Below are 55,817 nucleotides of genomic sequence, written 5' to 3' on the forward strand. Positions count from 1 at the left end.
AAATTTAAATAAGCGTATTATTCCTCTCGTTTTACAACGATCTCGTTATGGCGAGGCTCCTGTACAAATACACGTTATCGCTCTGGTAGGTTCGAGAGAACCGACACAGGGTAAAACAGGCACTGTCGAATCAAGGCTTTGTCAGTATAACTTCCCTCGCGGGATACGGTGTACAGTGCTGAACCCAGGACGTGGGGATCTCCTCTTCGACATGCCCTGTCTTGCTCGCCCCTGAGAGATGTTATTATTCAAAGGGAATTCACTATGTCTTACGCTATTCACAACCAGAATCTGGCATTCAATGACAGCGCCATTGCGCAATATATGAATACCGATTTTATTGTCCTCGATATTTCATTATGCGTGGCGCTGGCGCGCGAGCAATTCTTCGAAAAATTAAAAGACGACGATATTCCGTCTCATATTTTTATTGAAGACAATGGCCGCCTGGCGGGCATGATTGCCGTGCGCAAGTTGCTGCAAACCGCCGATACGGTACAGCCGGTGAAATCGCTGATGATTTCGCAGTTTTTGCAGGTCAAACCGGAGGATGAACGTGCCGACGTTGCCGGACTGCTGGCACACGGCGGCGCGGATGTGGTGCCCGTGGTCACCCACGGCAAGCTCGTCGGCTGCCTGACCGAGCGCGAAATCGCCCATCTGCTGGAAGATGACGTCACCGAAGACGCCCAGCTTCAGGGGGCAACGCTGCCGCTGGAGAAGCCCTATCTGGACACCAGCCCGTATAGCCTGTGGAAGAAACGTTCCGTCTGGCTGCTGCTGCTGTTTGTCGCGGAGGCCTACACCAGCTCGGTGATCCAGCATTTTGAAGAGGCGCTGGAGTCCGCCATCGCGCTGGCGTTCTTTATTCCGCTGCTGATCGGCACGGGCGGCAACAGCGGGACGCAGATCACCTCCACCCTGGTGCGCGCCATGGCGCTGGGGGAAGTCCGCCTGCGCGACGTTGGCCGCGTGCTGCGTAAAGAGATGACCACCTCGCTGATGATTGCCGCCACGCTCGGTGTCGCCGGGTGCATTCGCGCCTGGATGATGGGGATTGGGCTGGAAATTACGCTTATCGTCAGCCTGACGCTGGTGTGCATTACGCTCTGGAGTGCGATTGTGTCGTCCGTGATCCCGATGGTGCTCAAGCGCTGCGGCATTGACCCGGCGGTCGTCTCCGCGCCGTTTATCGCGACGCTTATCGACGGCACCGGGCTGATTATCTACTTCAAGATCGCGCAATATACGCTGGGGCTGGAGTAACGCGGTCCGCCAGCTGGATCACCGCTCGCGAAAACACCTCAATAGCCAGGGCGACATCTTCAGCCATCACCGATTCCGCCGGATGGTGGCTGACGCCCCCTTTGCAGCGCACAAACAGCATGCCGACCGGCCAGCGTTCCGCGATGGCAATCGCATCGTGGCCCGCACCGCTGGGCAGCGATAGCGAGCGCCCCTGTACCGATGTGACGGCCTCCCCCAGCACCTTTTGCAGGTGGATATCGCACGGCGTGGCGGCAATGCGGTAAAACTCCTCGGCGCTGAAGTCCAGACCGCGGCGCGAGGCGATCGCCTGGGCATGTTCCAGCAGGTCGTTAAGCAACCGATCAAGCGGCGCATCCTGCGGACCGCGAATATCCAGCGAGAGCTGAACCTCGCCGGGGATTACGTTCACCGCCCCCGGCAGACAGCGCAGCTCGCCAACCGTCGCTACCAGGTTGCCGCCCTGCTGTCGGGTAGCGTTTTCAATGATAACCATCCACTCGGCGGCGGCGGCCAGCGCGTCCCTGCGGTGGTGCATCGGCACGGTTCCCGCGTGCCCGGCCTCGCCGGTGAAGCGGCAGTTCAGACGGCGCGCGCCGTTAATGGCTTCCACCACGCCAAGGGCGAGCGCCTCCTGCTCAAGGCATGGCCCCTGCTCAATATGCAGCTCCAGATAGGCGCTGAAATCCTCCTGACGGCGCGCGGCATGCAGCACGCGGGCAGGATCGAGCCCCACCAGGGTCATCGCCTGCGCCACGCTGATCCCGCTGGCGTCGGCTTTTTCCAGCCAGCCCTGCGGCCAGGTGCCCGTCAGCCCCCGGCTGCCTAACAGCGTAATGCCGAAGCGGGTCCCCTCTTCGTCGCAAAAGCCGACAATCTCGATGGCCTGCGCCAGATGCACACCCTGCTGGTGCAGGCTGTCCACCACCTCAATGGCGGCAAGCACGCCGAGCATGCCGTCGTAGCGCCCGGCATTGCGCACGGTATCGAGATGCGAGCCGAGCAGCACCGCCTGCGCCCCTTCCTGCGCGCCCTCATAGCGTCCACAGATATTGCCCACGCTGTCCTGCCAGACGGTCATTCCCGCCTGGCTCATCCACTGCCCCACCAGCTGGTTGGCCTGCAGATGCTGGGTGGAGAGATAGACCCTCGTCAGCGCATCCGGGGTTTCGCTGATGGCGGCCAGCGCGTCGGCGCGGGCCATCACCCGTTCTGCCGCCGGGCTCATTGCGGCGTCTCGCGGCGATAGTGGTCCCATGCGGCCTGCATGGCGGCACCCTGCGTGGTGGAGAATTTCAGATAGTTCAGGACCGACTCCAGCGCGCTCAGGGTGGTCATCACGCAGTCCTTGCGCGCGTTGTAGCCCATGGTGCCGATGCGCCACACCTTGCCGTGCAGCGGGCCAAACGAGGTGCCGATTTCAATCCCGAAATCCTCCAGCATCAGCTTACGCACCTGGTCGCCGTTGACGCCCTGCGGGATAACCACGCCCAGCACGTTGTTCATCTTGTGCTTCAGGTCGCCAAAGGTCTCCAGCCCCATCGCCTGAATGCCCTTCAGCAGCGCATCGCCGTGCAGCTTATGGCGCGCGATGCCGTTATCCAGCCCTTCCTGCAGGATCAGCCGCGCGCACTCGCGGGCGCCAAACAGCGCGGTCGTGGCTTCGGTATGGTGGTTAAGACGTTCCGGCCCCCAGTAGTCCATCACCATGCCGAGATCGAAGTAGTTGGAGTAGATCATCTCCTCGTCGCCGTCGCGGTGGGCGTCGGTGCGTATGCCTTCCTCAACGCATTTGCGGCGGCGGATCGCCTCCTCCATGCGCGCGCTCAGGGTGATCGGCGAGGTGCCAGACGGGCCGCCGAGGCATTTCTGCATCCCGGCCGAGACGGCATCCAGCCCCCAGGCGTCGGTCTCCAGCGCGTTACCGCCGAGCGACGCGGTGGCGTCGGTATAAAACAGCACGTCGTAGCGGCGGCAGATAGCCCCAAGCTCCGCGAGCGGCTGCAGCATGGTGGTGGAGGTGTCGCCCTGCACCGTCAGCAGCAGGCGCGGACGAATACGTTTAATCGCATCCTCGACCTGGTCCGGGGTAAACACCTCGCCCCACGGCACCTCGATGGTATGCACCTCCGCGCGGCAGCGGCGGGCAATTTCGCACAGCAGATGACCAAAGCGGCCAAAGACCGGCACCAGCACCTTATCTCCCGGGCGGATGGCGGAGACCAGAATGGCTTCAATCCCCGCGCGGGAAGTGCCGTCCACCAGCATTGTCCAGCGGTTATCTGTGCGGAACACCCCGCGATAGAGCGCCATCACCTCGTTCATGTAGTGGGTCATGGCCGGATCGTACTGGCCGATCAGCTGGCTCGACATGGCGCGCAGCACGCGCGGGTCGGCGTTGATCGGGCCCGGCCCCATCAGCAGGCGCTGGGGCGGGTTGATTTGCGGAAAGCGTGCGATATCCATTTGTCAGTCCTTATCAGTTGAGGCCGCGCACGGAGGAGATGAACTGCTTCAGTTCCGTGGTCTGCGGGTTGGCGAACAGCGTTTTGCTGTCGCCCTGCTCCCAGACTTTCCCCTGGTGCATAAACACCACGCGGTCGCCCACTTCGCGGGCAAAATTCATTTCATGGGTAACCAGTATGAGCGTCATCCCCTCGGCCGCCAGCTGCTCCAGCACCTTGAGCACTTCGCCCACCAGCTCCGGGTCGAGCGCGGAGGTGATCTCGTCGCAGAGTAAAACTTTAGGCGACATCGCCAGCGCGCGGGCAATCGCCACGCGCTGCTGCTGGCCGCCGGAGAGGCTCGACGGGTAGTAATCCAGACGATCGCCTAAGCCCACTTTCTCCAGCATCTGCTTCGCCAGCTCGCGGCATTCGGCGGCGCTTTTCTTCAGCACCCGACGCGGGGCGAGCATCACGTTTTCCAGCGCCGTCATGTGTGGGAACAGGTTGAAGCTCTGAAACACCATTCCGACCGAGCGGCTGATTTCGCGCGCCTGAGAATCCCGGTCGGTAATGGTCATGCCGCCCAGCTTGATGCTGCCGTCCTGATAGCCTTCCAGTCCGTTGATGCAGCGCAGCAGCGTGCTTTTGCCCGATCCGCTGCGCCCGATAATAGAGATCACCTGGCCCATGTCGATATCCAGATCGACGCCCTTGAGCACGTGGTTATCGCCGTAGTACTTCTGCACCTGATTAATGGTGATGAGAGGCATTGAATTTCGTCTCCAGATAGCGGCTGTAGCGCGACAGCGGATAACACAGAATAAAGTAGCCCAGCGCCACCAGCGCAAAGACCTTAAACGGCTGATACGTCACGTTGGTCAGCATGGTCCCGGCCTTGGTCAGCTCGATAAAGCCGATAATCGACGCCAGCGCGGTGCCTTTAATCACCTGCACGGCAAAGCCGACCGTCGGGGCGATACCGATGCGCAGCGCCTGCGGGGCGACGACGCGAAACAGGGTCTGGCCGAAGGTCAGCCCCAGACAGCGCGACGCTTCCCACTGCCCTTTCGGCAGGGCGCGAATGCTGCCGTTCCAGATATCGAGCAGAAACGCGCTGGTGTAGAAGGTGAGCGCCAGCGAGGCGGCGGTCCACGGCGAAACGTCGATGCCGAACAGCGCCACGCCGAAGAAGGCCAGGAACAGCTGCATCAGCAGCGGCGTGCCCTGAAACAGCTCAATATAGCCGCGGATGATGCGCCTGACCGTGCGCCCGCCCGTGAGGCGCAGCAGCAGGAGCGGCAGCGTCACCGCCGCGCCGCCGACGAAGGCCACCAGCGACAGCAGTACCGTCCAGCGCCCGGCCAGCAGCAGGTTGCGAATAATGTCCCAGTCGGTAAAGGTGGTCATCATGCCTGCACCCCCAGCCATTTGCGTCCCGCCGCCATCATCAGCTGGCGCAGGGTAATCGACAGCGCTAAGTAAATCCCGGTTGTCACCAGATAAACCTCAAAGCTCAGAAACGTTCTGGACTGGATCAGGTTGGCGGCGAAGGTCAGCTCTTCATACGAGACCTGCGACACCACCGACGAGCCGAGCATCACGATGATGCACTGGCTCACCAGCGCCGGGTAAATGCGCTGCAGCGCGGGCGGCAGTACCACGCGGATAAAGGTCTGCAGGCGGGTCAGCCCCAGCACGCGTCCGGCTTCCCACTGCCCTTTCGGCGTGACCTGAATGCCCGCGCGGATAATCTCGGTGCTGTAGGCGCCCAGGTTTACCACCATGGCCAGCAGCGCCGCTTCCCCCGCCGTCATCTTCAGCCCAAGATTCGGCAGGCCGAAGACGATGAAAAACAGCTGCACCACAAACGGCGTGTTGCGGATAATTTCCACGTACGCGCCCCAGATCCGGCTGAACCAGGTGGTGCGTCCGCTGCGGATCGCCGCCCCGAAGATCCCTATCGCCAGCCCGCCGACGGTGGCCATCACCGTCAGCTGAACGGTGATCCACAGCCCCGCCAGCAGCTCCGGCCAGTACGGCCAGAGCGCGGAGAAATCAAGTTGCTCAGTCATCGGCTCAGGCGCCAAGGTTGGCCGGCAGCGGGGCCTTCAGCCACTGTTCAGACAGGCCGTTCAGCGTGCCGTCCTTGATGCCCTGCTCAATCAGCGCGTCCACTTTTGCCTTCAGGGCCGGTTCGTTTTTCTTCAGGCCAATAAAGCACGGCGAATCTTTCAGCATAAAGCTCGGCACCGGGGCTTTATCCGCGTTCTGGCGCGAAATGGCCGCCACCACGAGGTTGCCGGTTGCCACGTACTGCACCTGTCCGGAGAGATAGGCGGAGAGCGTGGTGTTGTTATCTTCGTAGCGCTTCACGTCCGCGTCTTTCGGCGCCAGGCTGGTCAGCACCATGTCCTCCACCGCCCCGCGCGTCACGCCGATGGTTTTTCCGCTCAGCGCCGCGGCGTCCTTCAGCTCGGCCCCTTTCGGACCAAACACGCCGAGGAAGAACGGCGCGTAGGCGCGGCTGAAGTCGATTACCTTCTCGCGCTCCGGGTTTTTACCGAGGCTGGAAATGACCAGATCCACCTTATCGGTTTGCAGGTACGGCACGCGGTTGGCGCTGGTCACCGGCACCAGCTGCAGCTTGAGCTTCATCTGTTTGGCCAGATAGCGCGCCATGTCGATGTCATAGCCCTGCGGCTGCAGGTCGGTCCCCACCGAGCCAAACGGCGGGAAGTCCTGCGGAACGGCAATGCGAATGGTGCCGCGCTTCTCGATATCCTTAAGCTGGTCAGCCTTTGCCGGCAGCTGTGTGAAAAGACATGCGGCCCCGGCCAGTGCAATCAACAATTTTTTCATGGTGCTTCCCCGTAACGTTAACATGAAACAAAAGATTCTTTGAATGTGATTTTGCAACTAATGTGCCAGATAGGGCGAAGCGGGGAATATTCTTGTAAAGCCTGATAAAACGCGGACTGGTCGAAAAAACCTGCGTTTTCCCGACCCGCCACATGCACCATTTCAATGCAAAGCACCAGCCTGATGCCCCATTATCGTTGTTCGAGTTCGTCCAGCTGCTGGTAGAGGGAGGCAATTTCGTGAATACGCGGACGGCCTTTATCGAGAATTTCATGCAGGAAAGCGTTTGCCAGCAGGTTGATCAGGCTGTTGACCGAGGAGTAGCTGTCATAGGCCGAGACGCTGTCCAGCGGGGCGCAGAGCTGCCAGCTCGCCAGCGGAAACAGGCTGTGCGCCTGCGGCTCGCACATCAGCAGCACCGGAATGCCGCTGCTCTGAAGCTGCTGCATCAGCGGGCGGATGATGCGCGGGCGGCGGCGAAAGGCCATCATGACCACCAGATCGTCCGGCGTTAAATCCACCAGCTCCTCGCTCAGGCTCTGCCCCGGCTGCGGCAGGACCAGCACCTGACCGCGCGCCTGCAGCAGCTGCTGACGCAGGTGCAGCGCCGCCGGATAGGCGTTACGCATGCCGATAATGACGATGCGCCGCGCCTTCACCATGCAGGCCATGGCGTCGGCAAACTGCTGCGCGTCGAGGGCATTGACCCACTGGGTCAGGTTCGCCATCTCCTGCTTATAGTGGCGCGCCAGCAGCGTATTGCCCTGCACCGCGTCGCGGTTATCGGTGAGCGGCATCCCGCTCTGGCGCAGGGTGCGCAGCTCGTCGCGCATGTCCTTGTATTTCTCATAGCCCAGACGCTTAAACAGACGGCTGACCGTGGCTTTCGACACCCCGCTCAGCTGCGCCAGCTCGGCGCTGTTGTAGCTAATCAGGTCATCAAAATGGTCGAAAATAAAGTCCGCCACCCGCTGCTCCTGCGGCGACAGCGACGGGTACTGTGCTTTCAGACGTTCATCCAGTTGTTCCATAGCGCCTCTGTAACTTTTGTTTCATCACATTGTACCTTTTATTATGCGTATTCATTATACGTGCCAGTTTACTGAAACTTTTTTTTCAGAACTGGAACAGCTTTTGCAGCACCTTATGACTTTCAGGGTTACGAGGACGCTTTATGCAAAGTAATGTCTCCACGCACGGCATGGCCGTTGCGCCCCACCATCTTGCCAGCCAGAGCGCGCTGGCGGTACTGCGCGAAGGCGGCAGCGCGATAGAGGCGATGGTCGCCGCGGCGGCCACCGTTGCCGTGGTTTACCCGCACATGAACGGGCTGGGCGGCGATGGCTTCTGGCTTATCGTGCCGCCGGAAGGCGAACCTGTCGCCATTGATGCCAGCGGCGCGGCGGGATCGCGCGCAACGCTCGCCACCTACGACGGGTTGGCGCATATTCCCCACCGCGGCCCCCGCGCGGCGCTGACCATCGCAGGCACGGTGAGCGGCTGGGACGAGGCGCTGAAGGTCTCGCGCGAGATGACCGGCAAGGCGCTGCCGCTGGCCCGCCTGCTGGCCGACGCCATTGACTATGCGCAGAACGGCACGCCGGTCACGGCCTCGCAGGCCCATGCCACGGCCAGCAAATTCGACGAGCTGAAGGAGATCCCCGGCTTCGCGGAAACCTGGCTGGTGGACGGCAAGCCGCCAGAGGTCGGGAGCCGCTTTTACCAGCCCGCCATGGCCACGACGTTGACGCGCCTGGCGGAGGACGGTCTGGACAGCTTTTACCGCGGCCCGCTGGCGGACGTGCTGGCGCACGGCATGGAGACGCTGGGCCTGCCCGTGACGCTGGCCGATTTGCGCACGCACGTCGCCCGGCGCACCGCGCCGCTGAGGCTGCAGCATCAGCAGGGGGAGATCTTTAACCACGCCCCGCCGACGCAGGGGCTGGTCTCGCTGGCGATACTCGGCATCACCGACCGCCTGAATATGGCGGAGGCCGACGACGCCGACACCATTCACCGCATCGTTGAAGCCACCAAGCTGGCCTTTGGCCTGCGCGATGCCCACATCACCGACCCGCGCGAGCTGAAAACCGATATTCAGGGTCTGCTGGATCCCGCCGCCCTGCAGGCGCTTGCCGACAGGGTTGACGACGGACGCGCCGCGCCGTGGGGCAGCGGAAAAGGCCCCGGCGATACGGTGTGGATGGGAGTGATGGACAGCAGCGGGCTTGCCGTGTCGTTTATCCAGAGTATCTATCACGAGTTCGGCAGCGGCGTGGTGCTGCCCGACACCGGCATCGTCTGGCAGAACCGCGGCGCATCGTTCAGCCTCGATCCCGATAGTCTTCTGGCCCTCGCGCCGGGCAAGCAGCCCTTCCATACCCTGAACCCGGCGGCGGCGCGTCTTAAGGACGGGCGCGTGATGGTCTACGGATCGATGGGCGGCGACGGCCAGCCGCAAACCCAGGCCGCGCTCTTTACCCGCTACGCGATTCAGGGCGTGCCACTGCAGGAGAGCATTTCCCGCCCGCGCTGGCTGCTGGGGCGCACCTGGGGACAAACCTCGGACACGTTAAAGCTGGAAGGACGCTTTACCGCTGAGACGGTCTCACGGCTTCAGGCGCTCGGACACGAGGTGGAAATCTTCCCTGACTTCAGCGAAGCGATGGGCCACGCGGGCGCGATTGTCCGCCACCCCAACGGGCTGTTCGAAGGGGCATTTGACCCGCGCAGCAACGGCGCGGCCGCCGGATTCTGAGGAGAAAACAATGACGACACAACAACCCGACTGGCAGGCGTATCTGGCGCAAATGGAGTCCGTGCTCGGCGTGACGCTGGACGATGCCCGCCGCGCCGAGCTGCAGGTGCAGTTCAGCCGCATTGCAAACATGGCCGCCCCGCTGATGTCGCTGCCGCTCGACGACCGTCTGGAGATCGCAGGAGTGTACAAAGCATGAGGCTACACGAGATGAGTATCAGCGCGATCCAGCATGCGCTGGGCGCGGGCGAGCTGAGCGCTCGCGAGATTGCCCGCCAGACGCTGGAGGCGATTGCGCGCGTGAATCCGCAGATCGGCGCCTGGACCGCCGTGACGGAAGCGCGCATGCTCGCCGAGGCGGAGAGCATCGATACCCTCCGCCGCGAAAAGCGCCCCCTGCCGCCGCTGGCGGGCGTACCCTACGCGGTAAAAAACCTGTTCGACGTTGCCGGCCACACCACCCTTGCAGGGGCAGAGCTGTTCAGCCAGCGCCCCGCCGCGGCCGCTGACAGCTTCGCGGTGCGCCAGCTGCGCAGCGCGGGCGGGCTGCTGACCGGGATGGTGAACATGGACGCCTACGCCTACGGCTTCACGACCGAAAACAGCCACTACGGCACGACGCGTAACCCGCACGATCTGGCGCGCATTGCGGGCGGCTCGTCCGGCGGCTCGGCCGCCGCCGTGGCCGCCGGGCTGGTGCATTTTTCGCTCGGCACCGACACCAACGGCTCGATTCGCGTTCCGGCCTCCCTGTGTGGCATCTATGGCCTGAAGCCCACCTTTGGCCGCCTGTCACGATCCGGCAGCCATCCGTTTGTCGCGAGCCTCGATCATATCGGCCCCTTTGCCCGCCGCGTGTGCGATCTGGCGTCCGTATACGACGCGCTGCAGGGCCGGGACAGCAGCGACGCTTTTCAGGCAGAGAGCTCGCGCGAGCAGACGCGCCCCCTGCTCGATCGCGGGCTTGATGGCCTGCGCTGCGCGGTGCTCGGCGGCTATTTCACCACCTGGTGCGACGCAGACGCCAGAGCCGCCGTGGCGCGGGTAGCGAAAGCGCTCGACGTGCAGGATGAGCTGCAGTTCCCTGACGCCGAGCTGGCGCGCTCCGCGGCGTTTATCATCAGCGCCTCCGAAGGGGGAAATCAGTACCTGCCCGCGCTTCGCCGCGAGCCCGAGCGTTTTGAGCCGCACTCTCGCGAACGCCTGCTGGCCGGGGCGATGATCCCCTCCGCCTGGTACATTCAGGCCCAGCGGTTTCGCGCACACGCCCGGCAGGCGTTTAAAACCCTGTTCGCGCAGGCCGACGTGCTGATCGCCCCGGCGACGCCGCGCAGCGCGACGCTCGCGGGTGAGCAGACCATGGAGATTAACGGCCAGCCGCTCCCCATTCGCGCCAGCATGGGGATGCTGACCCAGCCGATTTCGTTTTTGGGCCTGCCCGTGACCACCGTTCCGCTGCGCACCGCCCAGGTTGCGCCGATTGGCCTGCAGCTGATTGCCGCGCCGTTTAACGAGCAGGCCTGCCTGCGCGTAGCGCGCGTGCTGGAAGAGAGTGGGATCGCCGACGCGCGTCCGGCGGAGGTGGCCGCATGATGAATCACGATGACATTAACCTGCCGTGGGTGGTTGCCGAGGTGACCGCCGCGTTTTACCGCTATGAAGACGCGCTGGTGAGCAACAACGTTGCGGTGCTGGACGAGCTGTTCTGGCACGACAAAAACACGGTGCGTCTGGGGGCGGGTGAAAACCTGTACGGGATTGATGAAATCCGCGCCTTTCGCGCGGCGCGCCCCGCCGCCGGGCTGCAGCGGACGCTGCGTCACACCGTGATTACCACCTTCGGGGAGGATTATGCCGTGTGCAGCACCGAGTTTACCCGCGAGGGCACGGATCGCATTGGCCGCCAGCAGCAGACGTGGGTGCGGTTTGCCTACGGGTGGCGGATCGTGGCGGCGCAGGTGAGTTTGATGTCGTAAGATAGCTGGCCGGGTAAGGCGCAACCGCCACCCGGCTAAACACGACACATTACTTCTGAAACGGATGCACTTCCCGCCAGTGGTCGGCAATCTGCTGGCGGGTACAGACCCAAACCCGCTCGTGCTGCTGCACATAATCCAGGAACCGCTGCAGCGCGCGAAAACGCCCCGGACGCCCCAGCAGGCGGCAGTGCATGCCGATGGACATCATCTTCGGCGCGCTTTCCCCCTCTTCGTACAGCACGTCAAAGCTGTCCTTCAGATACGTATAAAACTGCTCGGCCGTGTTAAACCCCTGCGCGGTGGCGAAGCGCATGTCGTTAGCATCCAGCGTGTATGGCACAATCAGGTGTGGTTTACGGGTGCCGTCGCCGCAGGCCACTTCCGTCCAGAAGGGCAGATCGTCGCCGTAGTAGTCGCTGTCATAGTCGAAACCGCCGTGCTCCACCACCAGCTGGCGGGTGTTGGGGCTGTCGCGCCCGGTGTACCAGCCCGTCGGTGGCTTGCCAAACAGATCGGTCAGTACATGCACCGCTTTCTGCAGATGCTCGCGCTCCTGGCTGATATCCATATTCTGATAATGGATCCAGCGCCAGCCGTGGCTAACCACGTCGTAATCCGCCGCTTTGATCGCCTCAACAATATCCGGGTGACGCGCCAGCGCCATCGCCACGCCAAAGACCGTCAGCGGCAGGCCGCGCTTTTGAAATTCACTGTGGATCCGCCAGAATCCGGCGCGGCTGCCGTATTCGTAGAGGGAGTCCATCGACATGTGTTTATCAGGGTAGCTGGCCGCGCCGATAATGTCCGACAGGAACTGCTCGGATCCGGCATCGCCGTGCAGAACGTGGTTCTCCGCCCCTTCCTCATAATTGAGCACAAACTGCACGGCGACGCGCGCCTGATTCGGCCACCGCGCGTGCGGCGGGTTGCCCGCGTAGCCGCGCAGATCCCGCGGGTAATCCTGTTCAAAAAGCCCCATTGCCACCCCCAAAAATTAAAATGGATTCAGTGCCTGAAACTGTCCGCTTAACGCTTTTTTCTCCGGGAACGCCAGATCCCCGTGCTTGCTGGTCGACAGCCCCAGCGCCACCAGCGATTCCACCATCTTCACCGCCGCGCTGACGCCGTCGATGACCGGCACGCGCAGCTCGCGCGTCAGCTCCTGCGCCAGCGTCGCCATGCCGCCGCAGCCCAGCACGATGGCGCCGCAGCCGTCCTCCTTCAGCGCCTGTATACAGCGCGCACGCACCTTCTCCTGCGCCAGACCGGTGCCGTCTTCCAGCGCCAGCACCGGGAGATCGATAGCGTGCAGCGCCGCGCAGCGATCGTGAAATCCATACTGGTGCAGCAGATGGCGGGCAATAATCAGCGTGCGCGGCAGCGTGGTGACCACCGAAAAGCGCGTCGCCACCAGCGTCGCCATGTGCATCGCGGCTTCGGCGATGCCGACCACCGGCCCCTGCGCCAGCTCGCGCGCCGCCAGCAGGCCCGGATCGCCAAAGCAGGCGATGACGTGACCGTCCACGCCCTGCTCTCTGCCGAACTTGACCTGTTCGAGAACCCCCACGGCGGCGATGGCTTCATCAAAGTGGCCTTCTATAGACGGCACGCCCGCGCTCGGGCAGACCGCGAGGATCTCCGTTCCCGGCGCCGCCACCGCGCGGGCCGCCGCGCCGATGGTTTCCGTCATCGCGAGGCTGGTGTTGGGGTTGATCACTTGTATACAGACAGAGGACATTACGACTCCTTGTGGCCGGCAAACAGCCGGGCAAAATCAGGCAGACACTCGCCCGCCCGCTCGAAGCAGAGGCTGGCGACGATATGTTCAAAATGGTGCATTAAGGCATCGCTGAGCGGCTGGAGCGCCTTCTGGCGCAGCAGATCCACAAGCTGTTCGTGATCGTTGCAGCGACACCCCTGACGCCACGGCGCGCCCCAGGTGGCAATCACCAGCGACGAGCGCTGGCTCAGGCCGGTCACCATTTCCGTCAGCACCTGGTTGCCGGAGATGGCCTGCAGCTGAATGTGGAAATTGGCGGAGTGGCGAATTGCCGCCGGGCCGTCGTACGCCTCGTGCGCCTGCTGCTCCTGGCGAATAATGGCCTCCAGCGCGGCAAGGTGCGGCGGCTGGCAGCGGGCCAGCACGTCTGGCAGGTTTGCGACCTCCAGCAGGGCGCGGGTGCGGAAGATGTGCTGCGCCTCTTCCACCGTCGGGCTGGCGACGTGTGCACCACGCTTGGGCGTTAAGGTGACCATTTGCACAGCCGCGAGTCGTTGAAGCACCTTGCGGATGCCCGTGCGGCTTACGCCAAAGACCTCGGCTAGCGCCTCCTCCGGCAGTTTGCTCCCCGGCAGAAGCTGATGTTCGACTATCGCGGTCATCAGCGCCTGAAAGATCGATTCATCTTTGTCATGCAGGTCTGGCGCGGTCTGCAGGGCATTTATGTTGTTCATTTACCACTCCGTCTTTTACTCTTCGCTATCGAATCGTATACATAAAAATAAAATATTGCATACAAGATTTATTATTTTGGCCTGGATCCTGCAACACCGTCTGCACTCCCGCTTAACGGGTTTTCATTCACAGGAGCAGGTTTCATGCCAAACAGTCAAAACGCGCAGCAGGGTACGGCCGCTGATTCCGGTGCGGTTTACAGCCCACGTCTTTGCAATGAGGATCTGGCACCGACGCGTGACCAGAACTGGAGCTGGTACAACATTTTTTCGTTCTGGATGTCGGACGTTCACAGCATGGGGGGTTATGTTGTCGCCGCGAGCTTCTTTACGCTCGGGCTGGCAAGCTGGCAGGTGCTGCTTTGCCTGCTGGTGGGAATTTGCATCGTGCAGCTGTGCGCCAACCTGGTGGCCAAACCGAGCCAGATGGCGGGCGTGCCCTATGCGGTGATCAGCCGTCAGGCGTTTGGCGTCTTCGGGGCCAATATTCCGGCGGTGATCCGCGGGCTGATTGCCTTCGCGTGGTACGGTATTCAGACCTATCTGGCCGCCAACGCCCTGATGCTGGTGGCGCTGAAGTTCTGGCCGTCGCTCTCTTCGCTTACCACAGGCGCGTTCCTGGGCCTGTCGCATCTCGGCTGGATCTGCTTTGCCATTATGTGGGTACTGCAGGCGATGGTTTTCTGGCACGGCATGAGCGCCATCAAGCGCTTTATTGATATCGCCGGTCCGGCGGTCTACGTGGTCATGCTGGCCCTCGCAGGCTGGATTGTATACAAGACCGGTTTTGACGGCATTTCCTTCACTCTCGCCAGCAAATCCCTGAGCGCGGGCGAGCAGACCTGGCAGATGATCACCGCGACCGCGCTGGTGGTGTCTTACTTCTCCGGCCCGCTGCTCAACTTTGGCGACTTCTCCCGCTACGGCAAAAGCATGGGCGAGATCCGCCGCGGCAACCGCTGGGGCCTGCCGTTTAACTTCCTGCTGTTCTCCATCGTCACCGTGGTGATTGTCTCCGGCACCCAGTCGCTGTTTGGCCGCATGATCACCGACCCGATCGAAACCGTCAGCCGCGTGGGCAACGATCTGGCCGTGGCGATTGGCCTGCTGACGATGATCACCGCCACCATCGGGATCAACATCGTCGCGAACTTTGTCTCCCCGGCGTTTGATTTCTCTAATTGCTCGCCGCAGAAAATCAGCTTCCGCACCGGGGGCATGATTGCCGCCGTCGGCTCGATCCTGCTCACCCCGTGGAACCTGTTCAACTCGCCGGAGCTTATCCACTACACCCTGGACGTGCTCGGGGCGTTTATCGGCCCGCTGTTCGGCATTCTGATTGCCGACTTCTACCTGATTAAGCGCGGCAAGGTGTCGGTTGACGATCTGTTCGACGACACGCCAAAGGGCAAATACTGGTACCGCAACGGCTTTAACCCGAAAGCCATCGGCGCGCTGATCCCGTCCGTTGCCGTGGGCCTGGTGATTAGCTTCATCCCGGCCCTGCATGAGGTGGCGAACTTCAGCTGGTTTATCGGCGTCTTCCTCGGCGGCGTGACCTACCGCTGGCTGGCGCGGGAAGATCGCGAGACGGCGGGCGCGACGTCGTTCAGCTCCCGCGTGGCAACGCAAAAAGAGTAAACCCCCTCCTTCCGGCCGCAGCTTAGCTGCGGCCCGTTCATTCTGGCACCGTTCTTGCTGCGCCTTCTCACCCCGCTACGCAAACACTAAGGCAGGAACCATGATGGATTACCAGACAGCGATCCGCGGCGCATTTTTTGATATTGCCCAGGCCTGCGACAGCGCAGACGCGATTGCCCAACACGCGCGCTATCTTGAGGACGGGGTGCTGTTTATACAGAACGGGAAAATTCTGGCGCACATGCCGTGGCAGGAGGGCGAGCAGTATCTTGACCCCCAAAAGGGCTACACCGACCTGCGCGGCAGGCTGCTGCTGCCCGGTTTTGTCGATACCCACGTCCATTATCCGCAAACGGAGATGATCGGCGCCTTTGGCGAGCAGCTGCTGGAGTGGCTGACCACCTATACGTTCCCGGTGGAGAGCCAGTTTTCCGATGAAGCCTACGCGAAAGAGATCGCCGAATTTTTCATTCAGCAGCTGGTGAGCAACGGCACCACCACCGCGCTTGTGTTTTGCACGCTGCATCCGGAATCGGTAGAGGCGCTGTTTACCGAAGCCCTGCGCCTGAACATGCGCCTTATCGCCGGAAAGGTGATGATGGACAGACACGCGCCGGACTACCTGAGCGAAGACGCGAAGCAGAGCTACCGGCAGACGCGGGCGCTGATCCAGCGCTGGCACCACCGGGGACGGCTGGGCTACGCCATTACCCCGCGCTTTGCGCCGACCTCATCCCCCGAGCTGCTCGCCGCGGTCAGCCTGCTCAGAGAAGAGTTCCCTGATACCTGGATGCAGACCCACCTGAGCGAAAATCCCAACGAAGTGGCCTGGGTGAGCGACCTCTGGCCGGAGCACGAGCGCTATCTGGACGTGTATCACCACTACGGCCTGACCGGCGAGCGCAGCGTGTTTGCCCACGCGATTCATCTTCACCACAGCGAGTGGCAGTGCCTGCACGACACCGGTTCGGCGGTGGCGTTTTGCCCCACCTCTAACCTGTTTCTCGGCAGCGGGCTGTTTCGCCTGCCCGCCTGCTGGCAGCACAGGGTACGCATGGGCATCGGCACCGACGTCGGCGCGGGCACCACCTTCAGCATGCTGCGTACCCTGGGGGAAGCCTACAAGGTCGGCCAGCTTCAGAGCTACCGCCTGCGCGCCAGCGAAGCATTTTATCACGCCACGCTGGGCGGCGCGCACGCCCTCAGGCTCGACGATAAGATTGGCAACTTCGCACCCGGCAAAGAGGCGGATTTCGTGGTTATCGACCCTGACGTGACGCCGCTGCAGCGCCTGCGCAATCGCCGCTGTCAGGATATCTACGAGCAGCTTTTTGTGCTGATGACTCTCGGCGACGAGCGCAACATCAGCGAGACCTGGGTCAACGGCGAGCGGGTGTGGTCAACTGCCCCGGTAGGTTGACCACCCGCCGGGCGCAATCACAAACGGCAGGTGGAAATGTTCGTCTGCCGTTTCTCCCGTCACAAAATCAATTTGCGCGCAGGGCCAGATCGTGCCGCGACCGGTTTCGCTAAACCACGCGCCGATCTCCGCCACCAGCCGATAGCGGCCCGCGGGCAGGAAAGGGACAAATTCGGTGATGCGACCATTAGCGTTGGTCACGCCCGTCGCCATGATTTCGCCCTCCCGTTCGAGATGGACCGTCACGCCCTCTGCGGGTTTGCCCGTCGAGATATCCAGAATATGGGTGCTAAGTGTGCTCATTCGCTAATGACTCCTTCCAGCCGTAGCAGCGTAATTTCCCGCAGCTGTTCCAGCGCGGCACGGACTTCCTGCGCGTCGCTGTTCTCCAGCCGCGCGTGCAGCGCCTGTAAAATCTCCTCGCCGCTGCGGCCCTTCGCGCGGATCAGAAAGACGCGTCCGAAGCGGGCCTCGTAGCGGGCATTTCCCTCACGCAGCGCCCGGGCAAGGTCAGCATCGCGATCGTTCACCTCGCCCTGCTCCTGGCGCGACAGCGCTGCCTCCGCCTGTAAGCCCGCGGGTTTTTCCCCGATGCGCGGATGGGCGTTCAGGGCCTGCGCCAGCGCCGCGTCGTCCCAGTTTTGCGTCAGCGCGTTTGCCGTACTGAACAATTCGTCCCGGCTGGCGTAGGGCCGCCCGCGAACCAGCGCATCGGCCCAGCCGGGGAGCGCCACGCAGGGATGAATCAGCGCTAACGCCTTTTCGTGAGGAAGATGATTGAAGTCGTGCAGTGCGATCATAGCGTCTCCTTTATTGTCTTCCTTCGGGTATTGCACAAACCACGCCACTCTGAGCGCGGGCGTGAAACAGTCGATTCCGTATAGCTCAACTGGAAATTTTTGATTCAAAAAAAGGCACGCTCACCGCGCTTACGCACCTTAGCAGTGCAAACGTCCCCCTCACAACGCCGTTTTCGCCACTCTGCAGCCTGGTACGCAAATTGCTGAATGTCTTTACACCCTGCAAAAGGAGAGAAGCATGAGAGCAATCGTCATTGGTGCGGGTATTGGCGGCCTGAGCGCCGCCGTCGCGCTGAAGAAAGCGGGCATCGACTGTACCGTGTTTGAAGCCGTCAAAGAGATCAGGCCCGTCGGGGCGGCCATCTCCATCTGGCCTAACGGCGTGAAATGCATGCAGCACCTCGGCATGGGCGACATCATCGAGACGTACGGCGGGCCGATGCGTTTTATGGCCTACAAGGATTACCGGCGCGGCGACACCCTGACCCGCTTCAGCCTTGCCCCGCTGGTTGAGCGTACCGGCGGGCGTCCCTGCCCCGTCTCGCGCGCCGAGCTTCAGCGCGAAATGCTGGACTTCTGGGGGCGCGATAAAGTGCAGTTCGGCAAGCGCGTCGAACGCGTCCACGAAGACGACGCGGGCGTGAACGTGACCTTCACCGACGGCACCACGGCAGCCGGCGATTTTCTGATTGCCGCCGACGGCAGCCACTCCGCCGTGCGCCCGTACGTGCTGGGGTATACCCCGGAGCGCCGCTACGCCGGGTACGTGAACTGGAACGGGCTGGTGAAGATTGACGAAGAAATCGCCCCGGCGCACCAGTGGACCACCTTCGTTGGCGAAGGCAAACGCGTGTCGCTGATGCCCGTTTCCGGCGGACGCTTCTACTTCTTTTTTGACGTGCCGCTGCCCGCGGGCCTGGCGGAGGATCGCACCACCCTGCGCGCCGATCTCACGGGCTACTTCCGCGGCTGGGCGCCGCCGGTGCAGAAGCTTATCGCGGCGCTGGATCCTGAAACGACCAACCGCATTGAAATCCACGACATTGAGCCGTTCGACAGCCTGGTGCGCGGCAACGTCGCGCTGCTCGGCGATGCCGGACACAGCACCACGCCGGATATCGGCCAGGGAGGCTGTGCGGCGATGGAAGATGCCGTGGTGCTGGGTGAGTGCCTGCGTGAAAACCACAGCATCACGCTGGCGCTGCGGCAGTACGAGGCGCTGCGCTGCGACCGGGTGCGCGACCTGGTCCTGAAGGCCCGTAAGCGCTGCGACGTCACCCACGGGAAAGACATGGCGTTGACGCAGGCCTGGTATCAGGAGCTCAAAGAGGAGACCGGCGAGCGCATCATCAACGGTCTGTGCGAGACCATTCAGGGCGGCCCGTTAGGCTGAACGTAAGAGGGATAACGATGAAAAGAGAACCGACTCCACCCGCCCACTGCACGTTTGAGCCAGAGGACTGGCTGCGCCTGGCGAAATGCTGGCATCCGGTCGCGCGCGCCTGCGACGTTGGCCCGGCACCGGTTAAGGCGACCCTGCTGGACGAACAGCTGGTGATTTACCGGATCCACGACCAGGTCGTGGTCGCCCGTGACGTCTGCCCGCACCGCGGCGTGCCGCTGACGCTCGGCTTTCACGATGAGCACGGGATTATCTGCCCCTACCACGGCCTCCGCTTTGGGGAGGACGGCCGCTGCAACCGTATTCCGTCCAGCCCCGACCAACCCGTTCCGGCGAAGCTGAACCTGATAAACTACGCCGTGGAAGAGCGCTTCGGCCTGATCTGGACCTGCCTGGCGTTTGACCCGGACAATCCTGTACCGCTGCCCACCATGCCGCACTGGGATGACGACGGATTTCAGCAGATCAACTGCCCGGCGTTTGAGGTGAACGGCTTCGCCGGGCGTCAGGTAGAGGGGTTTCTGGACGTGGCGCACTTTGCCTGGATCCACACCGATACCTTTGCCGATCCCAGTAATCAGCTGGTTCCCGCCTATCAGCCGCAGGAGACACCGTTTGGCTTCGTCGCGGATTACTGGAGCTCCGTGAGCAACTATCCCGCCAGTTCACCCGTGCAGGCGCCAGAAGGGTTTCAGTGGCTGCGCCATTTTGAAATGCATCTTCCGTTTACCGCCACTCTGACGATTCATTTTCCGGGAGAATCGCGACTGGTTATCATGAACGCCGCGTCGCCGGTGTCATCGCGCGTCACCCGCATGTTCGCCCCTATCGCGCGTAACTTTGACCTGCATATTCCGGTGGAAGATGTACATGCCTTTAACCTGCGCATTTTTGAAGAAGATCGCCTGATGGTCGAAACCCAGCGCCCGGAAAGTCTGCCGCTGGACCTGACGCTGGAAGCCCATATTCCCGCCGATAAAAGCTCAATTGCCTACCGTCGGGGACTGAAGAAGATGGGCTTTGGCGAATTTTTCCTCGTATGACGGAGGCCGATATGCTGAGCGTAATTGTTGACGGGCTTTGGCGCGAGGGCGATAGAAGCCTCGCCGTCAGGCTGGTAGCTGAAGACGGTAACGCGCTGCCGGCGTGGCAGCCCGGCGCGCACATTGATGTGCACTTGCCCTGCGGCGCGGTGCGCCAGTATTCCCTGACCGGGGCATGTGGAGACGAGAGCTATCTTATCTGCGTGGGGCGGGAAACTGCCTCGCGAGGCGGATCGCGCTACGTTCACGAGACGCTGCGACCCGGGCAGAAATTAGCGATTTCTGCTCCGCGCAATCTGTTTCCGCTGCATCAGGCTGAGCGGGTGTTGCTGCTGGCGGCAGGCATTGGCATTACGCCGCTGTATGCAATGGCCCTGCAGCTGAAGGCGGCCGGAACGCCGTTTACGCTGCACTATTACGTCAAACGCCGCGAAAGCGCGGCGTTTACGCGCGAACTTTCCCGGTTCGGTGAGTGCCAGATTCATACCACCAGCCCGCGCACGGCGCTGGCAGAACATCTTCCGGTGGCTGAGTCGGGGCTTCACGCCTGGATCTGCGGTCCGGCAGGGTTTATGGAAAAAGTGCGAGACGTGGCGACGGCCAGGGGATGGGATGATGACCATCTTCACAGCGAGGCGTTTCAGCCTGTGGCCCCTGCCGCACTCGGTGACGCGGGCGAGATCTTTACGGTCAAACTCGCCTCGACCGGGGAGCGCTGGCCGGTGCCCGCGGATAAGACCATCGCTCAGGTATTACAGGAAAATGGCGTGGCGGTGCCGCTTTCCTGTGAGATGGGGATCTGCGGAGCCTGCCTGACGCCGGTGATTGACGGCGTGGCGGATCACCGGGATAGCGTGCAGTCGGAGGCGGAAAAAAGCGCAACGGACCAGCAGGTGGCGCTGTGCTGCTCGCGGAGCCATTCCGGGGAGCTGGTGATTGGGCTGTAAAACGAAAAAACCCTGCGATATCGCTATCGCAGGGTTTCGAATTTGGCGGAAGCGTAGAGATTCGAACTCTAGAACCCTTTCGGGTCGCCGGTTTTCAAGACCGGTGCCTTCAACCGCTCGGCCACGCTTCCAAAGTGAGGCGCACTATAAACATCTATTAGCGCCTTGTAAAGCAGGAATTTTTCTATTTTTACCCACCGGCGTTTGACTGCGCAAAAATCACCCATACGCTGCTCTCACGTCACTCACCTCGACCTTGTACATACCGTAACATAGCAACGCTCATCCTTTTAAATCGCTCTGGTATAGAATGCCTCAAAAATAGAAGGTCATTTGTTGTGTAATTGTTATAAATCTGAATTCCCGCAGATTTTAGACATTACTGCCATGCAGTGTTACGGGTTGATGATGAAAATCAAAAATACGCTTTGCTTACATATCCTGATGGCGACCCTGGCCATTTTGTTCCTCTGTGTTCACCCGCTGGTGACGAGCTTCAATCCGCGCCTCACCTTCCAGCCGCTGATTAAATCAATGGCGGGCACGCCTAAAGAACAAGCGGAAAAAATTGCGACTATTTCCCATGCCTTAGAAGGGAATGCTATTTTCTTCATTGGCGCATCTGAGGTTGCCACCTCAGAAGATGAACATTACGCTGTATATAATTACTTTAATAAGCAATTGCACAAACCCGTCGTGGCGTATGGCGATGCGTTCGTCGATGATGAAACGCAATTTTTACTGTTATCACGTTTTAAAAATAGCCTTAACGCAAACAGTAAAGTTGTTCTGCTTCTGGCACCTGACAGCTTTTACTCAAAAGGGCTGCCACCGGCTATCTATGCCGATAATTTTCCCGGCTCTATTTTTAATCCACTGATGAAGGATCCGCAGGCGCGCCCGCTGCTGGTTAATTATTTAAAGCATATTGATAGTAAAGAAATAAGCCATTTAACCTTTGGCCAAATGCGCGTCTTTGGCTGGCACCCCGATCTGATGTGGGACGAGCTGAGCTTCCAGTTTGCCAACGTCTGCACCCTGATAAAAAACGACTGGCTGGCGCTGCTCAACATCACGCCCCAGACGGTACAGCCCTGGCCGCAGCAGCCAACCGCCCACATTACCCCCGACTGGGATAAAGAGCTGGCGAATGCGCGCGAGTTAAATAAAAAACGCCAGCAGAGCGCGGCCACCCTGTGGATGGACAAAACGATTTACGAGGAGGACAGTACGCGGCAGCAGTGGGACGACACGCCGGTTGTGCCTGCGCAAATCGCCGCCTTCAGTAAAACCGTCCAGCTGCTTAAAGAACATCACGTGCAGGTGATTGCTATCGTCGACCCGGTTAACCCCTGGGCGCTTTACAATACCGATACCTTCCGCCCGGTGGATAAGCAAATTAAAACCATTCTGGAAAAGAACCAGATCCCTTATTTAGATATGTACGCCATGCCTTATCAAAATGGATGGAACTGGGATCGTTTGCACCCTTCCGAACTGGCCTGGGTTCCTATGATTCGCTTTATTGCACAGAGTTTTAAATAATGAAAATCGCGATCCGTCTTTTTTTCCTTTATCTCCTGCTGGCGATCACTATCGTCGCGTGGACCTCTGTCGATGACAGCATGAGTATGCAGCTGCATTTTGAATATCAAAAGTTCTGAGGCCGAATGATGTACAGCTCAGGAATGTTTTTTGTTTATTTGTTTTCATCCGCGCTGGCGTTTGCGCTGGTTAATCGCGTATTACGCCATCGTCTGACCTGGTTATCTGCGCTCTCTGTTCTGACGGCGCTGGGATGGGGATATATATTTCAGGGTGATTATATTGTCCCTGTCGCCGTTTTTTTCAGCTTTTATGTTTTTGCCACGCTAAAAGAGAAGGGATGGTTAAAAACGTGGCAGGCGATCGTTCTGACATTATTGCCGCTGCTGCTGGTGAAATTACATTTAAATAACCACTGGGGCATGATCGGCCTCTCTTTTATGACGTTCCGCGCGCTGGACGTGCTGCTCTATCGCAGTAAAAAAGAAGGTCAGAATTTCCTGCACTATTTCTGCTATCTGTTTATGCCCTTTATTATCCTGGCCGGCCCAATGTACCGCTGGCGGACATGGATGAGTGACGTCAGCAAGCCCGTATTTGCCCTTAACCGTGAACAGTTTTTAGTCGCGTTAGAGCAAATCATTACCGGCATTGTCCAGAAGTTCCTGTTTGCCATGCTGATTGATTCGCTTGTCGTGCAGCCCTGGAGCCATAAGCCGTTTACGCTGACCGTGGGCGTGGTGATGTCGATTGCCTACAGCACCTACCTGTACTTTGATTTTGCGGGCTACAGCAATATGGCCATCGGCGCAGGCCGCCTGTTTGGACTCAATATTCCGGCAAACTTCAACATGCCGCTTCTGGCAAAGAACCCGCAGGATTTCTGGCGCCGCTTCCACATCAGCCTGTCTGAATGGCTACGCGATGTGGTCTTTATGCCCGTTTATATGAACCTGATGAAATTCAACTTTTTCCGTCAGAACAAAACGCTGGCGCAAAATATCGGTATTTTTTGCACCTTATTCTGCATGGGGGCATGGAATGGCCTGGAACGCCATTACGTCATCAGCGGCGCGCTGTTTGGCGCGATTTCCGTCGCTCACAACATGCTGCTGTGGTCAGCCAAACGCAGCCCGGCATTGCACCGCGGCCTGCAGTATCCGGCCGTTGCGTTTTTAGGGCGAATTCTGACGCTGGGAAGCGCCGCGGGATCCCTTTACATCTTTAGTGGAATGTCACCTCTATGAAAAATCACTCCGATCTTCAGGAACTGCAGGATTTCTTACGTGCGGCATTATGCGATCCCGCCTCCCCGCAGCAGTTGGCCATCAGCGGCAGCGACGAAGCCTTAAGCTGGCTACAGCTTTCCGCTGCCGTGACGGACTGGGCGCAGCGCTATCAGCGCTGCCAGCCTGTTGCCAGTACGCCGGTCGTATTGTACGGACACCAGCAGGCCGAGTTCGCCGTGGCGATTTATAGCTGCCTGCTGCACAACATTCCGTACATCCCGGTAGACTGCATCTATCCGCAGGAGCGCCTGCGGGAGATCTGCCATCTGGCCAGCGCCCCTTACTATTACGACGTCGCGACCCGGCAGTTCATCGCCACCGGGGAACCGGGCAAGGTACTGGAGGAGCAGGATCTGGCCTATATCATGTTTACCTCAGGCAGCACCGGCAAGCCTAAAGGTGTGCAGATTGGGCGTGAAAGCGTATGGCACTTCATGAAATGGGTCAGCCAGGACTTTTCACTGCCGGAAAAACCGGTCCTGATGAACCACGCGGTATTCAGCTTTGACCTCTCCCTGATCCCTTTGCTGGCGAATCTGGCGATGGGCGGACACATCGTGCTGAACGCCAAAGAGGACATTCAGAAAGAGAACTGGCTGGAGCGACTGAAAAGCAACGCGGTCTCCGCCTGGGTTTCGACCCCCTCTTTTGCTTACCAGCAGCTGCTTTCCCCGCAGTTCAACAGCGAGTATTTGCCTGCGCTGAGCGTCTTTATCTTCATTGGTGAAGTGTTGAATAAAGCGCTGGTCAAACAGCTGCGCCGCCGTTTCCCGCAGGCCAAAATTATTAACTCCTATGGCCCAACGGAAGCGACCATCGCAACAACCGTCGTCGAGATCACGGATACGATCCTGAACAGCGACAGCGCCGTGCTGCCGGTGGGGGTCATGATGCCTGAGAGCAAAATGGAAATTTCCGCCGACGGCGAGCTGATTATCTGGGGTAAAAACGTCATGCGCGGCTATCTCGGCCTGCCGCAGGAGAACGCGGCGAAATTACTCCGTCGGGAAGATGAAGCGTTTCGCGGCTACCGTACCGGCGATCTGGGCTATGAAGCGGGGCTGATCTACTGCCAGGGCCGCAACGACAGCCAGGTCAAACTGAACGGTTACCGTATTGAAATCAACGAGATTGAAAACCGCCTGCTGGCCATGTCCGGCATCAACGAAGCGGTGGTTCTGCCGCTGATGAAATCCTGCGGCAGCGTGCTGCGCATTGCCGCGTTCTGCGTGACGGATATGGCGCCGGACACCATCAAAACGTCGCTGTCGAAGGTGGTTCCGCACTATATGGTGCCTTCACAAATTATCGTAAAAGACGCTTTGCCGCTGAATCCTAACGGCAAAATTGACCGCAAGCTGCTGGACGCTTACGCCCGCACAAATTAATGACTCCAGGAAAAATTATGGAACAAGAAATTCTCGCCCTGTTCGAAAAAGTGTTATCCCGTAAGGTGGGCTTTCACGATGAACTGATTGAATCCGACATTCTCGACTCCATCCTGGCGGTCGATATGGTGCTGGAAGTGCAGGACGTTTACGGCTGCATGATCCCGCCAACTGACGTGGCGACGGTGCTAAAAACCCCGGCGGACCTGGCCCGCTATATTGAAGAAAACCGCTAAACGCCCCTGCTGTTAATGCAGCCCTGAAGGCTCTGTAGGATCGCTCCAGAGCCTTCATTCCTTCCCCCTCCCCCTGAACGCTCTCCTGCTCCCTTTCACAGGAATGAAACCGACTGCTTTTATTATTTCTCCTACACTTTAGTAGTACTGTCGGTACGGGAAACAGAAAAAAGCCAACTTAATTAAGGCATTAATGATTCGCTGTGCGCTCAGCCGGGGAACGTTTTGCCTTTAACAGAGGAGTCTGCGGTATGGCATTCGTAACAACGAAAGATGGCGTCAATATTTACTACAAAGACTGGGGTCCAAAAGAGGCTCAACCCATTGTTTTCCACCACGGCTGGCCGCTAAGTGCCGATGACTGGGATAACCAGATGCTCTTCTTCCTCGCTGAAGGCTATCGCGTTATCGCTATCGATCGTCGCGGTCACGGGCGTTCGGACCAGGTAAGTGAAGGCCACGATATGGATCATTATGCGGCCGATGCGTCGGCCGTGGTTGAAAGCCTGGACCTGCGCAATGCTGTGCACGTCGGTCACTCCACCGGCGGCGGCCAGGTCGCCCGCTATGTTGCGCAGTACGGACAACCGCAGGGGCGCGTCGCCAAAGCGGTGCTCGTCAGCGCCGTGCCGCCGCTGATGGTCAAAACGGACGGTAACCCCGGCGGGACGCCCATCGAGGTTTTCGACGGCTTCCGCAAAGCGCTGGCGGCTAACCGCGCCCAGTTTTACCTCGACGTCGCCAGCGGTCCGTTCTACGGCTTTAATCGGGATGGCGCGGACGTTTCACAGGGGACGATCCAGAACTGGTGGCGTCAGGGAATGATCGGCAGCGCCAAGGCCCACTACGAGGGGATTAAGGCGTTTTCAGAGACCGACCAGACGGAAGATTTAAAAACCATTACGGTTCCCGTTCTGGTGTTGCAGGGCGACGACGATCAGGTCGTGCCGTATAAGAATGCTGCCCTGCTGCAGGACAAGCTGCTGGCAAACAGCGTACTGAAAATTTACCCGGGCTTCCCGCACGGGATGCATACCACGCACGCGGATACCATCAACGCGGACATTCTGGCCTTTATCCGCTCTTAAACGTCGCCTTTATTGCCGGGTGGCGCTGCGCTTACCCGGCCTACATTCCTGCATCCGTAACGATATCCCTGAATTGCACCGTTCAATGCATGAACGCCACCCGCGGGTGGCGTTGTTTATTCCGCTTAGCGATTATCCAGCTGGGCACGAACGTTGTTCAGCCCGGTGGTGTTGATGCGGTATGGCTGCCCGTTCACGGATCGGATCAGCTTTTTGGTGCGGAGTTTTTTAAAGACGCTAAGCGTGCAGTCGCTCAGCACCAGCCCTTCACGGGTGTAGCACTCAACGGAAGTAACGCGGCCAGAGCTGTCGCGGACGTGCACAATTCGTCCACCTTTGGCGAGAACGTGTAAGGTACGTTGTTCCTGACGGGATAAATTCATACTGGAAAACCTGTGTAATCATCATGCGTAAAAACGAGCCCACACCCGCAGGTGCGCGCGTAAGGTTTAAGCGCAGCGATAACCAGTCCGTCCTGAAAAGGGCGGGAAACTGATTATCTGATGAAAACATTCTCCAGCATCAAAGCCTCGGTAAGAGATAGCAATATATTTACAGGGTGAATGATAACGCCTGTTTTTTACAGGGAAATGGCAGGGACTTAAAAGTGTGAGGCGGATCGGCAAATCCAAAAGAAAAACCCCAGGTTAACGAGTAACCTGGGGTTTATATCTGGCGGAAGCGCAGAGATTCGAACTCTGGAACCCTTTCGGGTCGCCGGTTTTCAAGACCGGTGCCTTCAACCGCTCGGCCACACTTCCTAAGTGAGGCGAACTATAAACACCTCACCGCGAGCTGTAAAGAGTGGCTGCACTCGTTCGCTGTAAAAATAGTCAAAACGTGTTTAATCGGTTGAACTGACGACACATCGACGATTTTATCAGCACAGACCTAGTGTTTTTTGATGTACATGTCTTTCGTGAAATAGTAGCCCAGCTTATCCGGCGTAAATCCGCCTACCCACGGTTTGACCAGGTGCGTACGGACGTAGTGATAAACCGGAATGGCCGGTACATCACGCCCCAGCAGATCTTCCGCCTGCTGGTAGAACTTACCCCGCTCTTCCGCTGATTTGGCTTTTGCGGCATTGAGCAGCGCGCGATCGTAGTCCGGATTGCTGTACTGGCTGGTGTTTTCACTGTCGCCCGTGCGGAAGTTGTTCAGGAAGGTCGCCGCATCGTCGTAATCGGCAATCCACGCGTACCGCACCGCGTCAAAGTTGTGGGTGTGCATGGTGTCCAGCATGGTTTTCCACTCCTGGTTTTGCAGCTTTGCCTCCACGCCAAGGTTTTTCTTCCACATGGAGCTGGCAGCAATCGCGATACGCTGGTGCGATTCAGAGGTGTTATAGAGCAGGTTAAAGCTCAGAGGGTGGCTGGCGTTATATCCGGCCTCGTTCAGCAGCTTTTTCGCCTCGGCGATGCGCTTGTCCAGAGGCCAGCTGGCGTAATCCGGGTTCTGCAGCTTCACGCCGCCGATATCCGGCTGGCTGATGAGCCACGCCGGACGTTGCCCCTGCCCTAATACTTTCCCGGCAATGATGTCTTTATCCAGCGCCATGTTGAGCGCCTTACGCACGCGCGCGTCGTTGAACGGCGGCCGGGTGGTATTGAATTCGTAGTAATAGGTCGCAAGCTGAGGTGAAACGTCCAGCTCGCTGCCCAGGGTTTTCTTGAGCTGGGCAAACTGGTTAATCGGCACCGTATACACGATATCAATTTCGCCCGCCTTATAGCGGTTCACGTCCGAGGCCTCGGACGTGATGGGCAGGTAGGTGACTTTGTTAATCACGGTATGCGCGTTATCCCAGTAGCGCGGGTTGCGCTCCGCCACGATGCGTTCGTTGACCACCCACTGCGACAGCTTATACGCCCCGCTGCTGACGAAATGCTCCGGCTTGGTCCACTTATCGCCGAAGCGGCCAATCAGCACTTTATCCACCGGCACCAGCGACGGGTGCGCCAGCATCGCGAGGAAGGCCGCGTTTGGCTGGGTAAGCGTCACTTCCAGCGTGGTGTCGTTAATCGCTTTTACGCCCAGCGTATCGGGCGTTTTTTTTCCCTGAGCAATATCGGCCGCGTTGACGATATGCATGTTGCCCGGATAGCTCGCATACGGCGACGCCGTTTTCGGATCGATCAGGCGCTGCCAGCTCCAGACCACATCCTCAGCGGTAATCGGCGTCCCGTCGCTCCAGGTGATGCCCGGGCGCAGATGGAACGTCCAGACGGTGTTGTCCTTGTTCTCCCATTTTTCCGCCAGCCGGGGCTGAACTTCACCCGACGGGGAAACGCTGACCAGCCCGTCGAATAAATCACTGATAATATTGAATTCGACGTCGCTTTCGACTTTATGCGGGTCGAGCGAAGCGGGCTCATTACCGTTGTTCCTGACCAGTTCCTGCTTATCGGCCAGCGCGGTTCCTGCCGGCACGTTAGCCGCCCAGGCTGCCGTGCTGGCGCACAGGATCCCTGCGGTTAACAAAGAGAGCGTAAAGTGAGTGCGTGTTTGTGGTTTCATTTCCTTCGCCTTATAGTCTGTTTTATGACGATCCGGAAATAACTCTTAGCGTTCGAATGGTAATAACGCAATATTTTTCAGTAACCTATAAGAGCTTGATCTGATAAATTGCCGCAAACCGCTGTTCATACTGGCGAAACGGATTTCTGCAGAAGAAATAACCACCTCCAGCGCTAACGTGCTGAGTAAAGATGGGTAAAACCACTTTGAGACTGGCGTGCCGTTTCCTATTCTTTCCACTAATTACATCTGTCATAAGAGAGTGACTCATGGATCGTATAATTACTTCTTCACGCGACCGCACATCGCTACTCAGCACCCACAAGGTGCTGCGCAATACCTATTTCATGCTCAGCCTGACGCTGGCATTCTCAGCGATCACCGCGACCGCCAGCACCGTGCTGATGCTGCCGTCTCCGGGGCTGATCCTGACGCTGGTGGGTATGTATGGTCTGATGTTCCTGACCTACAAAACCGCTGACAAGCCCGTCGGTATTCTGTCCGCGTTTGCCTTCACCGGCTTCCTGGGCTACATCCTGGGGCCGATGCTGAACGCGTATCTGTCTGCCGGCATGGGCGACCTTATCGGCCTGGCGCTGGGCGGCACCGCGCTGGTGTTCTTCTGCTGCTCGGCCTACGTGCTGACCACCCGTAAGGACATGTCCTTCCTCGGCGGTATGCTGATGGCGGGTGTTGTGGTAGTGCTGGTGGGTATGGTGGCAAACATCTTCCTGCAGCTGCCTGCCCTGCACCTGGCGATCAGCGCCGTGTTTATCCTGATTTCTTCCGGCGCGATCCTGTTTGAAACCAGCAACATCATTCGCGGCGGTGAGACGAACTATATCCGCGCCACCGTGAGCCTGTACGTGTCGCTGTACAACATCTTCGTCAGCCTGTTGAGCATCCTGGGCTTCGCCAGCCGCGATTAAGTTACGGCGCTGTGAACCTGGCCCCGCTTATGCGGGGCTTTGTTTTTTGTTACACTGCTGCGGTTTTTGACTGACGCGTGAATGACTATGTTGAGTTTTGAAGGCAAAGAGATCGAGACCGATAACGAAGGTTATCTGAAAGAAAGTGCCCAGTGGAGCGAAGCGCTGGCGGAAGTGATTGCTGAAAAAGAGGCGATTACCCTCTCCCCCGAACACTGGGAAGTGGTGCGTTTTGTCCGCGAATTTTATCTGGAATTCAACACCTCTCCGGCGATCCGCATGCTGGTTAAAGCGATGGGCAGTAAGTTCGGCGAAGAGAAAGGCAACAGCCGCTATCTGTATCGTCTGTTCCCGAAAGGCCCGGCAAAACAGGCCACCAAAATTGCCGGCCTGCCAAAACCGGTGAAGTGTATTTAATACCGAATCCCGAAGTTTACGTATTCCCGCCCGGGTTGATGCGGTTCCGTTAACACCTTATCAACCCGCGCGCTGCGCGGCCCACCCGCCTTCAGCCACGCCATCAGCTTGTCGACCTGCTCCGCTTCGCCGCAGGCGACCACCTCAACGCTGCCGTCGTCCATATTTCGCGCGTATCCCGTTAGCCCAAGCTCAACCGCTTCGCGCTGGGTGCTGTAGCGGAACCCCACGCCCTGAACAACGCCGTGAACCCAGGCAATGGTGCAGACTTTTGACATTTTTCTTCTCCTTAACGTAGCGTTTTCGGCAAACAGCCATAGTGTTCCCGGAAACGGGCGGTGAAACGAGAGCTGGAAAGATACCCACATTGTAATGCGATTTCGCCAATTGGTAATCGGGTTGACTGGAGCTGTGACAAAGCAACGGCCATCCTCACCTCCTCCACGATCTGGCGAAAACTCTGCGACTCTTCACGCAAGCGTCTGCGCAGCGTCGGCACGCTTAAGGCCAGACGGCTGGCAACGTCCTGCGCGGTCCAGTCTCTGGCGGGCGACAGCATAATGAACTGCCGCACCTGCTCGGTCAGGTTACTGTTTCGCTCAACAAGCAGCGGACCCGCCACGCCATCGTGCAGCAGGGCCAGCAAAAGACCGAAAGCCTGATGTTTTTGCAGCGCCTCCGGTAAATCCTGACGCACGGCGTGCAGCAGGTTGTCCCACATAAACGCCAGCCCCTCGCTCAGCGGAGCGCAGAGCGAATGCAGCGTCGTGCGCGGCCAGGACTTCAGGTAATGCGCTTTAAACTCGGCGACAATCTCCGCGGACAACATCAGCAAATCCGAGTGAAACAGACCGTTTACAGGCTGATTGATTATCTCCATCGCCGTATTGGCCGGGATAATGATGAGCTCATCCCGTGTCGCTTCCAGACGGTTATCATCCTGAACTATCACCTTAGTGCCGTGAGTGATATGACAAATAGCCGGAAAAAAGAGCTTAACCTGGTGCAGGCGATGCATTTTGCTGGCAGTCACTTCACCCGCGGTAAGATGGTTATGTCGAAAATGAAACTCCTGCACCCTGCTATCCTTATCTGCTGTAGGTTGCTGTTAACTGAGCCTTTGCCAGAACGTGACTATTAAGCATAAAACCGACCAGCGCGCCGCTGGCATTGTTGTCGACGGGCAGTTTATCCACGTTCAGGGCCCAGACGGTAATTTGATAGCGATGAGGCTTGTCCCCTTCGGGTGGACATGCGCCGCCGAATCCAGAATAGCCGAAATCATTACGCCCCTGCACAACGCCGGCAGGTAATTTCTCGCCGTTCGGGTTACCGGCATCCGCGGGCAGCGTCATTGTCTTCGCCGGGATATTGGCTACGGTCCAGTGCCACCAGCCGCTGCCGGTGGGCGCATCCGGGTCATATACCGTAACGGCAAAACTTTTCGTACCGGCGGGCGGATTTTTCCACGCCAGCTGTGGAGAAATATTCCCACCGTGGCAGCCAAACCCCTCAAATACCTGCTGTTGCGCCAGCCGCTTTTCGCCGGAAATATCCCGGCTGGTGACGCCGAAAGGCGTTGTTGCTAAAACCTGAAAACTCATCGCCGCCAGAGCGGTTATTGCTATCACACTGCGCTTTTTCATGGGTGCTCCCTTTGCTGTACCGGAAGCCCCACTCTAAACCCAGCGGCAATATCGTAATGTGCCTAAGCGATTTGATTTTGTGCCGAAACGCTCAACGGCATCCGCAGATGATTGCGCCTTGCTGAATGTGGTAATCTACGCGCCATTTCCTGAAATCGACAGAACAGCAAATTATGAGTGTACGTTTAGTGTTAGCCAAAGGGCGCGAGAAATCATTACTGCGCCGTCATCCCTGGGTCTTTTCCGGCGCGGTTGCCCGTATGGAAGGCAAAGCCAGCCTCGGTGAAACCATTGATATCGTTGACCATCAGGGGAAATGGTTAGCGCGCGGCGCCTACTCGCCAGCGTCCCAGATCCGTGCTCGCGTCTGGACGTTTGATAAAGATGAAACCATCGACATCGACTTCTTCGTTCGCCGTCTGCAGCAGGCGCAGCAGTGGCGCGACTGGCTGGCAAAACGCGACGGGCTGGACAGCTACCGCCTGATTGCCGGTGAGTCCGACGGCCTGCCGGGCGTGACCATCGATCGCTTCGGTAACTTCCTGGTGCTGCAGCTCCTGAGCGCCGGAGCGGAATACCAGCGTGCCGCGCTGATCAGCGCGCTGCAAACGCTGTTCCCGCAGTGTGCCATTTACGACCGCAGCGATGTGGCGGTGCGCAAAAAAGAAGGCATGGAGCTGACTCAGGGGCCCGTAACGGGCGAACTGCCACCGGCCCTGCTGCCGATTGAAGAGCACGGCATGAAGCTGCTGGTGGATATTCAGGGCGGGCACAAAACGGGTTACTACCTCGACCAGCGCGACAGCCGTCTGGCTACGCGTCAGTACGTTGCCGACAAACGCGTGCTGAACTGCTTCTCCTATACCGGCGGTTTCGCCGTTTCAGCGCTGATGGGCGGCTGTGCTCAGGTGGTGAGCGTGGACACCTCGCAGGAAGCGCTGGACGTGGCAAAACAGAACGTCGAGCTCAACAAGCTGGATTTGAGCAAAGCGGAGTTTGTACGCGATGACGTATTCAAGCTGCTGCGTAAATATCGCGACCAGGGCGAGAAGTTCGACGTCATCGTGATGGATCCGCCAAAGTTTGTGGAAAACAAAAGCCAGCTGATGGGCGCGTGCCGCGGGTATAAAGATATCAACATGCTGGCTATCCAGCTGCTGAACCCGGGCGGGGTTCTGCTCACCTTCTCCTGCTCCGGCCTGATGACCACAGATTTATTTCAGAAAATCATCGCCGATGCCGCAATAGATGCTGGCCGTGATGTACAATTTATAGAGCAGTTCCGTCAGGCAGCCGATCACCCCGTGATTGCTACCTACCCGGAAGGACTGTATCTGAAAGGGTTTGCCTGTCGCGTCATGTAACTTGAAAAGAGAAATATTGCCCGCACATAACGTGTAAGTAGTGTTTCCCGGGAGGTGACTATGATTGCCAGCAAATTCGGTATCGGCCAGCAGGTCCGCCACACTTTGCTAGGGTATTTGGGTGTGGTCGTGGATATCGACCCGGAGTATTCCCTTGATGAACCGTCAGCAGACGAGCTGGCGGTGAACGCAGAGCTTCGCGCCGCGCCCTGGTACCACGTGGTAATGGAAGGTGATGATGGACAACCCGTTCACACCTATCTGGCCGAAGCGCAGCTGAGTAGCGAGCTGCAGGAAGAGCATCCGGAGCAACCCACAATGGATGAACTTGCTCAGACTATCCGCAAACAGTTACAGGCCCCGCGCCTGCGGAACTAAGCGTGTAAAAAAAGCCCGATACGGGCTTTTTTTTATTACTTCGCCAGCCCCAGACGGGGGATGTCAATCGCGGGACAGCGGTCCATGACAACCTTCAACCCCGCATCCCGCGCCAGCACGGCGGCCTGCTCGTTAATCACGCCCAGCTGCATCCACAGCGTTTTCGCCCCTACGGCAATAGCGTCCTGCGCCACTTCCCACGCCGCCTCGGAATTGCGGAAGACATCGACCATATCAATTTTTTCCGGCACCTCAGCGAGCGTGGCGTAACCCTGCTGGCCCAGCAATGTTTTCCCCGCCACCTTTGGCGACACCGGGATGACGTGATAGCCCTGATCGAGAAGGTATTTCATCACCCGATAGCTTGGACGATCGGGTTTATCGCTCGCGCCGACCAGCGCAATAGTACGCGTGGATGTCAGAATCTCGGCAATATCGTTCTCTTTCATGGTTTTTCTCCTGGCTTTTTTAAAAGTGTACGCCAAACCGCACATCTCAACCATCCATCCCATACAGATGCATGAGGGCAAAACGGCGAAATATGTCTATATGTTAGTAAACATGATTATCGAAAAATTTAGATACATTAATGCGGCGACAGGATTTCTGACGGGAGCCTTCTATGAAAACCGGTATTGCCACTGCTCTGATTGCGTTAGTGATGCCGGTCTGCGTTTTTGCTACCACCCTCCGGCTCTCTACCGACATTGATCTCCTTGTACTGGACGGAAAAAAGGTCTCCAGCTCGTTATTGCGCGGTGCAGACAGCATCGAGTTAGATAACGGGCCGCATCAGCTGGTCTTCCGCGTAGAAAAGCCGATCGGTCTGGCTAATCACGAGCAACGGATGTACATCTCCCCGCCGCTGATCGTCAGCTTTAATACCCGGCAAATCAGTCAGGTGAATATCACCCTGCCTCGCCTTGAAACGGAGAAGGAATCTGCGGCCTTCGACGCATCACCCCGCGTTGAACTGCTGGACGGGGATGCGATGCCGATTCCGGCGAAGCTGGATATTCTGGCGTTAACGACCTCACCGAAAGGCCCGGATTACGAGGCCGCGACCCAGACCTATAACAAAGCGGGGAAACGCGCCTCGCTTCCGCAGTTTGCCACCATGATGGCGGACGACAGTACGCTTTTATCCGGCGTCTCTGAACTGGACGTTATTCCTCCCCAGTCCCAGACCCTGACGGAACAGCGCCTTAAATTCTGGTTCCAGCAGGCAGATCCCGACACGCGGTCCCGTTTTTTACAGTGGGCAAAACAACAACCTTCATCATAAGCCACATTTTTTACGCCTTTCTCTTGCAGCGTCAGACGGTTCCCGTCATCGTGTAGTCAGTTAACCTGATGGATATGATTATGGAATTGACAACACGCACGCTGCCTGAGCGCAAACACATTGCTCTTGTGGCGCACGATCACTGTAAACAAATGCTGCTTAACTGGGTTCGCCGCCATCAGTCTTCGCTGGAAAAGCACGCCCTGTCGGCGACAGGCACCACCGGTAACCTGATCCAGCGCGAAACGGGTCTGCAGGTGAATGCCATGCTGAGCGGTCCGATGGGCGGCGATCAGCAGGTCGGCGCGCAGATTTCCGAAGGGAAAATTGATGTGCTGATCTTCTTCTGGGACCCGCTGAACGCGGTTCCGCACGATCCGGATGTTAAAGCGCTGCTGCGCCTGGCGACGGTGTGGAATATTCCGGTGGCGACGAACCTATCGACGGCGGATTTCATCATCGAATCACCGCAGTTTAACTCGCCGGTTGATATCCTTATTCCGGACTATCAGCGTTATCTTTCCGATAGACTGAAGTAGTTTTTTTGCCGGGTGGCGGCTACGCCTTACCCGGCCTGGAAAATCTTTCCTGACATCGTTATGGTTTACGCGCTACCGGCACATCAATACTCTTCAGGATATCGACAAACACGGATGGCTCCTCTTTATTAAACAGCAGCCACACGCGATGCCGCGCGCGGGTGATGGCCACATACAGCAAACGCCGCTCTTCGGCATCCGGGAAATCTTCCGGCACCGGCAGCAGGGCCTCTTCCATCACCGACTCGCGGGCCGGAGCCGGGAAACCGTCGCTCCCCTCTTTCAGCCCCACCACAATCACATAGTCAGCCTGCTGCCCTTTGCTGGCGTGAATGGTCATAAATTCAAGCTGCAGTTTCGGCCAGCGGGTGGCGGCTTTTTCCAGCGCCGCGGGCTTAAGGTGATGGTAGCGCGCCAGCACCAGAATACGTTCATCGGGCTTCGCGTAGCCGCTGAGCTTGTCCAGCAGCGGCTCCAGCTGGTCATCCGCCAGCAGGGTGACGGCTTTTTTATCCCCTGGGCGCAGACTATTGAGCGGCTTGGCCAGCTGATGCGGGTTTTGCTGGATAAAGCGGTTGGCGATCTCACCAATGCGTGAATTGAAGCGGTAGGTGGTGTCCAGATCGCTACGATCCCCTTCGCCAAAATAGTGGTGGAACGCGGTCGTCAGGGAGAGCTGCGCCCCGCTGAAGCGATAGATGGCCTGCCAGTCGTCACCCACCGCAAACAGCGACGTATGTTTATTTTGCGCCCGTAGCGCCGAGAGCAGTGCAGCACGCTGCGGAGAGATGTCCTGGAACTCATCCACCAGAATGTGTTTCCACGGGCTGACAAAACGTCCCTTTTCAAGAATGATGATGGCCTGGTGGATTAAACCGGAGAAATCGACGGCATTTTCCTCTTTCAGCGCGGTTTTCCAGGCTTTCAGCAGCGGAGCCATCAGCTTGACCCGCTTCGAAAACAGATCGCGGATCGCCTCCGGTGCGCTTTCAATCATCTCTGCCTGCGTTCCACCGTGCATTCGCATCAGGCTGACCCAGCGGTCAAGTCGCGAACCCAGACGACGCGCCAGTTTGTCATCCTGCCAGAAGCTGCCCTCTGGCACCTCCCAGCCGAGCTCCTCCTCCAGCCACTGACGCCACCCTTTCGCCTGCGCTTTTTTCTCACTGCACTGCTGGCGCCACGTTTTGATGAACAGCGCCTGACGCGCCTGCGCGTCGTTTTCCAGCTTACTGATGGAAGGCACTTTTTTACTGCCCTGCTGAATAATATGCAGCGCAAGGGCATGGAAGGTTCTGGCCGTGATATCCCGCGTGTGAAGGCGTTCCTGGATGCGTTCGTCCATCTCCTGGGCAGCCTTACGGCCAAAGGCCAGAAGCAGAATTTGATCGGCTACCGCTTCTCCGGTCGTCAGCAGCCAGCCGGCACGCGCCACCAGCACCGACGTTTTACCGCTACCGGCCCCCGCCAGCACCAGCAGCGACTGCTCACCGTTGACCACCGCGCGCGCCTGGGCCGGATTGAGCGGTGAAGATTCCACCGTACTGAAAAAGTCGGCGTATTGGGTAAGCATGGCGTCCGTCCACGCCTGATTGTGAGCGAGACGGCTTTTATCCTTATCATTTAGCCAGGCCTGACACTGGCGCCAGGCGTCGCGACAGTTGTCAAACTCGTCGAGACGCGTCACGGAGAGCGGCAGCGCCGAGAGTGCCTGTCGGATCTTTTGCTGCAGCCCGGCGGTCTGCTGACGGGTCAGCCACGCGTGCTGTGCGTTGCTCTGCGCGATATCGTCCAGCACCTGCTGCAGCACCTGGGCAGCAATTACGCTCATATTCTGGCTCCACTGCTGCCACAGTGCGTTCAGGTGATGATGGAAACGCTGGGTTTCCGCCCACTCGGTGCCGTGAAGACGCACGACTTTATCGTCAGGCAGAACGAACTCCAGCTCGCCCCACACCAGCCCGCGTTTACAGTGGATAGCCAGAAGCTGGTTAAACGGAATAAGGTATTCGTGGCGTTCCCCGGAGACTTTCACCCCGGCATTAAGGAGAACCACCCTGTCGTAAGGGTGTTGCGCCAGGCGTTTGCCTAACGACGTTGCTTTCAGTTCCATGTTCCGCCAAATCCACGAAGAGATAATTTACCTGACAGTTTAACTGCCAGTTTTAAGGTGCTCCAGCCTAAAAAAACGTTACAATCATTGGGCGTTAATTTTATCGAAAGGAAGTGAGGGTTTATGCGTACCGTTCTGAATGTGTTGAATTTTGTGCTGGGCGGTTTTGCCACCACCCTTTCCTGGCTTTTCGCCACGCTGGTGAGCATCGTCCTGATTTTCACGCTTCCCCTGACCCGTTCCTGCTGGGAAATCACAAAGCTCTCCTTAATCCCCTACGGGAATGAAGCCATCCACGTTGACGAACTGAATCCGGAGAGCAAAAACGCCCTGATGAATACGGGTGGAACCCTGCTGAACATTCTGTGGCTGATTTTCTTCGGCTGGTGGCTGTGCATCATGCATATTTTTGCCGGTATTGCACAGTGCATCACGATTATTGGTATTCCGGTGGGGATAGCGAACTTTAAGATCGCCGCCATCGCCCTTTGGCCCGTCGGTCGCAGGGTAGTTCCGGTAGAAGTGGCCCAGGCGGCGCGTGAAGCAAACGCGCGTCGTCGTTTTCAGTAAATAAGGACCGGCCGCGTTTATGCTAAGCCCACTGCTTCGCCGTTATACCTGGAACAGCACCTGGCTATACAACGTCAGGATATTTATCGCGCTTTGCGGCACGGCTGCCCTGCCCTGGTGGCTGAATGATGTCAAACTCACCATTCCGCTCACGCTGGGGGTGGTGGCCGGGGCGCTTGCGGACCTGGACGATCGTCTGGCCGGGCGCTTACGTAACCTGGTCATTACGCTCGTCTGCTTTTTCATTGCTTCAGCGTCCGTTGAGCTGCTTTTCCCGTGGCCCTGGCTGTTTGCCCTGGGCCTTACGCTCTCAACCAGCGGGTTTATTTTGTTGGGCGGCCTCGGGCAGCGCTATGCCACCATCGCGTTTGGTGCATTGCTGATCGCCATCTACACCATGCTGGGCGTTTCCCTGTACGACCAGTGGTACCAGCAGCCGGTTCTCCTGCTGCTGGGCGCCATCTGGTATAACCTGCTGACGCTAACCGGTCATCTGATCTTCCCGGTTCGCCCGCTGCAGGATAACCTTGCCCGCAGCTTTGAGCAGTTAGCCCACTATCTGGAACTGAAATCCCGGCTGTTCGACCCGGATATTGAGGAAGAAAGCCAGGCTCCGCTCTACGATCTGGCGCTGGCAAATGGCCAACTGGTCGCCACCCTTAACCAGACAAAAGCCTCTCTGCTTACCCGTCTGCGCGGCGATCGCGGTCAGCGCGGAACGCGAAGGACCTTACACTACTATTTTGCCGCCCAGGACATTCACGAACGTGCCAGCTCCTCACACGTTCAGTATGCGGCCCTGCGAGAGAAGTTCCGCTACAGCGACGTAATGTTCCGCTTCCAGCGCCTGCTGTCCATGCAGTCCCAGGCGTGCCAGCAGCTCTCGCGCTCCATTCTGCTGCGCACGCCCTATCAGCATGACCCACGCTTTGAACGGGTATTCAGCCATCTTGATGCGGCGCTCGACCGCGTTCAGGCCAGCGGAACGTCACCGGAGCACATCAAAGCGCTGGGCTTTCTGCTGAACAACCTGCGGGCGATTGATGCCCAGCTGGCAACCATTGAGTCCGAACAGGCGATGGCGCTGCCGGGCAGTGAGGTGGAAAATCAGCTTGCTGATGACAGCGTGCACAGCGTTAGCGATATGTGGCTGCGTCTGAGCCGTAACTTTACGCCGGAGTCGGCTCTCTTTCGCCACGCGGTAAGAATGTCGCTGGTGCTATGCGTGGGGTATGCCTTTATCCAGATAACCGGGCTGCACCACGGCTACTGGATCCTGCTGACCAGCCTGTTCGTCTGCCAGCCGAACTATAACGCCACCCGACACCGTCTTGCGCTGCGTATTATCGGCACGCTGGTCGGCGTCGCGATTGGCCTTCCGGTGCTCTATTTCGTGCCCTCCGTTGAAGGTCAACTGATCCTGATTGTGATCACCGGCGTGTTGTTCTTCTCGTTTCGCAACGTGCAGTACGCCCACGCCACCATGTTCATTACGCTGCTGGTGCTGCTCTGCTTTAACCTGCTGGGTGAAGGGTTTGAAGTCGCCCTGCCCCGCGTGATCGATACCCTGATTGGCTGTGTGATTGCCTGGGCCGCGGTCAGCTTTATCTGGCCGGACTGGCGCTTCCGTAATTTGCCGCGCGTGGTGGACAGGGCGATGAACGCCAACTGCCGATACCTTGACGCTATCCTTGAGCAGTACCACCAGGGGCGCGATAACCGCCTGGCTTACCGGATAGCACGTCGCGACGCGCACAACAGTGATGCAGAACTGGCCTCCGTTGTTTCTAACATGTCAACGGAGCCTCACGCCACGGCGGAGATCCGTGAGACCGCGTTCCGCCTGCTCTGCCTGAACCATACGTTCACCAGCTATATTTCGACGCTGGGTGCCCACCGTGAGAAACTCACCAACCCGGGTATTCTCAACCTGCTCGATGACGCCGTCTGCTATGTTGACGACGCGCTTCATCACCGTCCGGCCGATGAGCCACGCGTTCAACTGGCGCTGGATGAACTGGCTCAACGCATTGCGCATCTTGACCCGGGAAACGACAGCAAAGCGCCACTGGTTCTTCAGCAGATAGGCCTGCTTATCGCTCTGCTGCCTGAAATTTGCCGGCTGCAACAGCAAATCGCTACCTGGAGGAGTGATTCTCCTGTGGCTCAGGCAGCGCATTAAACCACTCCGTCAACTCCCGGCGAATGCCTGCCGGGAGTGCCGCCTCATGCAGTCCCACAATGGCCCCCTCCAGCGCGAAGAGCACTTTAATACTCAGTGCTTTGTTTTTTGCCCGCATCTTTAGCCAACTCGCTCTTGCACCCAGCGCCCGCAGCGTTTCCTCATTGGTGATGCCAGCTTCAAAGAGCAAGACTTCAAGCTGAAACGTCAGGTTCGGCAGATCCTTAAGTCGGTTTCGTTGATGGCGCTGATAGCGTTCTTTTCTTGCCGCACTGAGCGCAAACAAGGAGAGCTGAAGCAACCGCTCCCTGTCCTGCCATAATCCATCATCAACACGATAATAGTTGAGCAGCACCGGGCGGCCTCGCTTCATCAACGTTAAAAAAGAGGAGGCATTTTTTACACAGTATTTCGCACTCTCCTCACAGGCGCGAAGATAAAGCTCTCCGTCTGACACCATGGCAAAAACCGCATCATCCACCGCCAGGGTATAGCCTCCAAACAGCGCGCGATGATGAATCTCGCCCAACGGGGAGAGGTATTCCTGGGATTTATAAATCCGTTCATAAGATATCTTTTTCATGATATTTCCCTTCAAAATCATAAAGTAACAACGAAATTTCTTACTAGCGGATCCGTTAGCAGGAAAATAGGCAACTTATCGCCGATGAGCAAGATGATTTTTCGAGGGACATCAACATTGAATGAATTTTGCGAGTCGCTTTCCGAAAATGAGGTTGATCTTTATGCATACAGGGGTTACTGTATATCCATACAGTAACTACAGGGCTGGAATGAATATGCACACTTCAGGCTATGCAAATCGCTCAACCTCTCTCTCTTCTACCGCAGGCAATGTCGCGCAGAATTCCGTCGAGCGTGTTTCCACGGGGCTTATCAGTGAAGTGGTTTATCGTGAAGACCAGCCCCTGTTGACGCAACTTCTGTTGTTGCCGTTATTACAACAGCTTGGTCAGCAATCGCGCTGGCAGCTTTGGCTAACGCCTCAGCAAAAACTGAGCCGTGAGTGGGTTCAGTCCGCAGGCCTTCCGCTTACCAAGGTCATGCAAATTAATCAGCTCCCGCCGTGCGATACCGTTGAGTCGATGATCCGCGCGTTACGCACCGGAAATTACAGCGTGGTGATTGGATGGCTACAAGAAGAATTGACGGAAGAGGAGCATTACCGTCTGACTGAAGCAGCCGAAGAAGGGAATGCGATCGGGTTCATTATGCGTCCGGTTCGATCGGATTCTTACCGCAGAGGACAACTTTCTGGGCTAAAAATTCACTCAAATTTGTATCATTGAGTGAAATTAAGATTTTTCCTGGAATTTTTTTTGACCTCAAGATGGCATTAAAGTTCCCGGTCACAAAATTGCGGCAAGGCTTGTCTGGTGCGGTTCTCCTTAATTTTATTGCACAAAATTCGTTCGAAAAATGTTAAATAATCGGTATACGGAACTTTTTTTTTCATATGCCTGACGGACTTCACACTTGTAAGTTTTCAGCTACGTTGTAGACTTTACATCGCCAGGGGTGCTCGGCCTAAGCCGAAGATATCGGTAGATTTATATTTGACCACGCCCCCCGGTGAAGGATTTAACCGTGATTCTCTCTTGAGACTTTCATGGCGAATTTTGGATGATAACGAGGCGCAAAAAATGAAAAAGACAGCTATCGCGATTGCAGTGGCACTGGCTGGCTTCGCTACCGTAGCGCAGGCCGCTCCGAAAGATAATACCTGGTATGCAGGTGGTAAACTGGGCTGGTCTCAGTTCCACGACACCGGCTGGTACAACAGCAGCCTGAACAATGATGGCCCAACTCACGAGAGCCAGCTTGGTGCAGGTGCGTTCGGTGGCTATCAGGTTAACCCGTATGTTGGTTTTGAAATGGGTTACGACTGGTTAGGTCGTATGCCATACAAAGGCGACACCATCAACGGCGCTTTCAAAGCACAGGGCGTTCAACTGACCGCTAAACTGGGCTACCCAATCACTGACGATCTGGACGTGTACACCCGTCTGGGCGGCATGGTATGGCGTGCTGACTCCAGCAACAACATTTCTGGCGACAACCATGACACCGGTGTTTCCCCAGTATTCGCTGGTGGCGTTGAGTGGGCTATGACCCGTGACATCGCTACCCGTCTGGAATACCAGTGGGTTAACAACATCGGCGACGGCAACACCGTTGGTGTTCGTCCAGACAACGGCATGCTGAGCGTAGGTGTTTCCTACCGTTTCGGCCAGCAGGAAGAAGCAGCACCAGTTGTTGCTCCAGCGCCGGCTCCAGCTCCAGAAGTACAGACCAAGCACTTCACTCTGAAGTCTGACGTTCTGTTCAACTTCAACAAAGCGACTCTGAAACCAGAAGGCCAGCAGGCACTGGATCAGCTGTACACCCAGCTGAGCAACCTGGATCCTAAAGACGGTTCCGTAGTGGTTCTGGGCTTCACCGACCGTATCGGTTCTGACGCTTACAACCAGAAACTGTCTGAGAAACGTGCTCAGTCTGTTGTTGATTACCTGATCTCTAAAGGTATCCCAGCTAACAAGATCTCCCCACGTGGTATGGGCGAATCTAACCCAGTTACTGGCAACACCTGTGACAACGTGAAAGCTCGCGCTGCACTGATCGACTGCCTGGCTCCAGATCGTCGCGTAGAGATCGAAGTTAAAGGCATCAAAGACGTTGTAACTCAGCCAGCGGCATAAGTTATCGTCTTATAAAAAAACCCCGCCATGCGGGGTTTTTTATTGTCTGAAGAAAAGTAAAAAATCTACTTTTTACCCAACAGAGCCTGAAGGTCGTTCTTCAGCGTCGACATCTGGTTGGCGTACTTCTCTTTATGTTCTGCATCCTCAATCAGCTGCACGATGGTTTCCGACAGCGTTTTTCCCCGTCGTTGTGCCAGCCCGGCCAGGCGCTGCCAGACAACGAACTCAAGGTCGATTGATTTTTTGCGAGTGTGCTGATGCTCAGCATTAAAATGCCGTTTGCGTCGCGCGCGGATAGTTTGCTTCATCCGGTTTAACAACGCAGGATTGATGTGTTTCTCAATCCACCCGTTAACCTGTACCGGTTCATTTTCGAGGGTCAGCAAAATATCCACGGCTTCTTGCGCAGCGCTGGCTTCGATGTAGCAGGTGATCAGCTCCCCTTCACGGTGCTTTTTGACCAGGTATTTCCATTTCCAGCCGCTTTCGAGATTTTCCAGTTGTTGATATTTCATTGCGATCTCAGTGTTACCACGTAACTCTGTTCAGAATATCAGTTTTTTAGCAATCTGCTGAAAAGAAATCATATCCTGTGAGTGAATGCATCCATTCACCCTGTCGAAATCCCCAATCCTGCTTGGGTACAGCCCCCCGCTTACGGTATACTCCACGCTTTTACATCTGACTAAAAAACATCAACTTTGACCATTACGAAACTTGCATGGCGTGACCTTGTTCCGGATACCGAAAGTTACCAGGAACTGTTTGCACAGCCCGAACTCGCAAAAGAACACGAATTCATCCTTAGCGATACGCAGCCCCGTTTGCATTACGCGCTGGAGCAGGTGTTAAGCCCCTGGGCAACTGCGCCCTTCATGCTGCTCAAGGCCCCGGAAGAAGCGGAATACCTGACGCTGCTCGGAGATGCCGTGCGCCAGCTGAAGCCGGAAGCGAACGCAGTTTTTGGCGGCCAGTATCGTATTGCGGGACATGATGTCACTTTCGAACCAACGGCGCTGGCCGATGGCCGTTTTGCCGTTAAAGGCGAAGTGATTACCGCTAACTGGGTCGAGGCGGAACAACTCTTTGGTTGTCTGCGCCAGTTTAATGGCGAACTTTCGCTGCAGCCGGGGCTGGTACATCGCGCAAATGGCGGTGTTCTCATCATCTCACTGCGCACCCTGCTCTCGCAGCCGCTGCTATGGATGCGTCTGAAAACTATCGTGCACCAGCAGCGTTTCGACTGGGTCGGCTACGATGAGTCTCGTCCTCTGCCTGTCTCTGTTCCGTCTATGCCGCTGTCGCTGACCGTCGTGCTGATGGGCGACCGTGAATCGCTGGCGGACTTCCAGGAAATGGAGCCAGAACTCGCTGAGCAGGCGGTGTATAGCGAATACGAAGACAACGTCCAGATTGCTGACGCCGACGATATGGCGCAGTGGTGCCAGTGGGTGATGGACGTTGCTGAACGTTTTGCGCTGCCAACCCCTGCGGCTGACGCGTGGCCGGGCTTAATCCGCGAAGCGGTACGCTACACCGGTGACCAGGAAACGCTGCCGCTTTGCCCACTCTGGATCGGCAAACAGCTGCGTGAAGTGGGTGTGATCAGCGGTAACGGGGCGTTCACCGGAGAACACCTCACTCAGATGCTGGCTCAGCGTGAGTGGCGAGAAGGCTATCTTGCCGACCGTATGCAGGATGAAATTCTGCTGGAACAAATTCTGGTTGAAACCGAAGGCGAACGCGTCGGGCAAATCAACGCCCTGTCGGTGATTGAATTTCCCGGACATCCGCGCGCATTCGGGGAACCGTCCCGTATCAGCTGCGTTGTGCACATTGGCGATGGCGAGTTCACCGATATTGAACGGAAAGCCGAGCTGGGCGGCAACATTCACGCGAAAGGCATGATGATCATGCAGGCGTTTTTGATGTCAGAGCTGCAGCTTGAGCAACAGATCCCCTTCTCCGCCTCGCTGACGTTTGAGCAGTCCTACAGCGAAGTGGATGGCGATAGCGCCTCTATGGCCGAGCTGTGCGCCTTAATCAGCGCCCTGGCGGAAGTGCCCATCAATCAGAACATCGCGATCACCGGTTCGGTGGACCAGTTTGGTCGTGCCCAGCCGGTGGGAGGCCTCAACGAAAAAATTGAAGGCTTCTTCTCCATCTGTCAGCAGCGCGGTTTAAACGGTAAACAGGGTGTGATTATTCCTGCTCCCAACGCACGCCATTTGAGCCTCAGTCAGGATATTCTGGATGCGGTTGAGCAAGAGCAATTCGCCATCTGGGCCATCGAAGGGATTGAGGATGCGCTACCCTTACTGACAAATCTGGTATGGGATGGCGAAGGGCAAACTACCCTGATGCAGACTATCCAGGAGCGCATAGCTCAGGCGACACAGCAGGATGCTCGTCATCGTTATCCATGGCCGTTACGCTGGCTGGGCTGGTTTAGTTCGAACTGATCGGACTTGTTCAGCGTACACGTGTTAGCTATCCTGCGTCCTTCACTAAAATAAGGCTTACTGAGAACATGGTAGATAAACGCGAATCCTATACAAAAGAAGATCTTCTTGCCTCTGGTCGCGGTGAACTGTTTGGCGCTAAAGGCCCACAGTTACCGGCCCCGAACATGCTGATGATGGACCGTGTCGTGAAAATGACCGAAACCGGCGGCAACTTCGATAAGGGTTACGTAGAAGCAGAACTCGATATCAACCCGGACCTGTGGTTCTTCGGTTGCCACTTTATTGGCGATCCGGTAATGCCTGGCTGTCTTGGCCTGGATGCCATGTGGCAGCTGGTTGGCTTCTATCTGGGCTGGCTGGGCGGCGAAGGTAAAGGCCGTGCGCTGGGCGTGGGCGAAGTAAAGTTCACCGGCCAGGTCCTGCCTACAGCGAAGAAAGTGACCTATCGTATTCACTTCAAGCGCATCGTTAACCGCCGCCTGATTATGGGCCTGGCAGATGGCGAAGTGCTGGTAGACGGTCGTCTGATCTATAGCGCAAGCGACCTGAAAGTCGGCCTGTTCCAGGATACTTCAGCTTTCTGATCGTGTTTTTGGCACCCCCAGAAAGGCGAAACCTCCGCATTGCGGAGGTTTCTTTTTTGAAAGAGACGTTATCAGGCTATGAGTGCCCTGTCGCCGATGGCTTCTCGCCAGCCTCCAAGCCATTGTGACCTTTGATTTATCGTCTGATAAGGACACATTTCTTTAGAACGTCCAGCGATGCCGGCCTGATAACCACGTTGATGAGCCCGTTCCAGGCGATCTCGTTTCTGTCTCTTCATGCCTCGTTTCCCTCATTCTTTTGTCTGGTGGAAAGAAAACAGTGTCTGCACTAAATGCACAGGCACAGATAACGAATACCCCGAATTAGTCGCATCGTCAATGTTCAAAATTCATACGGGTGTCATATTTGTGAGCTAGCTGGAAGTTCATTTGTACAAAAATTGTGACGTAGCACAAGTAACAAACTGAACTGAAAACGAAAAAAAACCGCAATCAGCAACAGGCCAACTGCGGTTTTTGATGATGAATTTTACTTATGGCAGCCGGGAAATTTCTCTCGCGATGCTGGCCGACTCCTGTGCCCAACCCTGAGCCAGGACTTTCACCATTTCGTCGTAGCCATCTTTCTGCTGCTTCAGCTCCAGATGGAAAGGACGCTTAATCAGCTGCCCCTGATGGTTCAGCAACCACTCCCCGCTAATCACCACCGCACCGTCATAACGGCCGTGGAAGCCCGTTACGGTGACGTTCAGCGTATCCTGATCGTTACCCAGCGGCTGCGACGCGACTACCCACCCCGGAAGCTGGCTGCCCAGATTGGCCACCAGCGTGTTGCGCAGCTGCTGATCCAGAGGGCTGGCCCACAGGTTGTTCGTCGCAATCACATATTTAACGTCGCTGGTCTGATAGACCACACCGTTTCCTGCCAGATAATCCGGCACGGCAACCTGCTCAACCCACAGCTGGCGGTTTCCCTGGCTGGCCGTGCTTTGCCCACCGCTGTGGGTAGCCACGGGCAGCTGATAGTAGCTTTTATTATCTACCCCTGAACTGCACGCCGTTAACAGCAGAGCGCCAACCATCAATAGCCACTTTTTCATTCTTTTGCCCTCTTCGGCTCAGGATCCTTTTTATCTTTCGCTTCGAACACCAGCGCGTTGCTCTTCTCGTTAAGCGTTTTCAGCACCGGCTGCAGTTCACGTAAGACCTGATCAAGACGCTGCATATCTGCCACCATCTTGTTGTAGGCCGCTGAACCCGGCTGGAAGCCCTGCATACTGCGGTTCAGCTCACGCAGCGTTTTCTGCATATCCTGCGGCAGCTGCTGCATACTCTGGCTCGCCGTGATCTTGTTGATGTTATCCAGCGTAGTTTGCAGACGACGCATCGTTGCCTGGCTTTCGCTCAGAGAGTTCGTCGCCGCTTCAATCATCGGATTCAGTGGCAGATTGTTGATCTTATCCAGCGTCTCCATCAGGCGCTGTTGGATCTGAGCCAGACCGCTGCTCACCGTTGGGATGATTTTGTAGCCACCGAATTCGCGGATACCGGTAATCGGCGGTGCTTTCGGGTAGAAATCCATATCGACATACAGCGCGCCGGTAACCAGGTTACCCGTCTTCAAGGAGCCACGCAGGCCACGCTCCATCAGTTGACTGATATGGGTGGCAATATCCTGATTATCGCCAATCTGGTTAAGCAGACGCTCCGGCTCAATGCGGATCAGCACCGGAATACGATAATCATCGTCCAGCATCTGGCTCAGGCCCGGGACAAAGAACGGAACTTGCCCAACCGTACCGAGGCGAATGCCGCGGAACTCAACAGGCGCCCCCGGCTGCAGGCCGCGAACAGAGTCTTTAAAGAACATCAGGAAGTCAATGTGATCGGTATAGAGCGCATCCTGAATGCTTTTTTGATCGTCAAAGAGGCGGAAAGCGGTATTCTCTGCGACCGGCTGGCCCAAATCCAGGCCTTCCGGCACGTCAAAACTCACGCCGCCGCCAAAAAGCGTGGTCAGCGAACCCATTTCAACGCGCATGCCTGCCGAGGTCAGATCCACCGCGATCCCGCTGTCTTTCCAGAAACGGACGTTGCTGGTGACCAGTCGATCGTTTGGCGCATTGATGAAGAGCTGATAGCTGATCGCGCGTTTCTGCGGATCAAACGTGCTTTTCTCAACCGACCCGACGCGGTAGCCGCGGAACAGAACCGGGTCACCCGCCGTGAGCTGGCCGGCTTTTTTGCTGTCGAGGATCACGCGGATCCCCTTGGCATCAGGCGGTGCAAGCGGCGGCGAATCCAGAAGCTGGTATTTGGCTGGCTGGTTACCCTTAGCGCCAGGCTGCAGCTCAATGTAGGCACCCGAAAGCAACGTTCCTAAGCCGCTAATCCCCTCACGCCCCACCTGCGGCTTAACGACCCAGAAAACGGAATCGCCGTGCAGCAGTTTTTCCATGCCGGCATTAAGGCGCGCCTTAATCTCCACATGAGTTAAATCGTCGGTCAGGGTTGCGCTTTCCACCACGCCCACATCCACGCTCCGGCTTTTGATGGTCGTTTTACCGCCCTCAATCCCCTCGGCATTGGTGGTAATCAGCGTCACTTCCGGTCCCTGATGGCTGTAGTGATAAAACAGGATCCATGCCCCGATCAGCGCGGTCACGATGGGGAAAATCCACACCGGTGACCAGTTCTTGACCTTCTGCACTTTCGCCTCTCCACTCTTATTTTCCATGCTCTTACTCTTCCTCATGCCTTGATTCAGGCTCACGATCCCACGATAAACGAGGGTCGAAGGTCATGGCCGCAAACATGGTCATAATCACGACCAGTGCAAACATTAAAGCCCCCATCGCGGGATAAATACTCATCAAGCCGCCCATTCGCACCAGTGCAGAGAGAACGGCGATGACAAACACGTCAATCATTGACCAGCGTCCGACAAACTCAACCACTTCATAAATCAGGTGCATACGTTCGCTGTCGCGTTTTCCATGACCTTTCGCATCCCAGCAGAGCCAGGCGATGGCGATCATTTTTAAGGTTGGCACCATAATACTGGCGATAAAGATCACGCCGGCGACAGGATAGGAACCTTCGCCCCACAGCAGTATCACACCGGCCAGGATCGTCGAGGGCATTTTGTCACCGAGCAAATCGGTGATCATGATTGGCAGAATATTGGCTGGCAGATACAGCATGATAGACGTGACCAGCAGAGCCATCGTCCACTGCAGGCTGTTTTTACGGCGTACGTGCCCTTTCGTTTCGCAGCGTGGACAAACATCGAGATCGGCGGGCAGTACGGCGGTACAGCACGGGCACGAGCGTAGCCCCTGACGAATGCCGGGCACGCCGACTTTTACCGTCTGCGCAAGCGTCGGTGCCGGGGCGATATCATCCCACGCCCAGCGCCTGTCCACGCACTGGAAGGCGCGCAGCTGCAGGACACAGTACAGGCACCACGGAATAAAGCTGCTGCCGATCCCCACATCACCGTACGCCATGAGCTTCACGAAACTGACCAGAATGCCCGCCAGAAAGATCTCGGCCATGCCCCAGCTTTTGAGCTGAAAAAGGATACGCGCGAGCCGGATTTTCAGTGATGAGGGCATCCTGAAGCGGTTGACCAGCAAAAGGATAACGACCAGGCAAAAAGCCGGGACTATCTGGACAAACAGGAGAAAAAAGGTGCCGAGGCTGGCGTAATCTTCCGAGAACATCACGCCCGGGATTTCAAGCAGATCCACCTGGCTGGTTATCCCTCCCACCTTCATATAGATGAAGGGGAAGAGATTGGAGAGCAGCAGCATGAACAATGCTGCCAGAGCGTAAGCAGTGGGACGCTGCCGCGGCGCGTCCCACTCGGTTGTCAACGTTGCGCCGCAACGTGGACACAGGGCTTTATGTCCGTGACCAAGCTCTGGCAACGCCACGAGCATATCGCATTGCGAGCATAAAATATGCCTGTCGGCATGGTGCTGGTCACACATATGTTATCCCTGTTTATGCGCCGTTTTTCAGAGACTCAAGGTACTCCCAGCGCTCAAATGCTTCTTCCAGGGCTTTTTCAGCCGCGGACAGTTCAGCCAGTACCTTCTGAGTATAGTCATGCGATTGGGTAAAAAATGACGCATCAGCGACCTGTTTTTGCAGATCCTCAAGCGCGGCCTCCAGCTCTTCAAGACGCTGCGGTAGCCCCTCCAGTTCGCGCTGCAGGTTATAGCTTAGTTTAGCCGAGGTTTTCTTGACAGTTTCTGCTTTTGTTACAGCAGGTTCTGAACTTATTTTGGACTTTGACTGTTTCTGCGCCAGAGACTGCGATTGCTGCCCTTTTGCATCGTGATAACCGCCTACGTATTGTCCAATTCGCCCTTCACCTTCGAAGATCCAGCACTCGGTTACGGTGTTATCCACGAACTGACGATCGTGGCTGACCAGCATTACTGTCCCCTGATAACCGTCAATCAGTTCTTCGAGCAATTCCAGCGTTTCGACATCCAGGTCGTTCGTTGGTTCATCGAGAATCAACAGGTTACTTGGTTTCAGGAACAGACGCGCCAGCAGCAGACGATTACGCTCTCCGCCAGATAACGCACGCACAGGGGTCATCGCACGTTTCGGATGGAACAGGAAGTCCTGCAGATAGCCCAGCACGTGGCGCGGCTTGCCGTTTACCATCACCTCTTGCTTGCCTTCGGCGAGGTTATCCATCACCGTGCGGTCCGGATCCAGCTCCGCGCGGTGCTGGTCGAAGTAGGCAACTTCCAGCTTAGTCCCACAGTGAATGCGGCCGCTGTCGGCCTGCAGCTGGCCCAGCATCAGCTTCAGCAGCGTGGTTTTACCACAGCCGTTCGGGCCGATAAGCGCAATTTTGTCACCGCGCTGAACCTGGGCGGAGAAATCTTTCACCAGCACTTTTCCATCAACCTGATAGTTGACGTTTTCCATTTCGAAGACAATCTTGCCGGAACGGGACGCTTCTTCCACCTGCATTTTGGCGCTGCCCATCACTTCACGTCGTTCGCTGCGCTCACGGCGCATTGCCTTCAGAGCGCGCACGCGGCCTTCGTTACGGGTACGGCGGGCCTTGATGCCCTGGCGGATCCACACCTCTTCCTGCGCCAGCTTGCGGTCGAACTCCGCATTCTGCAGCTCTTCCACACGCAGGTTTTCTTCTTTCTCAAGCAGATAGGTGTCGTAATCGCCAGGATAGGTGACCAGCTTGCCGCGGTCGAGATCGACAATACGCGTTGCCATGTTGCGAATAAACGAACGGTCGTGCGAGATAAAGATGATGGTGCCGCTGAAGGTTTTCAGGAACCCTTCCAGCCAGTCAATCGCTTCGATATCCAGGTGGTTCGTCGGTTCGTCCAGCAGCAGCACCTTCGGCCCGCTGACCAGCGCGCGGCCCAGGGCCGCTTTACGCAGCCAGCCGCCGGAGAGCGCCGACAGCTCCATGTCCGCTTCCAGACCAAGCTGGGCCAGAACCTCGTTAATGCGGTTTTCAAGCTGCCACAGACCGTGGTGATCGAGCATCTCCTGCACTTTCGCCAGTTCGTTGAGGTTCTTGTCGCTCGGATCGGTCATCACCAGATGCGATATCTCGTGATAGCGCTTCAGATATTCGGCCTGCTCAGAGATCCCTTCCGCCACGAAATCGTAAACGCTGCCGGTCACGTGACGCGGCGGGTCCTGCTGGAGGCGGGAGACGATCAGATCCTGCTCGTAAACGATGCGGCCGTCATCCAGCCCCTGTTCGCGGTTGAGGATTTTCATCAGCGTGGATTTACCCGCGCCGTTACGGCCCACCAGACAGACGCGCTCGTTATCTTCGATATGCAGCTCTGCATTATCGAGAAGCGGCGAGTCGCTGAAAGAGAGCCACGCGCCGTGCATACTAATTAAAGACATTTATTTTTCCTTTCAGACCGCGGTAATCAACCAGCAGTTATGAATTTGACGGTTGCGGGCAAAGTCCTGAGACAGCGTTTTTTGGCTAATTTCTTGTGCTTTCAGTCCCAGGGCTGCTAAGCCGTCATGATCCATACGGAAGCCGCGTTTGTTGTTCGAGAACATAATGGTGCCGCCCTTACGCAGCAGGCGCTTCAGGTCGGTCATCAGGCGCAGGTGATCGCGTTGAACGTCAAAGCTATCCTCCATGCGCTTGGAGTTGGAGAAGGTCGGCGGATCGATAAAGATCAGGTCGAACTGCTCGTCGGTATCACGCAGCCAGCCCAGCACGTCGGCCTGCATCAGTCGGTGCTGACGTCCGGTAAGCCCGTTAAGACGCAGGTTGCGCTCCGCCCACTCCAGATAGGTGCGGGACATATCTACCGTGGTGGTGCTCCGCGCGCCGCCCAGACCCGCATGCACGCTCGCGCTGCCGGTATAGGAGAACAGGTTGAGGAAATCTTTGCCCTTGCTCATCTGACCCAGCATGCGACGGGCGATACGGTGGTCGAGGAACAGGCCGGTATCGAGATAGTCGGTCAGGTTCACCCACAGGCGAGCGTTGTATTCGCCCACTTCGATAAAGTCCCCCTTCTCGCCCATCTTCTGGTACTGATTTTTCCCTTTCTGACGCTCGCGGGTTTTCAGCACCAGCTTGTTTGGCGCAATGCCGAGCACGGCGATGGTGGCCGCAATCACATCCAGCATGCGCTGACGCGCTTTTTGCGCATCAATGGTTTTCGGTGGAGCATATTCCTGAATCACCACCCAGTCCGCGTAGCGGTCAACCGCCACGTTGTACTCCGGCAGATCGGCGTCGTACAGGCGGTAGCATTCAATCCCTTCCTGCTTCGCCCACTTCTCGTATTTCTTCAGGTTCTTGCGCAGGCGGTTGGCGTAATCTTCCGCCACGCCGGATGGCTTACTGTCCGCCGCTTTCTCCGCCAGATGGTAGTTTTTCTGCACGCAGTCCAGCGGGCCGTTTTTCGCTTTAAACTGGCGATCGGCACGCAGCTGCAGGCAGCTCAGCAGCTCCGGCGAGGCGCTAAACAGCGACAGGTTCCAGCCGCCGAAGTAGTCCTTCATATTGCGCCCCAGCAGGCTGTGCAGGGCAATCAGCGCCGGTTCGCTGTCCAGACGCTCACCGTATGGCGGGTTGCTGATCACGGTACCGTACGGGCCTTTTGGCAGCGGGTTGGTCAGGTTCGCCACGTCTTTCACCTCGAAGGTGACCAGCTCGCCGATACCGGCGCGACGGGCGTTGCTGCGCGCGCGTTCGATCACGCGCGGGTCGCTGTCCGAACCGTAGAAGTGGGAGGTGTACTCCGCCAGACCTTTACGCGCGCGGGTCTGCGCGTCGTCTTTGACCTCTTTCCAGAGCGCTTCGTCGTGCTGCGCCCAGCCTTTAAAACCCCAGTGACCGCGATGCAGGCCCGGCGCGCGGTCGGTTGCCAGCATGGCCGCTTCAATCAGCAACGTACCGGAACCACACATCGGATCGAGCAGCGGCGTGCCCGGCTGCCAGCCGGAGCGCATTACAATGGCGGCGGCCAGCGTTTCTTTAATTGGCGCCATACCGGTACGATCGCGGTAGCCGCGCAGGTGCAGGCCTGCGCCACTCAGATCGAGAGAAATACTCGCCGTGTCACCGTTGAGCCAGACGTTAATACGCAGATCCGGATTTTCGCGATCGACGTTTGGACGTTCCTTATTTTTACGCGTGAAGCAGTCCACAATGGCGTCTTTTACGCGCAGGGCACCGTACTGGCTGTTGCGGATCTCGTCGTTCACGCCGTTGAAATGCACCGCAAAGGTGGCATTGGGCGTGAAGATCTCTGTCCAGTCGATCATCTGTACGCCGGTATAGAGGTCCAGGTCGCTATAGACCTTGCACTCCTTCATCGGCAGCATGATGCGCGACGCCAGACGGCTCCACATCAGGCTCTGGTAAATAAGCCGCGTGTCGCCCTCAAAATGGACACCACCCTGAACCACCTGGCACTCTTGCGCGCCCAGGCTTTCCAGTTCAGTTTTTAACAGCTCTTCCAGCCCACGGGCCGTACTGGCAAACAGAGAATTCATATCGTCACTTTTACTCTTAGAAAATTGTCGCGCATTATAGCTAATATGGCGTGTATGTCATAAAGTTGAAGGCTTATTTTCATTTGTGGGAGTGTGCAGTGGCGACGTTATCCAGGCTTTTTATTCATCCGGTGAAATCCATGCGCGGCATTGGCGTCTCTCACGCGCTGGCCGACATGAGCGGATTCGCCTTCGATCGTATTTTTATGGTCACCGAGCCTGACGGCACGTTCATTACCGCACGCCAGTTCCCGCAGATGGTTCGCTTTACCCCTTCCCCGCTTCATGACGGTTTACACCTTACCGCGCCGGACGGTTCCAGCGCGGTAATTCGCTTTGCTGATTTTGCGCCTGTCGATGCGCCAACGGAAGTGTGGGGCAATCATTTTACCGCGCGCATCGCCCCGGATGAGATTAACCGCTGGCTGAGCGGTTTCTTCTCTCGCGACGTGCAGCTGCGCTGGGTAGGTCCTGAACTGACGCGTCGCGTTAAGCGCCATGACGCCGTTCCCCTTTCCTTCGCCGATGGTTTCCCGTTCCTGCTGACTAACGAAGCCTCGCTGCGCGATTTACAAGGCCGCTGCAAGGCCAGCGTTCAGATGGAACAGTTCCGTCCGAACCTGGTGGTCACGGGCGCCGATGCCTGGGAAGAAGACACCTGGAAAGTGATCCGCATCGGCAGCGTCATCTTTGATGTCGTAAAACCCTGCAGCCGCTGCATTTTCACCACGGTGAGCCCTGAGAAAGGCCAGAAGCACCCTTCCGGCGAGCCGCTGAAGACGCTGCAGTCGTTCCGCACCGCGCAGGATAACGGCGATGTGGATTTTGGTCAGAACCTGATCCCGCGCTCCAGCGGCGCAATCCGCGTCGGTGATGAGGTAGAAATTCTTGCCCGAGGGCCTGCAAAAGCGTACGGCTCAGGTCAGGAAGAAGAAATGGTCGACGTTGTGACGAATGTCGCCTCTGCGGTAGATATTCACTGGCAGGGCAACGTCATCCGTGGCAACAACCAGCAGGTATTACTGGAGCAACTGGAGCAGGCAGGTATTCGCGTACCCTATTCCTGTCGCGCAGGCATTTGCGGATGCTGCCGCATCAGGCTGGTGGATGGAGAGGTCAGTGCGCTGAAAAAATCGGCAATTGGAAATGACGGCACAATTCTGTGCTGTAGCTGCATACCGAAAACGTCCGTACAGCTGGAAGCTTAAACCGCCTGTTCAAGGCTGAAGGAATCTACGCGCAGCTGTGGCTTAAGCCTGTCGTTCATCACTTTAATGGCATCGCCAAGCTGCATCGTCCGCCCGGCAATGGTTACGCCGGGCTGTGCCAGCAGGCAGAGCGCCGCATTTTCGCCTGGCTCAACCACCAGCAGGCTCACCTCTTCTGCGGTATCGCTCAGATTGACGCTGGCCGCGTCACCCGTTGCCGGGGTCCAGCTCATACCATGCGCAAGAAAATGCCAGCTTTTTGGCATTTGCGGTTTCAGGAAGCGGATAGCCACCAGCGCATTTAATACCAGCTCGGCACGCTGCTCTTTAGAGA

Annotated in this window: 55 protein-coding genes, 2 tRNA genes, 1 pseudogene and 1 riboswitch (1 of these 59 cut by a window edge); of the genes and pseudogenes, 28 read left to right on the forward strand and 30 right to left on the reverse strand. The window is 57.6% G+C overall.

The window, feature by feature from the left end; genetic code table 11:
• Window positions 1-34: 34 nt before the first annotated feature.
• A riboswitch (M-box (ykoK) riboswitch) is annotated at window positions 35-204 on the forward strand.
• A gap of 60 nt (window positions 205-264) precedes the next feature.
• On the forward strand, window positions 265-1,266 hold the full coding sequence (locus tag INF68_RS16120) for a magnesium transporter (RefSeq protein ID WP_023311069.1): 1,002 nt from the start codon (window positions 265-267) through the stop codon (window positions 1,264-1,266).
• On the opposite strand, the gene hpxK is transcribed toward INF68_RS16120, so the two are convergent.
• The 7 genes from hpxK to hpxU form a co-directional block, all read right to left on the reverse strand.
• Window positions 1,232-2,524 carry an allantoate amidohydrolase gene (gene hpxK, locus INF68_RS16125; RefSeq protein ID WP_227412883.1) on the reverse strand — a complete coding sequence of 431 codons (1,293 nt, stop codon included), beginning with the start codon at window positions 2,522-2,524 and terminating at the stop codon, window positions 1,232-1,234. The genes INF68_RS16120 and hpxK overlap by 35 nt on opposite strands.
• On the reverse strand, window positions 2,491-3,732 hold the full coding sequence (locus tag INF68_RS16130) for an alanine--glyoxylate aminotransferase family protein (protein ID WP_126787233.1): 1,242 nt from the start codon (window positions 3,730-3,732) through the stop codon (window positions 2,491-2,493). The genes hpxK and INF68_RS16130 overlap by 34 nt, the downstream gene beginning before the upstream one ends.
• 13 nt (window positions 3,733-3,745) lie before the next feature.
• Window positions 3,746-4,483, reverse strand: a complete 738-nt coding sequence (locus tag INF68_RS16135; protein WP_045354547.1) for an amino acid ABC transporter ATP-binding protein — start codon at window positions 4,481-4,483, stop codon at window positions 3,746-3,748.
• The gene (locus tag INF68_RS16140) at window positions 4,464-5,120 is read right to left on the reverse strand and encodes an amino acid ABC transporter permease (RefSeq protein WP_064791110.1); all 657 of its coding nucleotides are present in this window, start codon (window positions 5,118-5,120) and stop codon (window positions 4,464-4,466) included. Before INF68_RS16140 ends, INF68_RS16135 begins: the two co-directional genes overlap by 20 nt.
• On the reverse strand, window positions 5,120-5,785 hold the full coding sequence (locus INF68_RS16145; RefSeq protein WP_109844516.1) for an amino acid ABC transporter permease: 666 nt from the start codon (window positions 5,783-5,785) through the stop codon (window positions 5,120-5,122). Before INF68_RS16145 ends, INF68_RS16140 begins: the two co-directional genes overlap by 1 nt.
• A 4-nt stretch (window positions 5,786-5,789) precedes the next feature.
• Window positions 5,790-6,572: a transporter substrate-binding domain-containing protein gene (locus INF68_RS16150; protein ID WP_109844517.1), complete on the reverse strand. Its 783-nt coding sequence runs from the start codon at window positions 6,570-6,572 to the stop codon at window positions 5,790-5,792.
• 191 nt (window positions 6,573-6,763) lie between these two features.
• A complete protein-coding gene (gene hpxU / locus INF68_RS16155; RefSeq protein ID WP_047346836.1) occupies window positions 6,764-7,603 on the reverse strand; it encodes a MurR/RpiR family transcriptional regulator HpxU in 840 nt (279 codons plus the stop codon).
• Between the two features lie 143 nt (window positions 7,604-7,746).
• On the opposite strand from hpxU, the gene hpxW reads away from it, so the two are divergent.
• Genes hpxW through hpxZ form a run of 4 tightly spaced genes read left to right on the forward strand, consistent with a single transcriptional unit; the run spans window position 7,747 to window position 11,306 of the window.
• On the forward strand, window positions 7,747-9,330 hold the full coding sequence (gene hpxW, locus INF68_RS16160; RefSeq protein WP_126787234.1) for an oxamate amidohydrolase: 1,584 nt from the start codon (window positions 7,747-7,749) through the stop codon (window positions 9,328-9,330).
• Between the two features lie 10 nt (window positions 9,331-9,340).
• Window positions 9,341-9,529 carry an oxalurate catabolism protein HpxX gene (hpxX, locus tag INF68_RS16165; RefSeq protein WP_109844551.1) on the forward strand — a complete coding sequence of 63 codons (189 nt, stop codon included), beginning with the start codon at window positions 9,341-9,343 and terminating at the stop codon, window positions 9,527-9,529.
• The gene (locus INF68_RS16170) at window positions 9,526-10,923 is read left to right on the forward strand and encodes an AtzE family amidohydrolase (RefSeq protein ID WP_193525359.1); all 1,398 of its coding nucleotides are present in this window, start codon (window positions 9,526-9,528) and stop codon (window positions 10,921-10,923) included. Before hpxX ends, INF68_RS16170 begins: the two co-directional genes overlap by 4 nt.
• Entirely contained in the window at window positions 10,920-11,306 is a 387-nt protein-coding gene (hpxZ, locus tag INF68_RS16175; protein WP_109844520.1) for an oxalurate catabolism protein HpxZ, read from the forward strand. Before INF68_RS16170 ends, hpxZ begins: the two co-directional genes overlap by 4 nt.
• A 49-nt stretch (window positions 11,307-11,355) precedes the next feature.
• Here hpxZ and puuE read toward each other — a convergent pair whose 3' ends face one another.
• The 3 genes and pseudogenes from puuE to INF68_RS16190 all read right to left on the reverse strand — a co-directional run bounded on the left by puuE (window position 11,356) and on the right by INF68_RS16190 (window position 13,763).
• Entirely contained in the window at window positions 11,356-12,255 is a 900-nt protein-coding gene (puuE, locus tag INF68_RS16180; protein WP_227412886.1) for an allantoinase PuuE, read from the reverse strand.
• Window positions 12,173-13,047: pseudogene (hpxA, locus tag INF68_RS16185) on the reverse strand (allantoin racemase). The gene puuE and the pseudogene hpxA overlap by 83 nt, the downstream one beginning before the upstream one ends.
• A complete protein-coding gene (locus INF68_RS16190) occupies window positions 13,047-13,763 on the reverse strand; it encodes a GntR family transcriptional regulator (protein WP_010429412.1) in 717 nt (238 codons plus the stop codon). Before INF68_RS16190 ends, hpxA begins: the two are co-directional and overlap by 1 nt.
• A 144-nt stretch (window positions 13,764-13,907) precedes the next feature.
• Here INF68_RS16190 and INF68_RS16195 point away from each other — a divergent pair, with 144 nt between their 5' ends.
• Window positions 13,908-15,404: an NCS1 family nucleobase:cation symporter-1 gene (locus INF68_RS16195; RefSeq protein WP_029741848.1), complete on the forward strand. Its 1,497-nt coding sequence runs from the start codon at window positions 13,908-13,910 to the stop codon at window positions 15,402-15,404.
• Between the two features lie 103 nt (window positions 15,405-15,507).
• The gene (gene guaD / locus INF68_RS16200) at window positions 15,508-16,824 is read left to right on the forward strand and encodes a guanine deaminase (RefSeq protein ID WP_126787258.1); all 1,317 of its coding nucleotides are present in this window, start codon (window positions 15,508-15,510) and stop codon (window positions 16,822-16,824) included.
• On the opposite strand, the gene uraH is transcribed toward guaD, so the two are convergent.
• Together uraH and uraD are read right to left on the reverse strand one after the other, a co-directional pair.
• Window positions 16,804-17,127, reverse strand: a complete 324-nt coding sequence (uraH, locus tag INF68_RS16205; protein WP_059445850.1) for a hydroxyisourate hydrolase — start codon at window positions 17,125-17,127, stop codon at window positions 16,804-16,806. The genes guaD and uraH overlap by 21 nt on opposite strands.
• Entirely contained in the window at window positions 17,124-17,624 is a 501-nt protein-coding gene (gene uraD / locus INF68_RS16210) for a 2-oxo-4-hydroxy-4-carboxy-5-ureidoimidazoline decarboxylase (protein ID WP_126787238.1), read from the reverse strand. Before uraD ends, uraH begins: the two co-directional genes overlap by 4 nt.
• Window positions 17,625-17,862: 238 nt before the next feature.
• Here uraD and hpxO point away from each other — a divergent pair, with 238 nt between their 5' ends.
• From hpxO to INF68_RS16225, 3 genes are read left to right on the forward strand one after another with little or no spacing between them, the layout of a single operon-like run.
• Complete coding sequence (gene hpxO / locus INF68_RS16215) at window positions 17,863-19,017, forward strand: FAD-dependent urate hydroxylase HpxO (protein WP_126787239.1); 1,155 nt, start codon at window positions 17,863-17,865, stop codon at window positions 19,015-19,017.
• 17 nt (window positions 19,018-19,034) lie between these two features.
• Window positions 19,035-20,069, forward strand: coding sequence for a molybdenum cofactor-independent xanthine hydroxylase subunit HpxD (gene hpxD / locus INF68_RS16220; RefSeq protein ID WP_126787240.1), 1,035 nt, complete (start codon window positions 19,035-19,037; stop codon window positions 20,067-20,069).
• Window positions 20,070-20,080: 11 nt separating this feature from the next.
• The gene (locus tag INF68_RS16225; protein WP_126787241.1) at window positions 20,081-21,016 is read left to right on the forward strand and encodes a PDR/VanB family oxidoreductase; all 936 of its coding nucleotides are present in this window, start codon (window positions 20,081-20,083) and stop codon (window positions 21,014-21,016) included.
• A gap of 43 nt (window positions 21,017-21,059) precedes the next feature.
• On the opposite strand, the gene INF68_RS16230 is transcribed toward INF68_RS16225, so the two are convergent.
• Window positions 21,060-21,147 (reverse strand) — tRNA-Ser (locus tag INF68_RS16230).
• A gap of 277 nt (window positions 21,148-21,424) precedes the next feature.
• Here INF68_RS16230 and INF68_RS16235 point away from each other — a divergent pair.
• From INF68_RS16235 to INF68_RS16255, 5 genes are all read left to right on the forward strand, one after another.
• Entirely contained in the window at window positions 21,425-22,561 is a 1,137-nt protein-coding gene (locus INF68_RS16235) for a D-alanyl-lipoteichoic acid biosynthesis protein DltD (RefSeq protein ID WP_126787259.1), read from the forward strand.
• A 128-nt stretch (window positions 22,562-22,689) separates the two neighbouring features.
• On the forward strand, window positions 22,690-23,808 hold the full coding sequence (locus INF68_RS16240; RefSeq protein WP_126787260.1) for an MBOAT family O-acyltransferase: 1,119 nt from the start codon (window positions 22,690-22,692) through the stop codon (window positions 23,806-23,808).
• Window positions 23,805-25,238, forward strand: coding sequence for an AMP-binding protein (locus INF68_RS16245; protein WP_126787242.1), 1,434 nt, complete (start codon window positions 23,805-23,807; stop codon window positions 25,236-25,238). Before INF68_RS16240 ends, INF68_RS16245 begins: the two co-directional genes overlap by 4 nt.
• A gap of 17 nt (window positions 25,239-25,255) precedes the next feature.
• Window positions 25,256-25,474 carry an acyl carrier protein gene (locus INF68_RS16250; protein ID WP_008499867.1) on the forward strand — a complete coding sequence of 73 codons (219 nt, stop codon included), beginning with the start codon at window positions 25,256-25,258 and terminating at the stop codon, window positions 25,472-25,474.
• Between the two features lie 251 nt (window positions 25,475-25,725).
• Window positions 25,726-26,562: an alpha/beta fold hydrolase gene (locus tag INF68_RS16255; RefSeq protein ID WP_054830320.1), complete on the forward strand. Its 837-nt coding sequence runs from the start codon at window positions 25,726-25,728 to the stop codon at window positions 26,560-26,562.
• A 125-nt stretch (window positions 26,563-26,687) separates the two neighbouring features.
• Here the strand turns inward: INF68_RS16255 and INF68_RS16260 are convergent, their stop codons facing one another.
• The 3 genes from INF68_RS16260 to INF68_RS16270 all read right to left on the reverse strand — a co-directional run bounded on the left by INF68_RS16260 (window position 26,688) and on the right by INF68_RS16270 (window position 29,082).
• A complete protein-coding gene (locus tag INF68_RS16260; protein WP_021240841.1) occupies window positions 26,688-26,945 on the reverse strand; it encodes a YjhX family toxin in 258 nt (85 codons plus the stop codon).
• Window positions 26,946-27,235: 290 nt separating this feature from the next.
• Window positions 27,236-27,323 (reverse strand) — tRNA-Ser (locus tag INF68_RS16265).
• Between the two features lie 130 nt (window positions 27,324-27,453).
• Complete coding sequence (locus INF68_RS16270; protein WP_193525360.1) at window positions 27,454-29,082, reverse strand: ABC transporter substrate-binding protein; 1,629 nt, start codon at window positions 29,080-29,082, stop codon at window positions 27,454-27,456.
• Window positions 29,083-29,351: 269 nt separating this feature from the next.
• Here INF68_RS16270 and yccA point away from each other — a divergent pair, with 269 nt between their 5' ends.
• Both yccA and tusE read left to right on the forward strand, forming a co-directional pair.
• The gene (yccA, locus tag INF68_RS16275; RefSeq protein WP_023311042.1) at window positions 29,352-30,011 is read left to right on the forward strand and encodes an FtsH protease modulator YccA; all 660 of its coding nucleotides are present in this window, start codon (window positions 29,352-29,354) and stop codon (window positions 30,009-30,011) included.
• Between the two features lie 87 nt (window positions 30,012-30,098).
• Window positions 30,099-30,428, forward strand: coding sequence for a sulfurtransferase TusE (gene tusE / locus INF68_RS16280; RefSeq protein ID WP_126787244.1), 330 nt, complete (start codon window positions 30,099-30,101; stop codon window positions 30,426-30,428).
• Here the strand turns inward: tusE and yccX are convergent.
• The 3 genes from yccX to INF68_RS16295 are packed head-to-tail and all read right to left on the reverse strand — an operon-like array spanning window position 30,425 to window position 32,074.
• Window positions 30,425-30,706, reverse strand: a complete 282-nt coding sequence (yccX, locus tag INF68_RS16285; RefSeq protein WP_023311040.1) for an acylphosphatase — start codon at window positions 30,704-30,706, stop codon at window positions 30,425-30,427. The two genes, tusE and yccX, sit on opposite strands and share 4 nt — an antisense overlap.
• 11 nt (window positions 30,707-30,717) lie before the next feature.
• The gene (locus INF68_RS16290) at window positions 30,718-31,506 is read right to left on the reverse strand and encodes an AraC family transcriptional regulator (protein ID WP_126787245.1); all 789 of its coding nucleotides are present in this window, start codon (window positions 31,504-31,506) and stop codon (window positions 30,718-30,720) included.
• A gap of 10 nt (window positions 31,507-31,516) precedes the next feature.
• Window positions 31,517-32,074 carry a kinase inhibitor gene (locus tag INF68_RS16295; protein WP_023311038.1) on the reverse strand — a complete coding sequence of 186 codons (558 nt, stop codon included), beginning with the start codon at window positions 32,072-32,074 and terminating at the stop codon, window positions 31,517-31,519.
• Between the two features lie 173 nt (window positions 32,075-32,247).
• Between INF68_RS16295 and rlmI the strand changes: the two genes are divergently transcribed.
• Window positions 32,248-33,438, forward strand: coding sequence for a 23S rRNA (cytosine(1962)-C(5))-methyltransferase RlmI (gene rlmI, locus INF68_RS16300; protein WP_061715623.1), 1,191 nt, complete (start codon window positions 32,248-32,250; stop codon window positions 33,436-33,438).
• Between the two features lie 60 nt (window positions 33,439-33,498).
• Window positions 33,499-33,816 carry a heat shock protein HspQ gene (gene hspQ, locus INF68_RS16305; protein WP_008499919.1) on the forward strand — a complete coding sequence of 106 codons (318 nt, stop codon included), beginning with the start codon at window positions 33,499-33,501 and terminating at the stop codon, window positions 33,814-33,816.
• A gap of 35 nt (window positions 33,817-33,851) precedes the next feature.
• On the opposite strand, the gene INF68_RS16310 is transcribed toward hspQ, so the two are convergent.
• Window positions 33,852-34,265 (reverse strand): CoA-binding protein, encoded by a 414-nt coding sequence (locus INF68_RS16310; RefSeq protein WP_023311036.1) that lies wholly within the window; start codon window positions 34,263-34,265, stop codon window positions 33,852-33,854.
• A 173-nt stretch (window positions 34,266-34,438) separates the two neighbouring features.
• Between INF68_RS16310 and INF68_RS16315 the strand changes: the two genes are divergently transcribed.
• Together INF68_RS16315 and mgsA are read left to right on the forward strand one after the other, a co-directional pair.
• The gene (locus INF68_RS16315; protein WP_126787246.1) at window positions 34,439-35,101 is read left to right on the forward strand and encodes a DUF2057 family protein; all 663 of its coding nucleotides are present in this window, start codon (window positions 34,439-34,441) and stop codon (window positions 35,099-35,101) included.
• Between the two features lie 80 nt (window positions 35,102-35,181).
• Complete coding sequence (mgsA, locus tag INF68_RS16320; RefSeq protein ID WP_023311034.1) at window positions 35,182-35,640, forward strand: methylglyoxal synthase; 459 nt, start codon at window positions 35,182-35,184, stop codon at window positions 35,638-35,640.
• A gap of 58 nt (window positions 35,641-35,698) precedes the next feature.
• On the opposite strand, the gene helD is transcribed toward mgsA, so the two are convergent.
• Window positions 35,699-37,753: a DNA helicase IV gene (gene helD, locus INF68_RS16325; RefSeq protein ID WP_126787247.1), complete on the reverse strand. Its 2,055-nt coding sequence runs from the start codon at window positions 37,751-37,753 to the stop codon at window positions 35,699-35,701.
• A 123-nt stretch (window positions 37,754-37,876) separates the two neighbouring features.
• Between helD and INF68_RS16330 the strand changes: the two genes are divergently transcribed.
• Window positions 37,877-38,323 (forward strand): YccF domain-containing protein, encoded by a 447-nt coding sequence (locus INF68_RS16330; RefSeq protein ID WP_023311032.1) that lies wholly within the window; start codon window positions 37,877-37,879, stop codon window positions 38,321-38,323.
• A 19-nt stretch (window positions 38,324-38,342) separates the two neighbouring features.
• Window positions 38,343-40,505 carry a YccS family putative transporter gene (gene yccS, locus INF68_RS16335; RefSeq protein WP_126787248.1) on the forward strand — a complete coding sequence of 721 codons (2,163 nt, stop codon included), beginning with the start codon at window positions 38,343-38,345 and terminating at the stop codon, window positions 40,503-40,505.
• On the opposite strand, the gene INF68_RS16340 is transcribed toward yccS, so the two are convergent.
• Complete coding sequence (locus tag INF68_RS16340; RefSeq protein WP_126787249.1) at window positions 40,462-41,088, reverse strand: TfoX/Sxy family DNA transformation protein; 627 nt, start codon at window positions 41,086-41,088, stop codon at window positions 40,462-40,464. The two genes, yccS and INF68_RS16340, sit on opposite strands and share 44 nt — an antisense overlap.
• A gap of 217 nt (window positions 41,089-41,305) precedes the next feature.
• Between INF68_RS16340 and sulA the strand changes: the two genes are divergently transcribed.
• Together sulA and ompA are read left to right on the forward strand one after the other, a co-directional pair.
• Window positions 41,306-41,815, forward strand: a complete 510-nt coding sequence (gene sulA / locus INF68_RS16345) for an SOS-induced cell division inhibitor SulA (RefSeq protein ID WP_126787250.1) — start codon at window positions 41,306-41,308, stop codon at window positions 41,813-41,815.
• 354 nt (window positions 41,816-42,169) lie between these two features.
• Window positions 42,170-43,225: a porin OmpA gene (gene ompA / locus INF68_RS16350; RefSeq protein WP_023311028.1), complete on the forward strand. Its 1,056-nt coding sequence runs from the start codon at window positions 42,170-42,172 to the stop codon at window positions 43,223-43,225.
• Window positions 43,226-43,290: 65 nt separating this feature from the next.
• On the opposite strand, the gene matP is transcribed toward ompA, so the two are convergent.
• Window positions 43,291-43,743, reverse strand: a complete 453-nt coding sequence (gene matP, locus INF68_RS16355) for a macrodomain Ter protein MatP (protein ID WP_008499929.1) — start codon at window positions 43,741-43,743, stop codon at window positions 43,291-43,293.
• 186 nt (window positions 43,744-43,929) lie between these two features.
• Between matP and INF68_RS16360 the strand changes: the two genes are divergently transcribed.
• The gene (locus tag INF68_RS16360; RefSeq protein WP_126787251.1) at window positions 43,930-45,690 is read left to right on the forward strand and encodes a Lon protease family protein; all 1,761 of its coding nucleotides are present in this window, start codon (window positions 43,930-43,932) and stop codon (window positions 45,688-45,690) included.
• A gap of 68 nt (window positions 45,691-45,758) precedes the next feature.
• On the forward strand, window positions 45,759-46,277 hold the full coding sequence (fabA, locus tag INF68_RS16365) for a 3-hydroxyacyl-[acyl-carrier-protein] dehydratase FabA (RefSeq protein ID WP_008499931.1): 519 nt from the start codon (window positions 45,759-45,761) through the stop codon (window positions 46,275-46,277).
• A 71-nt stretch (window positions 46,278-46,348) separates the two neighbouring features.
• On the opposite strand, the gene rmf is transcribed toward fabA, so the two are convergent.
• From rmf to rlmKL, 6 genes are all read right to left on the reverse strand, one after another.
• A complete protein-coding gene (rmf, locus tag INF68_RS16370) occupies window positions 46,349-46,516 on the reverse strand; it encodes a ribosome modulation factor (protein WP_013097261.1) in 168 nt (55 codons plus the stop codon).
• A gap of 255 nt (window positions 46,517-46,771) precedes the next feature.
• Complete coding sequence (pqiC, locus tag INF68_RS16375) at window positions 46,772-47,338, reverse strand: membrane integrity-associated transporter subunit PqiC (protein ID WP_024907767.1); 567 nt, start codon at window positions 47,336-47,338, stop codon at window positions 46,772-46,774.
• A complete protein-coding gene (gene pqiB / locus INF68_RS16380; RefSeq protein WP_109844539.1) occupies window positions 47,335-48,975 on the reverse strand; it encodes an intermembrane transport protein PqiB in 1,641 nt (546 codons plus the stop codon). The genes pqiC and pqiB overlap by 4 nt, the downstream gene beginning before the upstream one ends.
• Window positions 48,976-48,979: 4 nt before the next feature.
• Window positions 48,980-50,233 (reverse strand): membrane integrity-associated transporter subunit PqiA, encoded by a 1,254-nt coding sequence (pqiA, locus tag INF68_RS16385; protein ID WP_126787252.1) that lies wholly within the window; start codon window positions 50,231-50,233, stop codon window positions 48,980-48,982.
• 13 nt (window positions 50,234-50,246) lie between these two features.
• Window positions 50,247-52,154, reverse strand: coding sequence for an ABC transporter ATP-binding protein (locus INF68_RS16390; protein WP_033145115.1), 1,908 nt, complete (start codon window positions 52,152-52,154; stop codon window positions 50,247-50,249).
• Between the two features lie 12 nt (window positions 52,155-52,166).
• Window positions 52,167-54,275 (reverse strand): bifunctional 23S rRNA (guanine(2069)-N(7))-methyltransferase RlmK/23S rRNA (guanine(2445)-N(2))-methyltransferase RlmL, encoded by a 2,109-nt coding sequence (gene rlmKL / locus INF68_RS16395; protein WP_126787253.1) that lies wholly within the window; start codon window positions 54,273-54,275, stop codon window positions 52,167-52,169.
• 98 nt (window positions 54,276-54,373) lie between these two features.
• On the opposite strand from rlmKL, the gene INF68_RS16400 reads away from it, so the two are divergent.
• The gene (locus INF68_RS16400) at window positions 54,374-55,483 is read left to right on the forward strand and encodes a YcbX family protein (RefSeq protein WP_045354500.1); all 1,110 of its coding nucleotides are present in this window, start codon (window positions 54,374-54,376) and stop codon (window positions 55,481-55,483) included.
• Here the strand turns inward: INF68_RS16400 and zapC are convergent.
• Window positions 55,480-55,817, reverse strand: partial view of a cell division protein ZapC gene (gene zapC, locus INF68_RS16405; RefSeq protein ID WP_023311020.1) — the 3' portion only. It continues 205 nt past the right edge of the window; only the last 338 of its 543 coding nucleotides appear in the window; its start codon lies beyond the right edge, outside the window; it ends in the stop codon at window positions 55,480-55,482. The two genes, INF68_RS16400 and zapC, sit on opposite strands and share 4 nt — an antisense overlap.

It is taken from the genome of Enterobacter cloacae complex sp. P16RS2, from assembly GCF_014982155.1.
Lineage (GTDB): Bacteria > Pseudomonadota > Gammaproteobacteria > Enterobacterales > Enterobacteriaceae > Enterobacter > Enterobacter cloacae_M.

Coding starts and splice junctions, on each gene's coding strand:
- INF68_RS16340 (WP_126787249.1), bottom strand. CDS start 41,088: ATGAAAAAGATATCTTATGAACGGATTTATAAATCCCAGGAATACCTC.
- yccX (WP_023311040.1), bottom strand. CDS start 30,706: ATGTCAAAAGTCTGCACCATTGCCTGGGTTCACGGCGTTGTTCAGGGC.
- hpxO (WP_126787239.1), top strand. CDS start 17,863: ATGAGAGCAATCGTCATTGGTGCGGGTATTGGCGGCCTGAGCGCCGCC.
- INF68_RS16295 (WP_023311038.1), bottom strand. CDS start 32,074: ATGAAAAAGCGCAGTGTGATAGCAATAACCGCTCTGGCGGCGATGAGT.
- hpxX (WP_109844551.1), top strand. CDS start 9,341: ATGACGACACAACAACCCGACTGGCAGGCGTATCTGGCGCAAATGGAG.
- uraD (WP_126787238.1), bottom strand. CDS start 17,624: ATGATCGCACTGCACGACTTCAATCATCTTCCTCACGAAAAGGCGTTA.
- pqiC (WP_024907767.1), bottom strand. CDS start 47,338: ATGAAAAAGTGGCTATTGATGGTTGGCGCTCTGCTGTTAACGGCGTGC.
- rlmI (WP_061715623.1), top strand. CDS start 32,248: ATGAGTGTACGTTTAGTGTTAGCCAAAGGGCGCGAGAAATCATTACTG.
- INF68_RS16190 (WP_010429412.1), bottom strand. CDS start 13,763: ATGAACAACATAAATGCCCTGCAGACCGCGCCAGACCTGCATGACAAA.
- hpxK (WP_227412883.1), bottom strand. CDS start 2,524: ATGGGACCACTATCGCCGCGAGACGCCGCAATGAGCCCGGCGGCAGAA.
- hpxU (WP_047346836.1), bottom strand. CDS start 7,603: ATGGAACAACTGGATGAACGTCTGAAAGCACAGTACCCGTCGCTGTCG.
- INF68_RS16195 (WP_029741848.1), top strand. CDS start 13,908: ATGCCAAACAGTCAAAACGCGCAGCAGGGTACGGCCGCTGATTCCGGT.
- rlmKL (WP_126787253.1), bottom strand. CDS start 54,275: ATGAATTCTCTGTTTGCCAGTACGGCCCGTGGGCTGGAAGAGCTGTTA.
- mgsA (WP_023311034.1), top strand. CDS start 35,182: ATGGAATTGACAACACGCACGCTGCCTGAGCGCAAACACATTGCTCTT.
- matP (WP_008499929.1), bottom strand. CDS start 43,743: ATGAAATATCAACAACTGGAAAATCTCGAAAGCGGCTGGAAATGGAAA.
- pqiA (WP_126787252.1), bottom strand. CDS start 50,233: ATGTGTGACCAGCACCATGCCGACAGGCATATTTTATGCTCGCAATGC.
- INF68_RS16390 (WP_033145115.1), bottom strand. CDS start 52,154: ATGTCTTTAATTAGTATGCACGGCGCGTGGCTCTCTTTCAGCGACTCG.
- hspQ (WP_008499919.1), top strand. CDS start 33,499: ATGATTGCCAGCAAATTCGGTATCGGCCAGCAGGTCCGCCACACTTTG.
- INF68_RS16235 (WP_126787259.1), top strand. CDS start 21,425: ATGAAAATCAAAAATACGCTTTGCTTACATATCCTGATGGCGACCCTG.
- hpxW (WP_126787234.1), top strand. CDS start 7,747: ATGCAAAGTAATGTCTCCACGCACGGCATGGCCGTTGCGCCCCACCAT.
- rmf (WP_013097261.1), bottom strand. CDS start 46,516: ATGAAGAGACAGAAACGAGATCGCCTGGAACGGGCTCATCAACGTGGT.
- INF68_RS16130 (WP_126787233.1), bottom strand. CDS start 3,732: ATGGATATCGCACGCTTTCCGCAAATCAACCCGCCCCAGCGCCTGCTG.
- tusE (WP_126787244.1), top strand. CDS start 30,099: ATGTTGAGTTTTGAAGGCAAAGAGATCGAGACCGATAACGAAGGTTAT.
- uraH (WP_059445850.1), bottom strand. CDS start 17,127: ATGAGCACACTTAGCACCCATATTCTGGATATCTCGACGGGCAAACCC.
- INF68_RS16150 (WP_109844517.1), bottom strand. CDS start 6,572: ATGAAAAAATTGTTGATTGCACTGGCCGGGGCCGCATGTCTTTTCACA.
- hpxZ (WP_109844520.1), top strand. CDS start 10,920: ATGATGAATCACGATGACATTAACCTGCCGTGGGTGGTTGCCGAGGTG.
- yccS (WP_126787248.1), top strand. CDS start 38,343: ATGCTAAGCCCACTGCTTCGCCGTTATACCTGGAACAGCACCTGGCTA.
- INF68_RS16250 (WP_008499867.1), top strand. CDS start 25,256: ATGGAACAAGAAATTCTCGCCCTGTTCGAAAAAGTGTTATCCCGTAAG.
- INF68_RS16240 (WP_126787260.1), top strand. CDS start 22,690: ATGTACAGCTCAGGAATGTTTTTTGTTTATTTGTTTTCATCCGCGCTG.
- INF68_RS16310 (WP_023311036.1), bottom strand. CDS start 34,265: ATGAAAGAGAACGATATTGCCGAGATTCTGACATCCACGCGTACTATT.
- INF68_RS16170 (WP_193525359.1), top strand. CDS start 9,526: ATGAGGCTACACGAGATGAGTATCAGCGCGATCCAGCATGCGCTGGGC.
- INF68_RS16135 (WP_045354547.1), bottom strand. CDS start 4,483: ATGCCTCTCATCACCATTAATCAGGTGCAGAAGTACTACGGCGATAAC.
- INF68_RS16225 (WP_126787241.1), top strand. CDS start 20,081: ATGCTGAGCGTAATTGTTGACGGGCTTTGGCGCGAGGGCGATAGAAGC.
- INF68_RS16245 (WP_126787242.1), top strand. CDS start 23,805: ATGAAAAATCACTCCGATCTTCAGGAACTGCAGGATTTCTTACGTGCG.
- INF68_RS16145 (WP_109844516.1), bottom strand. CDS start 5,785: ATGACTGAGCAACTTGATTTCTCCGCGCTCTGGCCGTACTGGCCGGAG.
- INF68_RS16120 (WP_023311069.1), top strand. CDS start 265: ATGTCTTACGCTATTCACAACCAGAATCTGGCATTCAATGACAGCGCC.
- yccA (WP_023311042.1), top strand. CDS start 29,352: ATGGATCGTATAATTACTTCTTCACGCGACCGCACATCGCTACTCAGC.
- hpxD (WP_126787240.1), top strand. CDS start 19,035: ATGAAAAGAGAACCGACTCCACCCGCCCACTGCACGTTTGAGCCAGAG.
- guaD (WP_126787258.1), top strand. CDS start 15,508: ATGGATTACCAGACAGCGATCCGCGGCGCATTTTTTGATATTGCCCAG.
- INF68_RS16330 (WP_023311032.1), top strand. CDS start 37,877: ATGCGTACCGTTCTGAATGTGTTGAATTTTGTGCTGGGCGGTTTTGCC.
- INF68_RS16255 (WP_054830320.1), top strand. CDS start 25,726: ATGGCATTCGTAACAACGAAAGATGGCGTCAATATTTACTACAAAGAC.
- sulA (WP_126787250.1), top strand. CDS start 41,306: ATGCACACTTCAGGCTATGCAAATCGCTCAACCTCTCTCTCTTCTACC.
- fabA (WP_008499931.1), top strand. CDS start 45,759: ATGGTAGATAAACGCGAATCCTATACAAAAGAAGATCTTCTTGCCTCT.
- INF68_RS16260 (WP_021240841.1), bottom strand. CDS start 26,945: ATGAATTTATCCCGTCAGGAACAACGTACCTTACACGTTCTCGCCAAA.
- helD (WP_126787247.1), bottom strand. CDS start 37,753: ATGGAACTGAAAGCAACGTCGTTAGGCAAACGCCTGGCGCAACACCCT.
- ompA (WP_023311028.1), top strand. CDS start 42,170: ATGAAAAAGACAGCTATCGCGATTGCAGTGGCACTGGCTGGCTTCGCT.
- pqiB (WP_109844539.1), bottom strand. CDS start 48,975: ATGGAAAATAAGAGTGGAGAGGCGAAAGTGCAGAAGGTCAAGAACTGG.
- INF68_RS16315 (WP_126787246.1), top strand. CDS start 34,439: ATGAAAACCGGTATTGCCACTGCTCTGATTGCGTTAGTGATGCCGGTC.
- INF68_RS16140 (WP_064791110.1), bottom strand. CDS start 5,120: ATGACCACCTTTACCGACTGGGACATTATTCGCAACCTGCTGCTGGCC.
- INF68_RS16270 (WP_193525360.1), bottom strand. CDS start 29,082: ATGAAACCACAAACACGCACTCACTTTACGCTCTCTTTGTTAACCGCA.